At 69.9% G+C, this 54886-nt stretch carries 64 protein-coding genes (1 of these 64 cut by a window edge); 22 read left to right on the top strand and 42 right to left on the bottom strand.

What is annotated here, in order from left to right:
• A protein-coding gene (locus ACXJJV_RS05505) for a methyltransferase (RefSeq protein ID WP_456467172.1) crosses the window boundary here: on the top strand, nt 1-290 show its final stretch. The gene continues 427 nt to the left of window position 1, outside the view; 290 of the gene's 717 nt are visible here — the last part of the coding sequence; its start codon lies off the left edge, out of view; the stop codon is at nt 288-290.
• Here the strand turns inward: ACXJJV_RS05505 and ACXJJV_RS05500 are convergent.
• The 4 genes from ACXJJV_RS05500 to ACXJJV_RS05485 are packed head-to-tail and all read right to left on the bottom strand — an operon-like array spanning nt 287 to nt 2042.
• A complete protein-coding gene (locus tag ACXJJV_RS05500; protein WP_456467171.1) occupies nt 287-607 on the bottom strand; it encodes a translation initiation factor in 321 nt (106 codons plus the stop codon). The genes ACXJJV_RS05505 and ACXJJV_RS05500 overlap by 4 nt on opposite strands.
• Nucleotides 608-625: 18 nt before the next feature.
• The gene (rpmC, locus tag ACXJJV_RS05495; RefSeq protein WP_456467170.1) at nt 626-859 is read right to left on the bottom strand and encodes a 50S ribosomal protein L29; all 234 of its coding nucleotides are present in this window, start codon (nt 857-859) and stop codon (nt 626-628) included.
• Between the two features lie 3 nt (nt 860-862).
• The gene (locus ACXJJV_RS05490) at nt 863-1543 is read right to left on the bottom strand and encodes a 30S ribosomal protein S3 (protein ID WP_456467233.1); all 681 of its coding nucleotides are present in this window, start codon (nt 1541-1543) and stop codon (nt 863-865) included.
• Nucleotides 1544-1562: 19 nt separating this feature from the next.
• Nucleotides 1563-2042: a 50S ribosomal protein L22 gene (locus ACXJJV_RS05485; protein WP_456467169.1), complete on the bottom strand. Its 480-nt coding sequence runs from the start codon at nt 2040-2042 to the stop codon at nt 1563-1565.
• A gap of 88 nt (nt 2043-2130) precedes the next feature.
• Here ACXJJV_RS05485 and ACXJJV_RS05480 point away from each other — a divergent pair, with 88 nt between their 5' ends.
• Together ACXJJV_RS05480 and ACXJJV_RS05475 are read left to right on the top strand one after the other, a co-directional pair.
• Nucleotides 2131-3093, top strand: coding sequence for an anhydro-N-acetylmuramic acid kinase (locus tag ACXJJV_RS05480; protein WP_456467232.1), 963 nt, complete (start codon nt 2131-2133; stop codon nt 3091-3093).
• Nucleotides 3071-3676, top strand: a complete 606-nt coding sequence (locus ACXJJV_RS05475; protein WP_456467168.1) for a TATA-box-binding protein — start codon at nt 3071-3073, stop codon at nt 3674-3676. The genes ACXJJV_RS05480 and ACXJJV_RS05475 overlap by 23 nt, the downstream gene beginning before the upstream one ends.
• Here ACXJJV_RS05475 and ACXJJV_RS05470 read toward each other — a convergent pair.
• On the bottom strand, nt 3659-4534 hold the full coding sequence (locus ACXJJV_RS05470; protein WP_456467167.1) for a coenzyme F420-0:L-glutamate ligase: 876 nt from the start codon (nt 4532-4534) through the stop codon (nt 3659-3661). The genes ACXJJV_RS05475 and ACXJJV_RS05470 overlap by 18 nt on opposite strands.
• A gap of 30 nt (nt 4535-4564) precedes the next feature.
• Here ACXJJV_RS05470 and ACXJJV_RS05465 point away from each other — a divergent pair, with 30 nt between their 5' ends.
• Nucleotides 4565-4897: a hypothetical protein gene (locus ACXJJV_RS05465; protein ID WP_456467166.1), complete on the top strand. Its 333-nt coding sequence runs from the start codon at nt 4565-4567 to the stop codon at nt 4895-4897.
• Here the strand turns inward: ACXJJV_RS05465 and ACXJJV_RS05460 are convergent.
• Both ACXJJV_RS05460 and ACXJJV_RS05455 read right to left on the bottom strand, forming a co-directional pair.
• Nucleotides 4884-7343 carry a DEAD/DEAH box helicase gene (locus tag ACXJJV_RS05460; protein ID WP_456467165.1) on the bottom strand — a complete coding sequence of 820 codons (2460 nt, stop codon included), beginning with the start codon at nt 7341-7343 and terminating at the stop codon, nt 4884-4886. The two genes, ACXJJV_RS05465 and ACXJJV_RS05460, sit on opposite strands and share 14 nt — an antisense overlap.
• Nucleotides 7315-8805, bottom strand: a complete 1491-nt coding sequence (locus ACXJJV_RS05455; RefSeq protein WP_456467164.1) for a hypothetical protein — start codon at nt 8803-8805, stop codon at nt 7315-7317. The genes ACXJJV_RS05460 and ACXJJV_RS05455 overlap by 29 nt, the downstream gene beginning before the upstream one ends.
• Nucleotides 8806-8830: 25 nt before the next feature.
• Between ACXJJV_RS05455 and ACXJJV_RS05450 the strand changes: the two genes are divergently transcribed.
• The 4 genes from ACXJJV_RS05450 to ACXJJV_RS05435 all read left to right on the top strand — a co-directional run bounded on the left by ACXJJV_RS05450 (nt 8831) and on the right by ACXJJV_RS05435 (nt 12445).
• The gene (locus ACXJJV_RS05450; protein ID WP_456467163.1) at nt 8831-9115 is read left to right on the top strand and encodes a 50S ribosomal protein L14e; all 285 of its coding nucleotides are present in this window, start codon (nt 8831-8833) and stop codon (nt 9113-9115) included.
• An 18-nt stretch (nt 9116-9133) separates the two neighbouring features.
• The gene (gene ilvC, locus ACXJJV_RS05445; RefSeq protein WP_456467162.1) at nt 9134-10114 is read left to right on the top strand and encodes a ketol-acid reductoisomerase; all 981 of its coding nucleotides are present in this window, start codon (nt 9134-9136) and stop codon (nt 10112-10114) included.
• A 71-nt stretch (nt 10115-10185) separates the two neighbouring features.
• A complete protein-coding gene (locus ACXJJV_RS05440; RefSeq protein ID WP_456467161.1) occupies nt 10186-11226 on the top strand; it encodes a hypothetical protein in 1041 nt (346 codons plus the stop codon).
• 154 nt (nt 11227-11380) lie between these two features.
• Nucleotides 11381-12445, top strand: coding sequence for a hypothetical protein (locus tag ACXJJV_RS05435; RefSeq protein ID WP_456467160.1), 1065 nt, complete (start codon nt 11381-11383; stop codon nt 12443-12445).
• Nucleotides 12446-12611: 166 nt separating this feature from the next.
• Here the strand turns inward: ACXJJV_RS05435 and tfrA are convergent, their stop codons facing one another.
• Genes tfrA through pheT form a run of 9 tightly spaced genes read right to left on the bottom strand, consistent with a single transcriptional unit; the run spans nt 12612 to nt 20851 of the window.
• Nucleotides 12612-14288, bottom strand: coding sequence for a fumarate reductase (CoM/CoB) subunit TfrA (gene tfrA / locus ACXJJV_RS05430; protein WP_456467159.1), 1677 nt, complete (start codon nt 14286-14288; stop codon nt 12612-12614).
• An 18-nt stretch (nt 14289-14306) separates the two neighbouring features.
• On the bottom strand, nt 14307-14843 hold the full coding sequence (locus ACXJJV_RS05425) for an NTPase (protein WP_456467231.1): 537 nt from the start codon (nt 14841-14843) through the stop codon (nt 14307-14309).
• A gap of 16 nt (nt 14844-14859) precedes the next feature.
• Nucleotides 14860-15939 (bottom strand): 50S ribosomal protein L10, encoded by a 1080-nt coding sequence (locus ACXJJV_RS05420; RefSeq protein ID WP_456467158.1) that lies wholly within the window; start codon nt 15937-15939, stop codon nt 14860-14862.
• Nucleotides 15940-15952: 13 nt separating this feature from the next.
• Entirely contained in the window at nt 15953-16597 is a 645-nt protein-coding gene (locus ACXJJV_RS05415) for a 50S ribosomal protein L1 (protein ID WP_456467157.1), read from the bottom strand.
• A gap of 15 nt (nt 16598-16612) precedes the next feature.
• A complete protein-coding gene (locus ACXJJV_RS05410; protein WP_456467156.1) occupies nt 16613-17119 on the bottom strand; it encodes a 50S ribosomal protein L11 in 507 nt (168 codons plus the stop codon).
• Between the two features lie 27 nt (nt 17120-17146).
• Complete coding sequence (locus ACXJJV_RS05405; RefSeq protein WP_456467155.1) at nt 17147-17653, bottom strand: transcription elongation factor Spt5; 507 nt, start codon at nt 17651-17653, stop codon at nt 17147-17149.
• 19 nt (nt 17654-17672) lie between these two features.
• Nucleotides 17673-17858, bottom strand: coding sequence for a protein translocase SEC61 complex subunit gamma (locus ACXJJV_RS05400; RefSeq protein WP_456467154.1), 186 nt, complete (start codon nt 17856-17858; stop codon nt 17673-17675).
• A gap of 16 nt (nt 17859-17874) precedes the next feature.
• On the bottom strand, nt 17875-19041 hold the full coding sequence (ftsZ, locus tag ACXJJV_RS05395) for a cell division protein FtsZ (protein ID WP_456467230.1): 1167 nt from the start codon (nt 19039-19041) through the stop codon (nt 17875-17877).
• 40 nt (nt 19042-19081) lie between these two features.
• A complete protein-coding gene (gene pheT, locus ACXJJV_RS05390; protein ID WP_456467153.1) occupies nt 19082-20851 on the bottom strand; it encodes a phenylalanine--tRNA ligase subunit beta in 1770 nt (589 codons plus the stop codon).
• 161 nt (nt 20852-21012) lie between these two features.
• Between pheT and ACXJJV_RS05385 the strand changes: the two genes are divergently transcribed.
• Together ACXJJV_RS05385 and ACXJJV_RS05380 are read left to right on the top strand one after the other, a co-directional pair.
• Entirely contained in the window at nt 21013-21489 is a 477-nt protein-coding gene (locus tag ACXJJV_RS05385; protein ID WP_456467229.1) for a 6-pyruvoyl trahydropterin synthase family protein, read from the top strand.
• A 2-nt stretch (nt 21490-21491) separates the two neighbouring features.
• The gene (locus ACXJJV_RS05380) at nt 21492-22217 is read left to right on the top strand and encodes a 7-carboxy-7-deazaguanine synthase QueE (RefSeq protein ID WP_456467152.1); all 726 of its coding nucleotides are present in this window, start codon (nt 21492-21494) and stop codon (nt 22215-22217) included.
• Here ACXJJV_RS05380 and ACXJJV_RS05375 read toward each other — a convergent pair.
• From ACXJJV_RS05375 to ACXJJV_RS05355, 5 genes are all read right to left on the bottom strand, one after another.
• Nucleotides 22204-22449, bottom strand: coding sequence for a hypothetical protein (locus ACXJJV_RS05375; RefSeq protein ID WP_456467151.1), 246 nt, complete (start codon nt 22447-22449; stop codon nt 22204-22206). The two genes, ACXJJV_RS05380 and ACXJJV_RS05375, sit on opposite strands and share 14 nt — an antisense overlap.
• 14 nt (nt 22450-22463) lie before the next feature.
• Entirely contained in the window at nt 22464-22637 is a 174-nt protein-coding gene (locus ACXJJV_RS05370; RefSeq protein ID WP_456467150.1) for a hypothetical protein, read from the bottom strand.
• 18 nt (nt 22638-22655) lie between these two features.
• On the bottom strand, nt 22656-23546 hold the full coding sequence (locus ACXJJV_RS05365) for a carbohydrate kinase family protein (RefSeq protein ID WP_456467149.1): 891 nt from the start codon (nt 23544-23546) through the stop codon (nt 22656-22658).
• Nucleotides 23543-24451 (bottom strand): formylmethanofuran--tetrahydromethanopterin N-formyltransferase, encoded by a 909-nt coding sequence (locus ACXJJV_RS05360; protein ID WP_456467148.1) that lies wholly within the window; start codon nt 24449-24451, stop codon nt 23543-23545. Before ACXJJV_RS05360 ends, ACXJJV_RS05365 begins: the two co-directional genes overlap by 4 nt.
• A gap of 68 nt (nt 24452-24519) precedes the next feature.
• On the bottom strand, nt 24520-25242 hold the full coding sequence (locus ACXJJV_RS05355; protein WP_456467147.1) for a mechanosensitive ion channel domain-containing protein: 723 nt from the start codon (nt 25240-25242) through the stop codon (nt 24520-24522).
• A 26-nt stretch (nt 25243-25268) separates the two neighbouring features.
• On the opposite strand from ACXJJV_RS05355, the gene ACXJJV_RS05350 reads away from it, so the two are divergent.
• The 3 genes from ACXJJV_RS05350 to ACXJJV_RS05340 are packed head-to-tail and all read left to right on the top strand — an operon-like array spanning nt 25269 to nt 27868.
• Nucleotides 25269-25682 (top strand): secondary thiamine-phosphate synthase enzyme YjbQ, encoded by a 414-nt coding sequence (locus tag ACXJJV_RS05350; RefSeq protein WP_456467146.1) that lies wholly within the window; start codon nt 25269-25271, stop codon nt 25680-25682.
• A 2-nt stretch (nt 25683-25684) separates the two neighbouring features.
• Nucleotides 25685-26935 carry a zinc metalloprotease gene (locus ACXJJV_RS05345; protein WP_456467145.1) on the top strand — a complete coding sequence of 417 codons (1251 nt, stop codon included), beginning with the start codon at nt 25685-25687 and terminating at the stop codon, nt 26933-26935.
• Between the two features lie 15 nt (nt 26936-26950).
• A complete protein-coding gene (locus ACXJJV_RS05340) occupies nt 26951-27868 on the top strand; it encodes a damage-control phosphatase ARMT1 family protein (RefSeq protein WP_456467228.1) in 918 nt (305 codons plus the stop codon).
• A 77-nt stretch (nt 27869-27945) separates the two neighbouring features.
• Here the strand turns inward: ACXJJV_RS05340 and ACXJJV_RS05335 are convergent, their stop codons facing one another.
• Genes ACXJJV_RS05335 through ACXJJV_RS05325 form a run of 3 tightly spaced genes read right to left on the bottom strand, consistent with a single transcriptional unit; the run spans nt 27946 to nt 30113 of the window.
• Nucleotides 27946-28623 carry a (Fe-S)-binding protein gene (locus ACXJJV_RS05335; RefSeq protein ID WP_456467144.1) on the bottom strand — a complete coding sequence of 226 codons (678 nt, stop codon included), beginning with the start codon at nt 28621-28623 and terminating at the stop codon, nt 27946-27948.
• A 3-nt stretch (nt 28624-28626) separates the two neighbouring features.
• The gene (locus ACXJJV_RS05330) at nt 28627-29337 is read right to left on the bottom strand and encodes a GTP-binding protein (protein WP_456467143.1); all 711 of its coding nucleotides are present in this window, start codon (nt 29335-29337) and stop codon (nt 28627-28629) included.
• Nucleotides 29334-30113, bottom strand: coding sequence for an ATP-binding cassette domain-containing protein (locus tag ACXJJV_RS05325; RefSeq protein ID WP_456467142.1), 780 nt, complete (start codon nt 30111-30113; stop codon nt 29334-29336). The genes ACXJJV_RS05330 and ACXJJV_RS05325 overlap by 4 nt, the downstream gene beginning before the upstream one ends.
• Nucleotides 30114-30296: 183 nt before the next feature.
• Between ACXJJV_RS05325 and ACXJJV_RS05320 the strand changes: the two genes are divergently transcribed.
• Entirely contained in the window at nt 30297-31784 is a 1488-nt protein-coding gene (locus ACXJJV_RS05320) for an NAD(P)H-hydrate dehydratase (protein WP_456467227.1), read from the top strand.
• Here ACXJJV_RS05320 and ACXJJV_RS05315 read toward each other — a convergent pair.
• On the bottom strand, nt 31770-32567 hold the full coding sequence (locus ACXJJV_RS05315; RefSeq protein WP_456467141.1) for an SAM hydrolase/SAM-dependent halogenase family protein: 798 nt from the start codon (nt 32565-32567) through the stop codon (nt 31770-31772). The two genes, ACXJJV_RS05320 and ACXJJV_RS05315, sit on opposite strands and share 15 nt — an antisense overlap.
• Before the next feature lie 14 nt (nt 32568-32581).
• On the opposite strand from ACXJJV_RS05315, the gene ACXJJV_RS05310 reads away from it, so the two are divergent.
• Both ACXJJV_RS05310 and ACXJJV_RS05305 read left to right on the top strand, forming a co-directional pair.
• Nucleotides 32582-33625, top strand: a complete 1044-nt coding sequence (locus ACXJJV_RS05310) for a hypothetical protein (protein WP_456467140.1) — start codon at nt 32582-32584, stop codon at nt 33623-33625.
• Between the two features lie 228 nt (nt 33626-33853).
• Nucleotides 33854-34645 carry a hypothetical protein gene (locus tag ACXJJV_RS05305; RefSeq protein WP_456467139.1) on the top strand — a complete coding sequence of 264 codons (792 nt, stop codon included), beginning with the start codon at nt 33854-33856 and terminating at the stop codon, nt 34643-34645.
• On the opposite strand, the gene ACXJJV_RS05300 is transcribed toward ACXJJV_RS05305, so the two are convergent.
• Genes ACXJJV_RS05300 through ACXJJV_RS05285 form a run of 4 tightly spaced genes read right to left on the bottom strand, consistent with a single transcriptional unit; the run spans nt 34642 to nt 36867 of the window.
• Nucleotides 34642-35340 (bottom strand): metallophosphoesterase family protein, encoded by a 699-nt coding sequence (locus tag ACXJJV_RS05300; RefSeq protein WP_456467138.1) that lies wholly within the window; start codon nt 35338-35340, stop codon nt 34642-34644. The two genes, ACXJJV_RS05305 and ACXJJV_RS05300, sit on opposite strands and share 4 nt — an antisense overlap.
• Nucleotides 35337-35873, bottom strand: a complete 537-nt coding sequence (locus tag ACXJJV_RS05295; protein ID WP_456467137.1) for a tRNA (cytidine(56)-2'-O)-methyltransferase — start codon at nt 35871-35873, stop codon at nt 35337-35339. The genes ACXJJV_RS05300 and ACXJJV_RS05295 overlap by 4 nt, the downstream gene beginning before the upstream one ends.
• Nucleotides 35870-36487: a ferredoxin-like domain-containing protein gene (locus tag ACXJJV_RS05290; protein ID WP_456467136.1), complete on the bottom strand. Its 618-nt coding sequence runs from the start codon at nt 36485-36487 to the stop codon at nt 35870-35872. The genes ACXJJV_RS05295 and ACXJJV_RS05290 overlap by 4 nt, the downstream gene beginning before the upstream one ends.
• Nucleotides 36487-36867, bottom strand: coding sequence for a helix-turn-helix domain-containing protein (locus tag ACXJJV_RS05285; RefSeq protein ID WP_456467135.1), 381 nt, complete (start codon nt 36865-36867; stop codon nt 36487-36489). The genes ACXJJV_RS05290 and ACXJJV_RS05285 overlap by 1 nt, the downstream gene beginning before the upstream one ends.
• Before the next feature lie 105 nt (nt 36868-36972).
• Here ACXJJV_RS05285 and ACXJJV_RS05280 point away from each other — a divergent pair, with 105 nt between their 5' ends.
• Nucleotides 36973-38940 carry a Coenzyme F420 hydrogenase/dehydrogenase, beta subunit C-terminal domain gene (locus tag ACXJJV_RS05280; RefSeq protein ID WP_456467134.1) on the top strand — a complete coding sequence of 656 codons (1968 nt, stop codon included), beginning with the start codon at nt 36973-36975 and terminating at the stop codon, nt 38938-38940.
• On the opposite strand, the gene ACXJJV_RS05275 is transcribed toward ACXJJV_RS05280, so the two are convergent.
• From ACXJJV_RS05275 to ACXJJV_RS05250, 6 genes are read right to left on the bottom strand one after another with little or no spacing between them, the layout of a single operon-like run.
• The gene (locus ACXJJV_RS05275) at nt 38931-40184 is read right to left on the bottom strand and encodes a prephenate dehydrogenase (protein WP_456467226.1); all 1254 of its coding nucleotides are present in this window, start codon (nt 40182-40184) and stop codon (nt 38931-38933) included. The two genes, ACXJJV_RS05280 and ACXJJV_RS05275, sit on opposite strands and share 10 nt — an antisense overlap.
• 2 nt (nt 40185-40186) lie before the next feature.
• A complete protein-coding gene (locus ACXJJV_RS05270; RefSeq protein ID WP_456467133.1) occupies nt 40187-41512 on the bottom strand; it encodes a methyl-coenzyme M reductase glutamine C-methyltransferase in 1326 nt (441 codons plus the stop codon).
• Complete coding sequence (mmp3, locus tag ACXJJV_RS05265) at nt 41509-43029, bottom strand: methyl-coenzyme M reductase-associated protein Mmp3 (protein ID WP_456467225.1); 1521 nt, start codon at nt 43027-43029, stop codon at nt 41509-41511. The genes ACXJJV_RS05270 and mmp3 overlap by 4 nt, the downstream gene beginning before the upstream one ends.
• Nucleotides 43030-43036: 7 nt before the next feature.
• Nucleotides 43037-44014: a methanogenesis marker 2 protein gene (locus tag ACXJJV_RS05260; RefSeq protein ID WP_456467132.1), complete on the bottom strand. Its 978-nt coding sequence runs from the start codon at nt 44012-44014 to the stop codon at nt 43037-43039.
• 38 nt (nt 44015-44052) lie between these two features.
• A complete protein-coding gene (locus ACXJJV_RS05255) occupies nt 44053-45192 on the bottom strand; it encodes a DUF2117 domain-containing protein (protein ID WP_456467224.1) in 1140 nt (379 codons plus the stop codon).
• 59 nt (nt 45193-45251) lie between these two features.
• Nucleotides 45252-46502, bottom strand: a complete 1251-nt coding sequence (locus ACXJJV_RS05250) for an FIST signal transduction protein (RefSeq protein ID WP_456467131.1) — start codon at nt 46500-46502, stop codon at nt 45252-45254.
• A gap of 105 nt (nt 46503-46607) precedes the next feature.
• Between ACXJJV_RS05250 and purC the strand changes: the two genes are divergently transcribed.
• The 3 genes from purC to purQ all read left to right on the top strand — a co-directional run bounded on the left by purC (nt 46608) and on the right by purQ (nt 48344).
• Nucleotides 46608-47345, top strand: coding sequence for a phosphoribosylaminoimidazolesuccinocarboxamide synthase (gene purC, locus ACXJJV_RS05245; RefSeq protein ID WP_456467223.1), 738 nt, complete (start codon nt 46608-46610; stop codon nt 47343-47345).
• The gene (gene purS, locus ACXJJV_RS05240; protein ID WP_456467130.1) at nt 47342-47596 is read left to right on the top strand and encodes a phosphoribosylformylglycinamidine synthase subunit PurS; all 255 of its coding nucleotides are present in this window, start codon (nt 47342-47344) and stop codon (nt 47594-47596) included. The genes purC and purS overlap by 4 nt, the downstream gene beginning before the upstream one ends.
• Before the next feature lie 67 nt (nt 47597-47663).
• Complete coding sequence (purQ, locus tag ACXJJV_RS05235) at nt 47664-48344, top strand: phosphoribosylformylglycinamidine synthase I (protein WP_456467129.1); 681 nt, start codon at nt 47664-47666, stop codon at nt 48342-48344.
• Here purQ and ACXJJV_RS05230 read toward each other — a convergent pair.
• From ACXJJV_RS05230 to ACXJJV_RS05215, 4 genes are read right to left on the bottom strand one after another with little or no spacing between them, the layout of a single operon-like run.
• The gene (locus ACXJJV_RS05230) at nt 48314-49096 is read right to left on the bottom strand and encodes a hypothetical protein (protein ID WP_456467128.1); all 783 of its coding nucleotides are present in this window, start codon (nt 49094-49096) and stop codon (nt 48314-48316) included. The genes purQ and ACXJJV_RS05230 overlap by 31 nt on opposite strands.
• Nucleotides 49093-50292: a TIGR04013 family B12-binding domain/radical SAM domain-containing protein gene (locus ACXJJV_RS05225; protein ID WP_456467222.1), complete on the bottom strand. Its 1200-nt coding sequence runs from the start codon at nt 50290-50292 to the stop codon at nt 49093-49095. Before ACXJJV_RS05225 ends, ACXJJV_RS05230 begins: the two co-directional genes overlap by 4 nt.
• Nucleotides 50293-50297: 5 nt before the next feature.
• A complete protein-coding gene (locus ACXJJV_RS05220) occupies nt 50298-51590 on the bottom strand; it encodes an adenylyltransferase/cytidyltransferase family protein (protein ID WP_456467127.1) in 1293 nt (430 codons plus the stop codon).
• Nucleotides 51587-51952 (bottom strand): dihydroneopterin aldolase family protein, encoded by a 366-nt coding sequence (locus ACXJJV_RS05215; protein ID WP_456467126.1) that lies wholly within the window; start codon nt 51950-51952, stop codon nt 51587-51589. The genes ACXJJV_RS05220 and ACXJJV_RS05215 overlap by 4 nt, the downstream gene beginning before the upstream one ends.
• Nucleotides 51953-51967: 15 nt before the next feature.
• Here ACXJJV_RS05215 and ACXJJV_RS05210 point away from each other — a divergent pair, with 15 nt between their 5' ends.
• Complete coding sequence (locus ACXJJV_RS05210) at nt 51968-52354, top strand: V4R domain-containing protein (RefSeq protein ID WP_456467125.1); 387 nt, start codon at nt 51968-51970, stop codon at nt 52352-52354.
• Here the strand turns inward: ACXJJV_RS05210 and trpB are convergent.
• Nucleotides 52351-53556, bottom strand: coding sequence for a tryptophan synthase subunit beta (gene trpB, locus ACXJJV_RS05205; protein WP_456467124.1), 1206 nt, complete (start codon nt 53554-53556; stop codon nt 52351-52353). The two genes, ACXJJV_RS05210 and trpB, sit on opposite strands and share 4 nt — an antisense overlap.
• 13 nt (nt 53557-53569) lie before the next feature.
• The gene (locus ACXJJV_RS05200) at nt 53570-54280 is read right to left on the bottom strand and encodes a hypothetical protein (RefSeq protein ID WP_456467123.1); all 711 of its coding nucleotides are present in this window, start codon (nt 54278-54280) and stop codon (nt 53570-53572) included.
• A gap of 24 nt (nt 54281-54304) precedes the next feature.
• Here ACXJJV_RS05200 and ACXJJV_RS05195 point away from each other — a divergent pair, with 24 nt between their 5' ends.
• On the top strand, nt 54305-54622 hold the full coding sequence (locus tag ACXJJV_RS05195; protein ID WP_456467122.1) for a hypothetical protein: 318 nt from the start codon (nt 54305-54307) through the stop codon (nt 54620-54622).
• On the opposite strand, the gene ACXJJV_RS05190 is transcribed toward ACXJJV_RS05195, so the two are convergent.
• Nucleotides 54603-54886 (bottom strand): isocitrate/isopropylmalate family dehydrogenase (locus tag ACXJJV_RS05190; protein ID WP_456467121.1); only part of this gene is annotated, 284 nt, incomplete at its 5' end. The genes ACXJJV_RS05195 and ACXJJV_RS05190 overlap by 20 nt on opposite strands.

Genomic DNA, 54886 nt, shown 5'->3' with positions numbered 1-54886 from the left:
CCCGGGAGCTCGGGGCGCGCGTCGTGTTGGTCGTGCCGTGCTGTTACGGTCGGGCCAGCCCGCGGGTCATCGAGGACGAATTGGGCGTGCGGCTCGAGCGGGGTAAGGGTTGGCTGAAGAGGGAGCTGAAGCGCGCCGAGGGCTCGGTGCGTCATCAGCTGGTCGTGTGCAGAATTAGGGGTAGGTTCCTGGAGAAGGAGGGGTTCAGGGTGAGGGTGGGGGTGGCCTTTCCCAAGAAGGTCTCGGGGAGGAGGGCGTTCTTGGCCGGGCTCAGGTTGGACTCGGGTTAGGAGACTTCGATGGTGTCCTCGGGGAACCCTTCCTTCTTGATCAGGTACTCCCTGACCTTGTTTCGGTGGTCGCCCTGGAGGATGATCTTGCCTTCCTTCGCCGTGCCGCCGCAGGCGCACTCCTTCTTCAGCTTGCTCGCCAGCTCCTGGAGGTCAACGTCGGTGTCGTCGAGGCCTTCGATGATGGTGACGATCTTGCCGGGGCGAACCTGCTCGGTGTAGATTTTGATCTTCTCGACGGTCTCCTTGGAGACCTCTTCACAAACGCAAAGTTCCTTTGGGAGGCCGCAAACGGGGCAGATGTCTTCATCCTGCATCTTTACGGGGCCTGCCCCTCAGCGTTTTTCGGCCTCTCGGATCTTCTTGAGTTCCTCCTCGCGCTCTATCGTCAGTATCCTGGCGATGTTCCTCTTTATTTCTCTTACCCTTCCGGGATTCTCCGGGACGCCGGCGACGGACTTGGACGTCATCTCGCGGAGGAGTTCGGCCTTGAGCTCCTGGAGCTTCTCGCGGCGCTCCTCGGGGGACATTTCGCGGATGTCGTCCGGGTGCAGCTTGTACTTGCCCACGGTTTACCCCTCCCCCTCCTCGGGCTCCTCCGACTCGCCGACGAGCTCCTTCAGCTGGTCCTCCACCTCCTCCGGCGGCTTGACCTCGATCTCGTCCGGTAGCTCCACGTCGGGTGGCATGATCTTCACGGTGACGCCGATGGCGCCCGGCTTGGTGATGGCCTGGACGTAGCCCTCGATCATGTACTCATCGCCGGGCTCGCCGCAGTACTTGACCACCCCGTCCATGAACTTCTCCGTTCGGGCCCGGGCGCCGATCAGCTTGCCGGAGAGCTTGATGAGCGCGCCCTTGGCGCCGGCGTTCATGATTCTCCTCAGGGCCCCGTAGGCGGCGCGACGGAAGTGGATGCCGCGCTCGATCGCGGAGGCGAGTCGTCGGGCGACGACGCGGGGGTTGAGCTCGGGGGTCGGGATCTCCTTGACCTCGATCGTGACGCGGCCGAGGAGCGGGAACTCCTCCTGCACCTCCTCCTCGATGCGGCGGATGTTGCGGCCGCGGCGGCCGATGGCGATGGCGGGTCGCTCGACGTACACGATGATCTTGGTCGCGTTCGGTACGCGCTGGAGCCGCATGCCGCCGTAGCCGGCGCGGTCGAGCTCCTGCTCCAGGTACTCGTCCAGCTCGGTCTTAAGCAGGCCGTACTGCACGAATTTCTTGTGCACGGGGACGTTCTCTCCGTACATGACCACGGTGGGCGGCCCCCTAGCGCTCCTCCAGGATGACCTCGATGTGCGTGGTCGGCGTGTTGAACGGGGTCGCGCGCCCGAAGGCCCGCGGGATCCAGCCGCGGATCACGCGGCCCTTGTGCGCCGCTATGTGCTTTATGTAGAGGCGGTCCGTGTCCAGCCCCTTCTGCTCGGCGTTGGCCTCGGCGTGCTCCAGCACGCGCAGGATCTCCCGGGCGGCCTTCTGGGGGAACCTACCGGCGTCCCATCCGGGCCGGATCTGGCGCCGGTGGGGGACCTTCTTCTTGTGCTTGCGGAAGGGCACCGCCTCCTCCTTCCGGATCACGCGCTTCAGGAACTCCTTGGCCTCGTCGAGGGACTTGCCCCGGAGGGCCCGGCAGATCTCGCGGGCGTGCTTGGGGGAGATCCTTAGTTCGCGGATGAACGCCTTGGCGGTGCGGTCCTCGTCCAGTTCCTCCGGTGGAATCGAGTAATGCCACTTCTTCGTGCGCACCAACGCGATCCCGCCCCCGTTTCCGAACCCCGGCCCGGGCCTCGCTGCTCTTAAATCGTCATCGGGAAGGGGGCCGGCGCGCTTGGTCCGGGTGCTGGGCGTGCAGCTGGGGAACACGGGCACGGACTACTGCCTGATGAACGAGCGGGGCGAGTGGCGGATCGTGGCCCGGGAAGAGGGGGTCTTCGGGCGGATCTCGTGCGTGTTCCCGCTGGAGAGGAGTCGGCGCGCGCTGCGGCGGGAGATCGCGCCTCGGGTGGTTCGGAGGGTGAGGGAGGTGGGGCCCGACCTGGTCGTCCTGGGCACGATCGTGGACGAGCTGGGGCTGATCCTGGGCCCGATGGTTCACGAGCGGACGGGCGTGCCGACGCTGGCGGTGTACGGGGACCCGTGGGGGGCCCCGGACGGGGACGCCGTGGGCGCGCCGTACTGCGTGGCGGAGGAGTACCCGGACTGCGTGCACGTGGACGTGGGTGCGATGGCGGTCGTGACGCCGATCCGGGGCGGCGAGCCGGACTTCGGGGACGCGGTCGTGTGCCCGGGGACCTTTCCGATCGATCTGGCGGCGCGGGAGCTGCTCGGAAGGGAGTACGACAAGGGAGGCCGGATCGCGGCCCAGGGCCGGGTGGACGAGGGGCTGCGGCGGGAGCTGGAGGGGTTGGAGTCGGACGGTCAGCCGGTGTTCGGTCCAGTCAAGGGCAGCCTCGGGGTCGTCCCGCCGGAGCAGGAGCGGCTGCTGAGGCCCGTGCTCTCGGGGTTCGAGGGGCGGCCGGAGGATGCGCTGCGGACGGTGACCGAGCTGGTGGCGGAGACGATCGTGGAGAACGCGGGGCGGTGCGGGGAGGGGACGCTGGTGCTCTCGGGCGGTGGTGTTAAAAATGAACTTTTAAGACGGAGGGTGTCGGAGCTGTGGGAAGGCGAGGTGGCCGTCTTCGCGGGCGAGGAGTTGGAGGCGCGGGGGCTGTGCCTGCTGGGGTTGAGGTTCCTGGAGGGTGAGTCCGTTCCCGCGCTACCCTGTGGGGGGAGCCGGGATGGCGGAATTGGAGAAGGTTGAGGAGTCGGAGAAGGTCGAGCCGGAGGTGGAGATTCAGAACATCGTGGCCTCGGTGGATCTGAAGGGCGAGGTGAACCTGGACGAGTGCTCCGTGATCCTGCAGGGCGAGTACGAGCCGGAGCAGTTCCCGGGGCTGGTGTACCGGCTGGAGGACATCGGGACGGTGGTGCTCATCTTCCGGTCGGGCAAGATGGTGTGCACGGGGGCGAAGACCCGGGAGCAGATCTACGAGAGCGTGGAGCGGGTTCGGGAGGATCTGAGCAAGAAGTGCGGGGTGGAGTTCGAGGGCGAGCCGGAGGTGGAGGTCCAGAACATCGTGGCCTCCATCGACTTCAACGTCCCGCTGGACCTGGACATGATCGCGGAGGTGCTCACGGAGGATGAGGATGTGGTGGGGATCGAGTACGAGCCGGAGCAGTTCCCGGGGCTGGTGCTGCGGCTGAAGGAGCCCAAGGTGGCGATGCTCCTGTTTTACTCGGGCAAGGCGGTGTGCACGGGGGCGAAGACCGAGGACGAGCCGGAGAGGGCCGCCCGAAAGGTCGCGGAGAAGATTGAGAAGTACGGGCTAAGGCTCACGGGGTAGTGGCCGGGCCACGACGATCGGCACGTGCTCGAACCGGTCCAGGAAATCCTCGTCCAGGCGCCCCGGGTCCCCTACCTTCTCCAGCGCGTCGTAGACCGTGCGGCCGGCGCCCTTCGTGCGCACGCGCTCGGCCGCGTCCAGGAGCCGGATGGCCTCTCGGACGCTCACGTCCCCCGCGATGGCCACGGGCGTGGGACCCAGGGTTCGGGCCAGCAGCCGACCGATCAGGAACCCCAGGATGCCCGTCCCGGAGACTATCTCCGGGTGCGCCCGGGCGATCGTGGTGAAGAGCACGCCGAAGAGCTCGTACGTCTTGTCCGTGTCGCCCACGACGACGGACACGTTCACCCCGCGCTCCCGCCGCAGCCGCTCCCGCAGCCGCCGGGCGAACCGCTCGGCCGAGGCCGGGACGGGGGCGGCGTAGTACCCCGGCACGTTCCCCACGTCGCACCCGGCCTCCGACACGGGCTCCAGCGCGTGAATCAGCCCGAACTCCTCCAGGATCATCTGCTTGTGCCTCGCGCCCTCACGCTTGGGGTACCGGCGGAGGTTCCTCACGGTCTCCCGACGCAGCGGCGGGTCCATCAGCGGGCCCAGTAGCGGACCCAGCACCCACCCCCACGCGATCCGCATCCACAGGAGCACCAGCAGCCTCGCGAGCAGCCCGGGCTCGTACTCACGCTCGTCGATCAGCTCCCCCTCGGCCACGGCGACCGCCTTCTCCGAGACGAGCAGAACGTCCCCGTCCCGCAGCTCGACCCCCTCCAGGGCCGTCAACGCGTTCCTCAACGCGCCGGAGCCCACTCTCCAGTACTTATCCCTGACCGGGATCAGCCTGTAGTCGGTCACCCTCGCCACGGGTCACCACCGCCCGGGGGAGGCGCACCCGTGCTGGACCGGCTGGCGAAACGGTACCTAACCCCGGAGAACCTCCTCCGACTCGCCCTGCAGGCGCTAGAGCAGGCCGTGTTGATTCTCATCGACCTCGCCAGGAACGCGGAGGTTCAAGTCGGACTGGAGGGAGACTCGTACCGGGTGACGGTCGACGACGCGAAGGGTCGGTACTCCGTGAGCGTGGAGGGTGAGGTGAAGGAGAAGGCCGTGGAGGCACGGGTTGAGGTCGAGGCGGCCGGCGTGGGGGCGGAGGGGGAGTTCACCGTCCGCGGGCGCCGGGTGGCGGAGCTCGCGCGCCGCGCGCTCGATGAGCTCAGCGGTGGGTAGACCAGGGATCGGCCAGGGCCTCCGCCGCCGCCCTCATCCCCGGCTCCTCCGCGATCTCGGCCGCGCACTCCAGGAGCCTGATCACCTCCTCCAGCCACCCGGCGACGTCGGTCGGGTACGCCGTCAGCCCGTACCGCCGCTCCAGCTCCCTCGGTAGGGCGAAGACCGACCGACCCTCCAGCCGCTCCTTCAGCACCAGGTGCGACGCGCGGGCCGGCACGTGCTCGCAGTGCGGGAACGCGTCGCACCCGCAGTCCACCGCCCGGATGAGCCGCACCAGCCGGTCCCGCTCCTTCTTCGGCAGGTGCTCGAAGACCTCCCGACGCTCCGAGTGAATCACCTCCAGCGCGTCCTCGAACCGGGCGGGGACGGACATCCGGGTGACCCGCTCGACCGCGCGCCGGAGGGAAGGCGAGAGCTGCAACCGCTCGAACGGTCGCACCTCCGCCACGGCCCGCAGCGGATCCTCGGACTCCGACTCGACGAGCCGGTGCACCGTGCGCGGGCCGATGAAGTAGCGGACGGCCACCCAGCCCCGCCGCGTCGGTCGGAATCCCTTCACGAACCCGAGCTCCCGGAGCTCTCGGAGCCGACGCTCCGGATCCCCGGCGAATCCGAGGGACTCGGAGCACAGCCGGCGGAGCTCCTCGGGGGAGGAGGCGGCCCCGCTGGTCACGTGGGCCAGCACCTGCTCGCGCTCGTCCTCGTCGTCGTACTCGACCTCCACGGGCTCCGGCTCCGATTCGAGCAGTCGGAAGGCGACCTTGTCCTCCGTGTCCTCCTGACCCGCGTGGTACCGGCGCCCCGGTTCCACCATCAGGACGACCTTCCCGCGGTCGTGGTACCCGGGCCTCCCCGCCCGGCCGGCCATCTGCTGGAACTCCATCGGCGTGAGCCACTCGATCCCCATGGCCAGGCTCTCGAAGATCACCTGAGAGGCGGGGAAGTCGACGCCCGCACCGAGGGCCGCGGTCGTGACGACGGCCGCCAGCTCGCCCCGCTCGAAGGCCCGTTCGGTCGACTTACGCCGGTCGTAGGGCAGGCCCGCGTGGTAGGGGGCGACGTCCAGCCCCGTTCGCTCCCGGAGGAAGTCGGCCAGCCGGTGCGTGTTCCGGCGCGAGTGGGTGAACACGATCGTCTGACCCCGGTACCCGGTTGAGTACTCCGTCTCCCACTCCGCCTCCACGAGCCGGGCGATGCGGTCCCACTTCTGCCGTCGATCCTGGTTGATCACGAGGTGGTACTCCAGCGGCACGGGTCGCTTGTCGTGGATCACCGGGCGCGCGTCCAGGTACTCCGCCAGCTCCTCGGGGTTCCCCACCGTGGCCGACAGTCCCAGCAGCTGCGCGTCGGTCAGGGACTTCAGGCGGCAGATGAGTCCGTCCAACCGCGGGCCCCGGTCCTCGTCCCTCAGGGTGTGAACCTCGTCGATGACCACCACGCCGATCTCGTCGGGGTCGAGCGCCCGGGTGCGCAGGAGCAGGTCGAACCCCTCGTACGTGCCCACGATGATGTCCGCCTCGTCCGGGTCCGGACCCCGCTCCGGGCGCGAGAACTCCTTCAGCCGGGTCGCGCCCACCTGGAGCCTGACGCCGAGGTTCAGCCGCTCCCCGTACTTCCGGCGGAACTCTCGGAACTTCTGGTTGGCGAGCGCCACGAGCGGGACCAGGTAGACCATCTTCCTCCCTTCCTCCAGGACCCGGGTGAGGCCGGCCAGCTCGGCGACCAGGGTCTTGCCCGACCCGGTGGGCGACACGACCAGCAGGTTCTCCCCCTCCAGCAGCCCGGCGCGCACGCACTTGGTCTGGACCGGGGTCAGCTCCCGGTACCCCTGCTCCCTCAGCAGCCGGATCAGCCGGGGCGGGGCGTCCACCTTGGAGATGGGTAGCCGCTCCTCCCCCTCCTCCGCTTCCACCACGGACCATCGGGTCTTGTCCTCCTCCCGGGCGGGGTCGAAGGAGGGATCCACCATCTCGATCACGCGGTCCACGTCCCGAACCCGGTCCAGGAGCCTCTCCAGGCGCTCCAGCAGCGTCTGAGAGAACCCGGGGACCCGGAACCGCAGCTCCTCCTCCAGGATCTCCCGGGCGCACTCCCGGCAGACGCGCACGTCGCCGAATCGGTACCCGTCGTCGAGCACCGTGATCCGGTCCGAGGCCAGACAACGACGGCAGAGATTCACCCGGTCCACCCGGGCCCCCAGCAGGCGCTCGGCGAGCTCGTCCAGCCCCTCACGCGCCAGGACGGCGTCCGAGGACCGGATTAGCTCGAGGACGCGATCCGGCGGGGTAGGTTCCCCGTCGAGGATCCCCCGGACCGGGCGGCCGTCCGGGTCGAGCTCCAGCAGCGCCTCCCGTTCGATCTCCGCCCCGTCCCTGGGATCCCCGTCGACCAGCGCGATCCGCAGGCGGTCCCCCTTACGCTCGAGGAAGACGGCCGCGCTCACCGACGCTCCTCCCCTTCACCCTGACCGTGACCAGGCGCTCCACCGTGCCGTCGGGCCGGTATTTGGGCTTGATCAGGAGCACCGCTCCCCGGTCCACGCGGATGAGCCCGGGCGAGTGGAGCCACAGGCGCAGGGAGAGGGGCGGGGGCAGCTGGATCAGGGCCCGACCCGGGATCTCCAGGACGGGGATCACCAGGGTTTGGATCGGGACGTGGACGGGCACGACGCGCCCCCTCCAGCGGGCCGGGTACCAGGAGAGGTCCCACCCCTCGCCGGGGAGGGCGGGGTCCCCGGAGACGGGCCTCACCAGCCGAAACCCGAGGAAGGGAAGCCAGACGTCGGTCACGATCCACGCGCTGACCCGCACCCGGCCGTCCTTCAGCACCGGGGACCCCGGGCGCAGGTACGGGAAGGCGTACCGGAGCGCGCTCTCCCGACGCTCGATGGAGTGGGTGGGCACGCTGACGATCCCCTGCACCCGGCCGGACCTGGGGTCGATCAGCCGACCCCGGCCGTGCTCGTCGATCACGACCATCCACAGCCTGTCTCCCGACACGCTCCAGGCCAGGAGGTAGCGGGACGAGTTAAGGTGCAGGACCTCCGGGGTCACGTACGCGGCCGGCTCGAGCCGGACGGCGCTCGGGTGCAGGAGGCGCTCGCCGGTCAGCGTCGCCCAGGCGCGGACCGTGAGCTCGGTGGGGAGTCCGGTCGTCAGGTCCAGGGTCGGGATCAGGGGGAGCAGGGCCACGGCCACGAGCAGTCCCAGCTTCGCGCGGTCGATCAGCCCGCTCAGCTGCCGGTACTCGCGCCAGGGAAGCCGGGACTGTCGCCACAGGTAGAGTCCGAGGAGCAGGAGGTAGGCCAGGAGGGGGAGCATGTACAGGGAAAGGATCGGGTACGTGAGCAGGGTCAGCGAGGCGATGAGGAGGGTGATGGCCGCGAGGCGCAGGCCGTGCGAGATCGCCGCGGACTCCAGCAGCTCCCGGTCGGCCAGGTACTCCTGCACGTCCAGCGCGGCGCCGGCCAGGCGGGAGAGGAGGAGCATGGCGGCCCGCACCTTGAACACCGGGCCGATCAGGATCCCCAGGGCGAGGATCGCGCGGGCGGGGTGGCCCGAGGCGAGCCATTTCAGCGCGGGTACGGAGGGGAACCCCTGCAGCAGGGCGGTGAGCAGGGCCACCTTCGTCGCCTGCCAGGTCAGCCAGGGTCCGGCGGGTAGGGGGCGCGGTTTCCTTCTCCACGCGCAGCTGAGCAGGAGGTGCAGGGACGAGTAGCCTGGGGTGAGCCGGACCGCGCACGCGGCCAGGGCGGCGCAGATCAGGTAGTGCAGCTCGGCCTTTCGGGCCGCCTCCGGTCCCGGGGCGTGGACCGCGGACTCGTACCCGGCGTACGCGAGGTAGGCCAACAACGTTGTTAAACAGGCTACGAGGGCCAGCCACGGCGACCTGTCGACTCGAACCAACCGAGACCCCCGGGGGACGCTGAGGATGGCGGCGCCGATCGAGGTGGGACGCATCTGCGTGAAGACCGCCGGTCGGGAGGCGGGCAGGTACTGCGTCGTGGTGGACATCATAGATGAGAATTTCGTCATCGTAACCGGGCCGAAAGAGCTCACCGGCGTTCGGCGTCGGCGGTGCAACGTGAAGCACCTGGAGCCGACGCCGGAGAAGATCGACATCGAGCGGGGCGCGTCGGACGAGGAGGTGAAGGAGGCGCTGGAGGAGGCCGGGCTGGCGGAGCTGGTTCGGGAGGGCATCGTCAAGTCCGAGTAGGGGCGAGGGGCGGGCGCCTTGGCCAAGATCTACGGGGACGAGGACGCCTCGCTGGACGTGCTGGAGGGACGGACGGTCGCGGTGATCGGGTACGGGAACCAGGGCGAGGCGCAGGCCAAGAACCTGCGGGACTCGGGCGTGGACGTGATCATCGGGGTGCGCGAGGGCGGCCCGTCCTGGAAGCGGGCGCGGGAGGACGGGTTCGAGGTCCTGCCGATCCCGGAGGCGGCCGAGCAGGGCGACGTCGTGCACATCCTGATCCCCGACGAGGTCCAGCCCCGGGTGTACCGGGAGCAGATCCACGATCACCTGGACGAGGGGGACGCGCTGGGCTTCAGCCACGCGTTCAACGTGCACTACGGGCTCATCGAGCCGCCCGAGTACGTGGACGTGATCCTCGTGGCTCCCAAGGGCCCGGGTCACATGGTGCGCAAGCTGTACACGGAGGGGTTCGGAACCCCCGCGCTGATCGCGGTGCACCAGGACTACACGGGCAGGGCGAAGGACCTCGCCCTGGCCATGGCCAAGGCCATGGGGTTCACCCGCGCGGGCGTGATCGAGACCACGTTCCGGGAGGAGGTGGAGACGGACCTGTTCGGCGAGCAGGTCGACCTGGTGGGCGGGGTCCTGTACCTCATCCTGTACGCGTTCGAGACGCTCGTGGAGGCCGGGTACCAGCCGGAGGTGGCCTACTTTGAGACGCTGCACGAGCTGAAGCTCATCGTGGACCTGATCCACGAGCGAGGCCTCTCCGGGATGCTGGAGGCCGTCTCCAACACCGCGGAGTACGGGGGACTTACGAGAGGGAAGCGGATCATCAACAAGGAGGAAATGAAGAAGGTGCTGGAGGAGATCCAGACCGGCAAGTTCGCCCGGGAGTGGACCATGGAGAACGAGTCGGGGCGGATTGTACTACGGAGATTGAGAGAGGAGATCAAGGACCACGAAATCGAGCGGGTGGGACGGAGGCTAAGGAAGATGATGGGGTTCGAGGACTAGTCATCGGCCCACGCTTCCCAAAAAGGTAAAATAAGCCCAGCGGGCTCGCGGGGACCGGGGGGACGGCCCGAATGAGGCGCGTGCTCCTCGCCCTCATGGTGGCCCTGGCGGGCGCCCTGATGGGCGCCGGGGCCGCGGAGGCAAAGACGTACGGTGCCAAGTACACCATCAAGCCGGTGATCAAGTCGGTCCAGGCGCCCGCCAAGGTCCAGCTCAAGCAGGGTCAGAAGGCGGCTCCCGTTAACGTAACCGCGGTCATCTCGTGGACGGGTAACTACCCGTACACGATCAAGCGCACGAAAACCACGGTCACCTTCGCGGTGGACGGTCAGACGGCGTACACGACCAACATCAACCCACCGTACCGGATCGGTGACACGCGGACGGTGACTGCGACCCTGACCCTGGGCCCGGGCAAGCACACGGTCACGGTGACCGCGCGGTTCCCGGACCTGCCGCAGTACGGCATCCAGGGCGGCACCGCGACGAAGGAGGTGACCGTCGAGGTGGTGGCGCCGACCGCCGCGCCGACGGCCAAGCCGGTGCACCTGGCCGGCGCGGCGATCAAGGACCTGCTGCTGGCGCCGGTGGCGCTCGTGGCCCTGGACGCGCTGAGTGGGTACCAGATCAGCGGCACGATCGACAGCGTGGCGGGGCTGGGACTGAAGGACACGATCGTGAGCACGCTGGACAGCCTCGGCATTAGGGAGTACCTGGAGACGGACGTCGTCGCCGGTGCAATGCCGGCGGTGGCGCTGCTGACCGACCTACTGGCCGGCTGGGCGATGGACCACAAGCAGTACGTGAACACGCTGACCATGCTGGACGTGGGCACGATGCTGGCACCGATCGTCACGCTGGCGGCGTACATGGGCGGCGTGGCGACGACGAAGGACGTGATCGTGGACCTGGGTGAGCAGCTGAACCTGGGCGGCAGCGCGGTGATCACGACCGCGAGCGCCGCCGGTCTGGCGGTGCCGGCGGTCACGACGGTGGTGGGCTACCTGGCGGACAAGGGCGTGGCGCAGGCGGCGCAGATCACGGCGCCGATCGTCAGGGCGCTGGACCAGCTGCTGACGACGCTGGCCTCGCCGGTCGTGAAGTACCTGTAAGCCCCCTCACGCCCCTTCCCCACCCACTTTCGTTGGGCGAATCGTTAATCATTCCGTAACGATTGTGGCACCGAAACGGGGATGAAGAGTCTGGCCTTCTCCGAGCGGGTGGCCGATGAGGAGGGCACGAGCTGCGGACCCCGGAGGTGGAGGGATGCCGGGACTGCTGTGGTGGGTACTGACGGTCGTGTACGCCCCGGACTACGAGAAGTGGATGCGGTGGTGCCCGGTAATCGCGTCTCACCCGCTGACGTGCTACGCCAGGACGGACGTGCACTACCCGCCGCTCGGGTCCCTGCTTCCCACCCTCGTCTGGTACGTAGGGCACGTTCTGCTGGGGTTGGACCCGTGGGACTGGCGGTTCCGGGTTCTGTGGAAGCTGCCCGTGTGGGTCGGGGCGCTGGCCTGCCTCTACTGCGCGCGGCGGGTGGGGGTGGGTGAGTCGGGACTGCTCGTGATCGCGCTCTCCTCGGTTTACTCGTGCGCGTTCTGGCAGTTGGATCCGATCTCCGTCGCCCTGGCCCTGGCGGCGGTTCGTTGGAGTGGTCGGTGGGTGGGTGGCGCGTTGGCGGCGCTAGCGTTCTGCATGAAGCCCACGGCCGGGGTGGTGGCCCTTCCGTTCCTGCGCCGGTGGCGGTCGGTGGCGGTCTTCGGGTTCACGGCGTTGGTCATCCTGTCACCGTACCTGGTGGTCGACGGACGGTCGTTCCTGAGGAACGTGGTGCTGTTTCAGGTGGACAGGCCGCCTCAGAACTGCTCCATTTGGACGCTGCTTCCCCCGCCCGATGGGGTGCCGGTGGCGCTGTTGGTCGCGTCGGTGCTCGGGCCCCTGGTCCTTCCGGGGCGGCCCGAGCGTCGCGCGTGCGCGATCGGTGCGGCCCTGTTGGCGTTCTCCAAGGTGGTCAACCCGAATTACTGGTCGGTGAGCTGCGCGGCGGCCTGTCTAGAGTCCGATCGGTTGGGGGCGCTGCTGCTGTCCTCGGGCCTCCTGTTCCTAGTCGCCTCGGGCCTGTACGTTTACTCGGAGCGTGGATACTTCAACGCGGAGGATGGTCGGTTTTACCCGGTGCACGAGCTGTTCGTTCCGAGGCCGCCCGAGCCGCCCGTGCGCGTGCCGCTTTGGTTGGCGAAGGGGCTGTTGGACGGGGCGATCGTGTACAGTTTCCTGACGTCGTCGTGGGTGTACGCGCGGTGCGCGTTGGGGTCGGTCGGGCGGTGATTTCTTACGTTCGCGCGGTACGTGGGTGTCGGCCCGGTCCAACCGGCGCGGGTGACGCGGAGGCTCCGGGGATGAGCCCGCGTGGGCTCCGCCGGGCCACAACGCGCGGGGGAGTGGGCCGGCGGGCCGACCGATGACCCCGCGCGCCTACCTCCCCGCTGTACCCTTAGCCGGAGCGTGGGTCGAGCCGCCGGAGGTCGACCGGGCGGGTCTCCAGCCGTCCGTCCGGTCGGTACACCGTGTGTTTGAGCCAGTTCTCGTCGTCCCGGTTCGGGTAGTCCGTGCGGTAGTGGGCGCCCCGGCTCTCGCGACGGAAGAGGGCCGATCGGGCCACGGCCAGGCCGACCTGGATCATGTTCACCGTCTCCAGGGCGATCCTCAGGCCGGGTCCGTCGTCGACGCCGAGCTCGTTCACCCGGTCCTGGAGCTCGTTGAGGCGCTGGATGGCCCGCTTGAGTCCCCGCTCGGAGCGTTCCAGCCCCACGTGTCGCCACATGACTCGTCGGAGCTCGCGCCGGAGTTCCAGGGGATCCTCCTCGCCCACGTGCGTCCATGGGTCCAGCTCGGGGTCGGTTAGTCGGGATGCCGGGACGCGGGGGCGCTCGCCGCGTCGTCGGAGTTTGAGGGCGAGTTGGGCCGCGTGCAGGCCGGCGCGGCGGCCGAACACCTGGGTGTCGGCCAGGGCGTTGCCGCCCAGCCGGTTGGCCCCGTGGACGCCGCCGGTGACCTCGCCGCAGGCGAAGAGGCGGGGGAGCGGGGTCTCGGCGCGCTCGTTGATGGGGACGCCGCCCATGAAGTGGTGGGCGGTGGGGGCGACCTCCATCGGCTCCTTTCGGATGTCAACCCCGTAGCGGAGGAACTGGCGGAGGGTGGTCTCGAGCTTGGTTTCGATGACCTCGTCGGGGAGGTGGGTGACGTCCAGGTACACCCCACCGTGCTCGGTCCCGCGGCCCTCGCGGATCTCGCGGTAGATGGCCCGGGCCACGACGTCGCGGGTCGCGAGTTCCATGCGGTCGGGGTCGTACCGTTTCATGAAGCGCTCGCCGTCCGCGTTGTACAGGCGGCCGCCCTCGCCGCGGACGGCCTCGTTGACGAGGATGCCTCGGGCGCTCTCGGGGTGCACCATGCCGGTGGGGTGGAACTGGACCATCTCCATGTCGATGAGGGGGCAGCCCGCGTGCAGGGCCATGGCGTACCCGTCGCCGGTCTTGTACGCGGGATTGGTGGTGATCGGGTAGAGCTGTCCGGCGCCCCCGGTGGCGAGGATGGTGGCGTGGGCGAGGACGGTGAGCTCCTCCTCGCGGTCGAGGTCCACGCACAGGGCGCCGAGCACGCGTCCCTCGTCGTCCGTGATCAGCCGGTAGGCCATTACGTGCTCGAGCGTGCGCACGCGGTCCAGGCGGCGCAGCTCGTCGAGGAGGGCCATGGTGATCTCGTGGCCGGTGCGGTCGCCGGCGTAGCACGTGCGGGGTCGGGATTGGCCGCCGAAGGGGCGCTGGGCGAGGGTGCCGTCCTCGCGTCGGGTGAAGACGGCCCCGTACCGCTCCAGGTCGAGGAGTCGGTCGGGGGCCTCTCGGACGAGGATCTCGACGAGGCGTTGGTCGTTGAGGTAGGCGCCGCCCTCGACGGTGTCCCGGAAGTGCAGGTCGAGGGTGTCGTCGGGGGAGGCGGTGCGGAGGACGGCGTTGTACCCTCCTTCGGCCATGACGGTGCAGCCGCTGCGGCCCAGGGGGCCCTTGGAGACGAGGACGACGTTCAGGTCGTGATGGGCGGCCTCGATCGCGGCCCGGAGGGCGGCCCCGCCCCCGCCGAGCACCAGGACGTCGCACTCGATCCGTTCCACGGTATCACCCGCTTCGTCTCACTCGAGCCAGGATAGAATCAGCCTGGTGATCCGGTCCGGGAGTCGGTCCCGGTTCTCGGGGGTGACGCGGTAGCGTTTCACGTCGTCGCGGCGCTCGCGGAGGTCGACCACGAGGGGGTGTCGGGAGCGCTCGTGGACGACGAACAGGGCGGGCGTGTCGGCGTCGGCCGCGGTCTCGACGGCTTCGATGAAGCGGTCGGACTTGAGCTCCATGGGGCCGACTTCGTCCACGATGACGAGGTCCGCCTCCTCGACGGCGCGCTCGATGGAGTCGGCCGCGCGCTCGAGGTTTTCGACGTAGACGCCGTACCGGCCCACGCGTGGACCGGGCGCGCCCACCTCCGCGAGCGGGTACTCCTCGCCCTCGGTTAGGTCGACGATCTTGAAGCCGACGCGGCGGCCGCCGCGTCGGATCTCGGGACAGTAGACGCCGCCGACGGTGTGGCCGAGGTCCTCCAAATCGTTTCGAACCTTGAGACAAATGGTGGTTTTGCCGACGCCGGGGCGTCCGGTGAGGGCGACGTTGTGGGGCAGGGGGCGTGGCCCCCGGTTACCCGAACAGGGCTCCGAGGCCGGCCGCCGCCTCCTCTTCCTCCTCGCCTTCCTCTTCTTCCTCTTCCTCCTCTTCGGCCTCCTCCCCTTCCTCCTCTTCCTCGGTCTCCTCTTCCTCTTCCGCGGCGGCGGGGGCGGCCTTCAGCCGCTCGAGCAGCTCGTCGCTGAGCGCCTCCTCGTCCACCTCGGCGATGGCGCCGGCCAGGGCGAGCATCTCCCCGTGGGCGCGGGCCAGGATGGCGCTCATGACCTCCTCGTCGGGCACGGGCACGCCGGCGTTGATGGCCAGGTTCAGGGCCTCGGTGTGGGCCTTGGTGACGAGCAGGTCGGCCGTCTCGGCGGTCGGGATGGCCGCGTTGATCGAGAGGTTGAACGCGTGCTGGGCGGCCTCGCGGATTCGCTCCTCGTACTCCTCGATGTCGATGGCCAGGTCGTCCTTCTCGAAGAGGGTGCCCTCGGCGACGATGGCGACGAGGTCGACGCCGACCTCCATGGGCTCGATCTCCAGCTTCTTGAGGATCTCGGCGGTTTTCTCGTCGATCTCCTCGCCCTCCTCGACGATGACGGTCTCCTCGGTGATGACGACCTTACCGTCCTGGATCTGGGCGGGGAGCCCGACCTCCTGCAGCTCGCTGACGATGGGTCCGGGCTCGAAGGGGGTGGGCCCTTCGGGGACGACGATGTCCTTGGGCGCGATGTCGCCGGGCTTGGCGGGGGCGGAGGCCTTGCTCTCCTCCAGGATCCGGTAGAGGCGGAAGGGGTCCTGGTTCGTGAAGATGAACGCGACCGGGCCCTCGATGTAGTCCAGGAGCGGCTCGAGCTCCGGCCGCTCGTCGAGCTTCTCCTCGATGGCGATCCGCATCAGGGTGTTGCGGGACATGCGGATGATGGTGTCGTTCTCCCGGAGCTTGGCGCGGATCTCCTGGAGCTGGGGGGCCGGTAGGCCCTCGAGGTTGACGACGCCGACGTTCTCGTACTCGTCCATGAGCCGCTTGAGCTCCTTCACCTCCTCGCGCTTCCACTCCGCGACCTTGGGCTCGTACCCGGCGGGCGGCTCGCCCTTGGACTGCACGGCCATCGTCCTCACGCCCCTACGGGTACACGCGCTCGGACGGGCCCATGGTGGTCTTCACGAAGACTGAGTCGATCTGGGACCAGCCCTTATCGAGCTCGGAGACGACCTCGTTGAGGACCGTCATGGCGTTCTCGGCCAGCTGCTCGGGCTCCATGTTGCGGGCGCCGATGACGGTGTGGATGACGGGCTGGTCGCGCATCTTGACGCGGGCCGTGCGGTGGGCGCGCTCGATGATGGCCTTGACGTCGGCGTTGGGCGGGATCGGCTTGGCCATCTTGCCGCGCGGGCCCAGGACGGGTCCGAGCACGCGTCCGACCTCGGGCATGAGGTCGGCCTGGGCGTAGAAGAAGTCGTGCCGGCGGGCCAGCTTCTTGGCCTCGCGCTTGTTCTCGGCGAGCCGCTGCAGGTCCTCCCGCGTGACGACCGTGGCGCCGGCCTCCTCGGCCTGCCGGGCCATCTCGCCCTCGGCGATCACGCAGACCTTCACCGGCTTGCCGCGGCCGTGGGGCAGGACGACCTCCTTGTCGATGCGCTGGGAGGGGTCGGACAGGTCGACGCCGGTGACGTTGATGATCATGTCGACGGATTCCAGGAAGCGGCGCGGCGGGGAGTACTCCACGACCTTCTCCAGCGGCTCGATCAGGTCCTCCTTCCTCAGCAACCCGCACCACCCGGCCTACTCCTCCTTCAGCTCCCGCTCGTGCTTCTCGATCAGGTCGTCCCACTTACCCTCGTCGATCTCCTTTTGAACCTCCTTGGGGTCCTTACCTTCCACCGTCACGCCCATGCTGCCGCAGGTACCAAGGATCTCCTTGACCGCGGTCTTCAGGTCGTACGAGAGCAGATCATCGAACTTCATCTTGGCGATCTTGATCGCCTGCTCCATCGATAGGTCGCCCACGGTTTCGTGCCGTGGTTCGTGGGCTCCCTTGTCGATTCCAAGCTCCTTCTTGATGATTGCGGACGTCGGTGGTGATCCTACCTTAACCTCGAACTCCTTCGTTTCCGTGTCTACGATGATCTTAACCGGTACCTCCATCCCCTCGAAGTCCTTGGTCTTTCTGTTGATCTCCTCCACCACCTCCTGGATGTTGACTCCCAGCGGTCCTAGCGCGGGGCCGAGGGGTGGTCCGGGGTCCGCTTTGCCGCCCTCGATCAGCACCTCAACCTCTTCCTTGGCCATTAGGTTGGTTCCCCCAAGCCGGTGTGATTACTCCTCGTACTCCTCCTCTTCCCGCAGGAGCCGGAGGGAGTCGACTTTTACCGTTACGGGGATGGGCACGGGGGCCTCGAGGAGCTCGACGGTGATCTCCCCCCGGGACTCGTCGACGCTCACAACGCGGGCCTTCTCGCCCTTGAAGGGTCCGGAGAGGATCTCGACGACGTCGCCCTCGCTGATCTCCACGGCCTCGGGCTTCGGCGCGAAGTAGTGGTCGAGTTCCTCGAAGTCGATCGGCTTCTCCACGATCCCGCGCGCGTCGGGCAGGTCGTACACGAGGTCTCGGAGCTCGTCGGTGAGGTCCTCCACCTCGATGATGAAGTACCCGCGGAGGTCGTCCGGGGCGATGATGGCCTTGAGCCCGAGGTCCGCGTTATCCTCCCTGATGCGCTTTCGGGCGCGCATCGCGAGCATCTCGGCGGCGTTCTTCTCTCGACCGGCCTGCACGCGGACGGCGTAGAACTTCGACTCGGTCTCTTCTTCCCGCTCCTCGGACAACGCCCCGTCCCCTCCGGGTCTAGTAGTACAGCTGCAGCAGCTGGACGATGACGCGGATCGTGAAGCCGATTCCCCCGACGATGAGGATGCCCGCGCCCGCGATCTTGGCGGACTCCAGGTACTCGTCGCGGTCGGGCTTGCGGGCGGCCTTCAGGACCATCCGGCACTCGCGGAGGAACTCGAGGAGGTCGCGTAGGGCGCTCACGGGGCGCCACCCCCCGTTACAGGATCTTCTCCAGGTCGTCGATCGTGGTGCCCTCCTCCTCTTCCTCCCGATCGCCCTCCTCCGTCACGCTCGGTGAGGGCTCGCTCTCCCGCTCCTCGCGGCGCTTGGTGGCGGGGACCCGGAGCATGTCCTGGAAGTCCACGTCCTCGATCCCGGTCACGATGATCGTCACGCGGAGGACGTCGTTCAGGTCCTCGTCGATCTGCGCGCCCCAGATGATGGTCGCGTCCTCCGCGAGCTCGGAGGCGACGAGCTCCACCACCTCCTCGGCCTCCTTGAGGGTGAGGTCCTTCCCGCCCACGATGTTGACGAGGGCGCCCGTCGCCCCGCTCACGTCGACTTCGATGAGCGGGTTGTTCAGGGCGTTCTCGACGGCCCTGACCGAGCGGTTGGACTCGGAGTCGTTCTCCGCCTCCCCGATGCCGATGAGCGCGAGCCCGCCGTCCTCCATCACGGCCTTCACGTCCGCGAAGTCCAGGTTCATGAGGCCGGGCTTGGTGATGAGCTCGGTGATGCCCTTGACCGCGTTGATCAGGACCTCGTCCGCGACCTTGAACGCGGCGGCGATGGGGAGGTCGGGCACGATCTCCAGCAGGCGGTCGTTCGGGATCACGATGCACGTATCCACGACCTGCTTGAGTTTTTCCAGCCCTTCGAGCGCGTTCTCGATGCGCTTGCGGCCCTCGACGGAGAAGGGGAGGGTGACGACGCCGATGGTGAGGGCGCCGCTCTTGCGGGCGGTCTCGGCGATGACGGGGGCGGCCCCGGTCCCGGTCCCGCCCCCGAGGCCGCAGGTCACGAAGACCATGTCCGCGCCCTCGACCACCTCCTTGATCTTGTCGATGTCCTCCTTGGCGGCCTCCTCACCGATGCGTGGATCCCCGCCCGCGCCGAGCCCGCGGGTGAGCTCGTACCCGATCAGCACCTTCCTGTCCGCCTTGCAGGCGACGAGGTCCTGCGCGTCCGTGTTCACGGCGACGACCTCCGCTCCCTCGATCCCCTCCTCCTTGAGCCGGGTGGCCGTGTTGTTCCCGGCGCCCCCCACCCCGATCACCAGGATCCGGGCGCGGGCCTCCTCCAGCACCTCGATCAGCTCTTGATCCTCCTCGGGTTGATCGCGGGCGGTGGAGGGGTGAGCGTCTCCCCCCTTGGACTCCTCCATGCGCTCCAGCGCCGAGCGGACGATCTGTTCCAAGGAGGGGTCACCACCCGGCCGCCCTTCTGAGGGCGGGGATCTCGAACTCCCCAGCGGCGACCGGCACCTCCAGCTCGAACGCCTCCAGCACCTCAGGGTGGATCTCGCCGAAGAAGCCCAGCTTCAGTCCGCTCGCGAGAACCTCGGCGCATCTCCCATTAATAAATGATGGGTGATCGGTCTCCCGCACCTCCCACCCATCTATGTCGAGTTCGCGCAGCAGGGCTTCGACCACCGACTTGACCTCGGAGAAGCCCGCTCCCGGGCCGGCCAGCGCCAGGCCCAGGTGCCAGCGATCGCGCGCCCCGGTCTCCGCCTCCTCGTCCCGCTCGGCCACCTCGCCCACCTCGAACACGCGCTGCGGGTAGGGGCGGTGCCGGTTATCCGAGAGGAAACGCAACAGCGAGGGCAGGATCCAGGTGCGTACGATCGTGTACTCCTTCTGAATCGGGTTGGCGATCCGCACCGCCCGCCCGTCGGGTTCGAGCCGCATCCTGCGATAGTTCACCTCCGGGCTGGTCAGGGTCAGCGAGTTGACCTCCACGAACTTGAGCCGGGCGAGCGCGTCCCGGACCACGTTGATGAACTCGCGCTCCCGGTCGGGTTGGGACTCGGTGTACACCCGCGGAGGCCGGGGCTCGAACCGCGCGTAGTTGTACATGATGCCCGCGTCCTCGATCAGGTCCCACTCGTGCAGGATGTTGGTCCTCCAGGGCCCCACGAAGGCGCGGACCACGTCCTCGTCGTACAGGACCGGGGGCAGCTCTCGCCAGTCGGACTCCACGTGGAGGTGGTCCGGCAGCGGGAACTCCCGCAGCTCCCGCTCCCCCTCGGGGACGAACACCGCCTCGTGGCGGGCGCGGGCGAGGAGCTCCTCCAGCTCGCGGCCAGAGAGGTCGATTCCCAGCAGCCTCCGCGCCTCCCGCACCGGCACGTCCCACACGTCAAGTTTCATCGTCGGGGTGACGCGCTCGTACGCGCCGACGATCTCCACCCGCTCGATCCGGGCGCCGCGCTCGGCCAGGTTGCACACGATCACGTGGAGGGCGTCCAGGACGGGGCGCCATCCGGTGCCGGTCACGTCGATCAGCAGGTCGGTCGTGTCCTCCGTAACTCGGGTGCGCTCGGAGTTGATGATCGGGGGCATGGAGATCGGTCCCTCCTCGTCCGCCAGGATCGGGGCCCGCTCGCCCACGAGGTGCCCGTACTCCCGGCCTTTCTCGTGCCGCTTGAGCACCTCGCGCGGGGTCATCTCCTCGCCCGGGTGGTCCAGCGGTTCGAAGGCCCAGCCCTCGTCGTCCGGGTCCACCGCCAGGTACCGGAGGGGCGGCTCGACGGCGTCCAGGTCGTGGATGCCGATCGCCGCCTTGCGCCGGTCCCGACCGATGACCCAGTGCAGGTGCTCCTGGAACTCCATCAGGTGCTCCAGGTCCCACTCGTCCAGCTCGACCCCGCGGACGACGGCGAGGGCGAGGCAGGGTCGCTCGTCCAGCACGCTCTCCTCCACGCGGGCGCGGATCCCGGCGTCGCCGACGGGGTAGTCCGGGAGGCCCGTCTCCAGCCCCATAAACCCTTTGAGCGCCCGGGCGACGCCCTCGACGCTGTACAGGTCCGGGCGGTTCGGGAAGAACTCCGTCTCGATCACGCCCTCCCGCTCGTCGATGCGCTCCACGTCGCTGCCAAGCATCGGGATCAACTCGTGCGCTAGTTCGTCGAAGCTCACGTCCTCACCCAGCAGCTCGACGAGCTTGTCGTGACGGATCGTGACCACCGGCACGGTGTCCACCCCCGCGGGGGATGAGGACCTACGGCGGTGGCCGACGGGTGAGGAGGGCCTTAACCGCCGACCCCGTGGTAGCGCACCTCAGTAAAGCCAGGGCTCCCCATCCGCGTCGGAGTTCCGGCTGATCATCATCGGCGGGGGAGCCGAGGTTGCGCGTGTACCTGGACGGTCGGGAGCTGGGGCTGAGGTTCTCGGCCTGTCACGTGATCCCCGGGCACGGCAAGTGCGGACGGCTGCACGGGCACACGTACCACGTGTCCGTCGAGCTCCGAGGGAGCCGGACGAAGCCCCACGGCTTCGTTTACGACTTCGACAGGTTGAAGGGCCTCGTCAGGGAGCTGATAAAGCCATTGGATCACCGGGTGCTGGTACCCACGGAGTCGGAGCGGTTCCGGGTCCGACGGGAGGGCGACGAGGTGGAGGTGAGGCTGCCGGACGGCAAGCGGTACGTGTTCCCCCGGGAGGACGTCGCGTTCGTCCCCGCGGAGTCCCTCTCGGCCGAGGATCTGGCCCGGTACCTCGCACGGGAGCTGCGGAAGCGGTTGAAGGGTGAGGAGAACCTCCGGGAGCTGCGGGTGAGGGTGGACGAGGGATGGGGGCAGGGGGCCGAGGCCCGGGTCCGCCTCGACTGAACGTGTACGAGGTCTTCGCCTCGGTCCAGGGCGAGGGGCCGCTGGTCGGGGAGCCGCAGGCCTTCATCCGGTTCTCCGGGTGCAACCTGCGCTGCCGCTACTGCGACGAGCCGGCCGCGAGGAGCGCGCGCACCGAGGCCCCGGTCCTCGGACCGGACGGTGAGCGGTTGGACTCGATAACCAGCCCGGCTCGGCCCGAGCGGCTCGTCGAGAGCGTGGTCAGCCTGGAGGAGAGCGTGGGCGCGTTCCGCACCGTGTCGCTCACGGGCGGCGAGCCCCTGGTGCAGCCGCTGCGCGGTTTGAGGCGGCTGGCGTCGGGGCTGCGCGAGCGAGGGTTCCGGGTGCTCCTGGAGACGAACGCGTCCCTGCCGGACCGCGCCGGGGAGCTGCCGGTTGACGTCGTCTCGGCGGACGTGAAACTCCCCTCCCACGGTCCCCGGATGGAGGGATTTCCGGATCGATGCCTGGAGTTCCTGGGGCGCGTCAAGGAGCGCTGCGAGCTGGTCTACGCCAAGCTGGTGCTGTACTCCGAGGAGTGCTACGAGCGGGCCCCGGAGGTCCTCCGGAGGCTGAACGAGGTGGAGCCGGACACCGTCGTCCTGCAGCCGGCCACGGACGGCGAGAAGGAGCCCAGGCTGGTGGAGCTGTGGAGGCTGGCGAGGAGGGTGAGGTCGGAGGTCCGGATACTCCCGCAGGTGCACAAGCTGGCGGGGTTTATTCGGAAGTAGGGCGGGCCGAGGCGAGCAGCAGGGCGAGCAGTAGTCCTAGCAGGACCATCGGAAGGATCACCGGAACTCCGTGGCCGTGGTGCACGATCACCACCGGGTGGGAGGAGTGCGTCCAGTGGTGGCCCCATGAGAGCAGCGGATGGTGGTAATAGTGGTGCACGACGACCTTCTTGTGGTAACCCGGGTAGTGACGATGGTACACGACCACTTTCTTGCGGTAAACCCAGCCCATGAGCTCGGCCCTCCTTACCGTTCGGTTCTGCTCAGGTCGCGTCTAAGCTTGAACGTGCCCTTAAGTAGCCTGTAGGTGATGACCGCCAACGGGACGCTCAGGATGGTGAGGGATGAGTCCACTGGGGTTACCACTAGGTAAACGTGGCCCGGGATTATCGGGATGTCAAACCCCCAGAAGAGGCCCACCGGCCCCGCCCCCCGCGCTCACCGGTTGTTGGGGCTTGGTCGACAGCCCATCACTTTAAGGCATTTTTGGGCCACTTCATGCCCGCGCTCGCAGCACTTGTCGGGCGGGTCGCCGCGGAGCAGCCCGTCGATGAAGCCGGCGGCGAAGGCGTCGCCGGCCCCGGTTGGGTCGGTGATCTCCTCCTCGGGGACGCGCTCGGGCGGTACCTCGAGGGTCTCGGTTCCGTACCGTACGAGGGTGGGATTGGGGCCCCGGGTTACGACCACGGTGTCGGTGAGCCGGGAGAGCCGGTTGAGGGTGTCCCGGACGCTGCCGGTGAGCTGCTTGGCCTCGGTCTCGTTCAGGAACACGACGTCGGCGGCGCGGAGGTAGGGCTCTAGGTAGCTGTAGCCGCGGAGGACCATGGTGGCGGGGGTGAAGGTGACGGTGAGCTCGCGGCTGGCGCGGCGCATGACGGTCTTCAGGGTTTTTAGGGAGGTCTCGGTGCGGAGGCCGATGAAGGAGCCGGCGTGGAGGAGCTCGGCCTCGAGGATGTAGTCCAGGTCCACGTCCTCGGGTCGTAGCTCGTCGTTGACGCCGGGGTCCACGAGGATGCGTCGGTCGTTTCCGGCGATGAGGCAGTAGGCGACGCCGGTGCGGCCCTCGTCTCGGACGATGCGAGAGGTGTCGACGCCGTACCGCTCGAGCTCTTTGAGGGCGAGGTCGGCGAGTTCGTCGGTGCCGACCTTGCCGACGAAGCCGGTGCGGTGGCCGAGGTGGGCGAGCCAGCAGATGGTGTTGGCGGCGGAGCCGCCGCCGCGGCGCTCGCGGCGCTCGACGGGGACGGAGTCGTCCTCGCCGGGCATGCGGGGGAGGTGGAGGAGCTCGTCCACGTTGAGGGCGCCGATCCCGACGATTTCGACGCTCATTCGTGCAGGCACTCCCGCAGCGGGATCCGGTAGTCGCCGAGTTTGCCCCCGAAGTTCCCGGCGGTGATCTTGACGACCCCGTCGACCTCGGTCGCCGCCTCGATGGCGGTGCGGATGGCTCGTTTGACCGCGTCGAGGGAGACGCCGTTGATCACGATCTCGGGGATGGCCTCCACGCCCTCGGGGACCTTGGAGTCCAGGATCCGGTCGCGGAGGGTGGGGCAGTAGGGGTGGTTGGTGGTGGGTCCGATGTCGGGGTAGAGGGTCTCGGGCTTGGAGCCGGCGGCGCAGACGTTGAAGGGGGTGATGACGCCCTCTACGTCCCGGAGCGCGTCGACCGCGCGGTACCCGGCCTCGAGGGCGGCCTCGGTGTCCTCGCAGAGGAGCCAGACGAGGCCGCCGGCGACCCCCTCGCCGTAGCCCAGGCGCCGTTCGATCTGGAACTCTCCCATCATGATGGGAATGTTGACGACCTCGCGGCCGAACCGGACGTCGGTGTACTCGTACCCGTCGCCGCAGCGGCCGATGGGTCGCTCGGTGTCGATGTGTCCCCGTGGGTTCTCGCAGGCGTCGAAGACACGGGTGGTGGGGCGGACGAGGACGCCCTGTCGGATCCGCTTGCCCAGCTCCCGCTCGAGCCGTTCGACGGCCTTTTTCCCGTGCTCAACCCACACCTGGGCGATGAATCCGGGCCGCCCGTCCGGGGTCTCGTCCGGGTCGAGCCAGCGCTCGATGCCGGCCTCGGACTCGCCGAACACGGTGGCGGGGAGGGCGGCGACGTTCTCGGCGGCCTCCCGCAGCGGGCGCTCGTCGGCGGCGGTCACGATGAACCGGGCGTAGAGGCCCTTGAACGCCTCGCAGTACGTGTCCTCGACCGGCACGCCGTTCACCTCGAGCCCGGCCACGCTCTCCCTCCCCCGGTTTCGGGAGGGTGGGGGCGGGGTCCGCTCCCGGCTCCCGTGGTCGTCATCCCTCAGCGGTCCGTCCCGCCAGGCCTCTTCACGAGCAGCACGCGGTCCACGATCTCCTGGACCCGGTCCCGGGGGAGTCCGAGGGAGCGGATCCGCAGCCGGGCCTCCCCGGGCTCCAGGTGCTCGAGGGTCAGGCTCAGGTGCCTCGCGCCGGCCTTTTTTAATTCCCGCTCCAGCCGGTCGATCCGGCGCCGGATCTCGGTCGCGGGGCCCGGGACGCGGACGCGCAGGTCCACCTCATGCTCACCCTTCAGGAGCTCGACCGTCTTCTGGATGAGGAGGGCGTTGGGGACGAGGTACTCGCGGCCCCGGTGGCGGAGCACGGTGCAGCGGATGCGGATGTCCACGACCTCTCCCTGGTACTCGCCCACCCGGATGCGGTCGCCCACCTCGAAGGGGCGCTCCACGGCCAGGTAGAGGCCGGCGAGGAGGTTGGCGATCAGGGTCCGTGCGGCGAGGGCGGCGCCGGCCCCGGCCAGCCCGAGGCCGGTGAGGAGGCCCAGGAGGCTGACCCCGAGGGCGCCCAGCACGATCGTCAGCGCGAGCGCGTAGGTGCCGTACAGGATCGTCTTCTCGGCCCACCAGGCTATGTCGGGGAGCCCCTCCCGCTCCAGCCGGTCTCGGGCGGCGCGGGCGACGCGGGAGGCGATCTTGATCAGGATCAACGCTATAACGACGGAGGCGGCGAGCCTCAGGGGTTCCACGTGCAGGTGCGGGATCTTCACGTCCCCGCGCCCCCGGGGTGTGGGCGTTGACGGTGTACCGGACGGAGCTGACGGTAAGGACGGAGCGGCGCGTGCAGCTCGTGGACATCACGGACGACGTGCGGGAGGCGGTGTCGAAGAGCGGGGTGGAGGAGGGAATCGTGCACGTGTTCTCCCGGCACACGACGGCGGCGGTGATCGTGAACGAGCCGGAGTCCGGGCTGCTGCGGGACGTGGTTAACAAGCTTGAGGAGCTGGTGCCGGAGGGGGCGGGGTACGAGCACGATAAGGTGGACAACAACGCGGACTCGCACCTGCGGGCCATCCTGCTGGGTCCCTCCGTCACCCTGCCCGTCGCGGGCGGGGAGCCCGTGCTGGGCACCTGGCAGTCGATCCTGTTCGTGGAGCTGGACGGGCCCAGGACGAGGCGGGTGCTGGTCACGGTCGTAGGGGACGGTTGACGTTGCGGCGGCAGCTCCCGATCGAGCCGGTGTCCACCGAGGAGGTGGAGGAGGAGTACAACCTCGTCACGCTGCTGGCGTGCTCGGAGTGCGACTACTTCCGGTTCAAGGAGCACGAGGGTGAGGTAGTGTACGAGCGTCGGGGCAGGTGCCCGGAGTGCGGGTCCGATCTGATCGTGGAAGGGGTGTTCCGGACCGAGGCGGACCCGGGGGCGTTCCCCGACTACGAGGAGGTTAAGCGGGTGCTGAGGGCGCTGGAGGAGGCCGGGTACGAGGTGGAGGATCACCGCGTGCTCGAGGACGGGTCGATCGAGCTCCGGTACGAGCGGCGTGGGGATCCGCGGGAGCTGGCCCGGAGGCTGGGAGAGCTGGGGTTCGCGGCGGAGCCGGGCGAGGAGGCGGGATCGCTGCGGGTCTCCAAGCACGTCGTGCCGGAGGAGGAGCCCGGATACCTGATCCCGCTCCTATTGTCGGTCCCGATCTTCGCCTGGGCGGGCGGCTGGTACGCGTTCCGCAGCGCCTGGTACGGGCTCGAGTTCGCGGTCGCGTTCTCCGCGATCTTCTTCGCGAAGGAGCTCGCGAAGTTCTGGGCGGCGGGCCGGGAGGGGCTCGACCCGCGCCTGCCGCTGGCGCTGCCGGTCCCGCACTTCCCGGGCGGGTACTCCGGCGTCGTGCGGTCGAACGTGCGGCCGATGCTGGCGGGATCCCTGTGTCGGGTCGGCGCCGCCGGGCTCTCGGTGGGGTTCCTGGTGTCCAGCGCGGTCTTCGCGCTCGGGGCCCTGCACCGGCACGTGCCGGTGAAGTTCAAGGTGCTGCACAGCACGTGGTCGCTCCTGCTGGCCTCGGGGCTGGGGCTGAAGGCGAACCCGCTCACGCTGGCCGGGTGGGCGGGGCTGGCCGTCACCTGGCTGTCCGCACTCCCCGTGTACCCGCTGGAGGGCGGGTACATCATGCGGTACTACCTGGGTAACACGGGCGCGGTTCGGTGGCTCTCGGCGCTCTCGCTCCTGGTCCAGGCGTTCCTCCGGTGGTACCACGTCGCGATCGTCGCCCTGCTGGTGCTCCTCAAGATCACCTCCCGGATCCCCAAGGATCGCTCGTTCCTGGACGACGACGAGCGCAAGGACTGGGGTCCGATGCTGCTGCTGACGTTCATCCTGGCGTGCCTGGCCGCCCCGGCCCCGCTGGGCCTGTGGCCCTGGGACCGGATCGTCAGCCTGCCGAAGGAGTACGCGTGGTTGTTCCTGCGGTGACGGGGGGAGTCGGGGCTGAGGGCCGTTCCGGAGTGCGTTCCCTGCGTGCTGGAGATCGCGGTGAACACGATCAACCGGGCGGTGCCCCGGGAGGATCGGAAACGGGCGATCGCGACGGCCGCCAGGCGGGTGCTGGAGCTCTACGAGCGCGAGCCCACCCCGCAGCCGCCCCGGCTGGGCACGGAGGCGCAGCGCGCCGTGATGAGGTACGCCGAGGAGGAGGATCCGTACCGGGAGGAGAAGGAGCGGGCCAACCGGGTGGCCCTGGGGCTAGCGCGGGAGCTGAGGGGAGAGCTGGAGGGACTGAGCGTCGAGGAGCGGTTGCGGAGGGCGGCCGCGGCGGCGATCGTGGGCAACGTGATCGACTTCGCGGTGGCGGGACACGAGTTCGACGTGGAGGAGCTGCGGGAGGAGGTGAGGCGGGTCAGGTTCGCCGTGTACGACCTGGACCCGGACGAGCTGCGCGGGAAGAGGATCGTGTACCTGTGCGACAACGCCGGCGAGATCGCGCTCGACCGACTCCTGATCGAGGTGCTCACGGGAGACCTGGACGCGGAGGTCGTGGCGGTGGTGCGGGGCGCGCCGATCGTGAACGACGCGACCCGGGAGGACGCGCGGGCGGTCGGCCTCACGGACGTGTGCCGGGTGATCGACACCGGGTCCGAGATGCTGGGGCTGCTGGTGACGGAGGCGAGCGGGGAGCTGCTCGAGGCGCTGGAGTGGGCGGACGTGGTCGTCTCCAAGGGGCAGGGGAACTTTGAGTCGATCCCGGAGGAGCCCTTCCCCGACGTCCCGGTCTACTTCCTGCTCCGGGCGAAGTGCCGGGCGGTGGCGCGGGAGCTGGGCGTGAGCGTGGGGGATAACGTCGCCCTCGAGTGGCGGCCGGGCGAGGAGAACGTGAGGAGGTGGAGGAGGATGCGCGAGGGTCGGTAAGTCGACCCCTCCTCACCGCCGGCGGCTCGGCAGGGTTCCTCGCTCCCCATCACCCCGGGGTTCCGGTCGGCCCGGGCTCAACTCGGTTGCGGGCGTTCGGGCGGGGTCCACACCTTCAGGTCGATGCACTCGATGACGACCCGGTCGCCGACCGCCTCCACCACCACACCGGAGTGCACCTTCTGCATCATGCAGTGCTCTGGGAGGAAGCGGACGGTTTCCCCAACGTCCGGCACCCGACCCTCCTTGACCACGCCCTCGAACCCGACCACCAGGCACAGTCCGACGTCCCGGAACTCGAAGTCCTCCTCACCGAGCCGGTGCCGGGGCCCCACCACGTGCACCGTGACGAGCCCCTTCTCCGCGCGCAGCACCCGGGCGAAGTGGGTGATCGGGCACCCCCAGGGCCGGTAGCGGATCACCTCGCCCTTCCTCACGTCCGCGTTCGGGTCGAACGGGTGGAGGGTCTCCCGACAGGCCGGCTCATCGGGAAGTGGGCCCAGGATCAGGTCGGCCTCGTAGCCGTCGATGACGCCTCGAATACCCTCCTTTTCCTCCTCTTCCTTGAGCTCACCGAGCAGCTCCAGGATCCGGCGACGCTGTCCCGCGAACCGCTCGGTCCGTAGGTAAGGGCAGTCGTTGACGTCAGCCTCGCCGCGGACCAGTGCGCGGGCGAAGTCGTCGCAGCGGTCGTACCCGCAGGCGCCACAGTGGAAGCCGGGTAGAAGGTCGGCGATGCGCTTCACCGCGGTCAACGGTCACTCGCCCCGGTACTCCGTGAACCCGTCGATTCGCCGGAGGACGCCCCGGTGTCGCTCGGCCGCCACGCGCGTCTCGCCCGCGCACAGGGTGCAGACGGCGAGCGGGGCCTTCTCGCGCAGCCGGACCTCGTTGAGGTCGTCCGGGACCTCGGGAGCCTCCTCCTGGATGAGCCGGGCCAGCAGCTCGCAGCCCGCGCCGGTGAGCCCGTTCGTCTCGATCACGCGCGCGTCCGGGTTGACCTCGGCCACCCGGCGCATGAACACCTCCCGCTCAGCCTGTGAGACGAGGTCGCCCTTGTTCACGCACACGACGTCCGCGGTCTGGAGGAACGGTCCCACCTTCGCGGGCGAGTTGGGGCCCAGCGTCACGTCCGCCACGCAGACGCCCAGGCACGCGTCCACGTACGGGGCGCACCGCAGGCACAGGCCGGCCGTCTCCACGAGGAGCAGGTCCGCCCCCTCGTCCTCCGCCCACCGCAGCATGTGCTCGAGGTTGTAGGCCGCGAAGTGGTCGGGGCACATGTCCCGGGCCAGCGCCCGGATCGCCGGTATGCCGAGCCGCTCCCGATACACGCGGTGGTCGTCCGTGTCCAGGCAGTCCACCTTGACGACCGCCGGCCGGTGCTCCCCCTCCAGGTACCTCAGCGCGTGCAGGATGACCGCGGTCTTGCCGGCGCCCGGCGTGCCGGACACGATCACGAGCTTCATGCTCGAACCCCCGAGGGCGGTTTCACGTCGTCCAGCCGCTCGCCGCGGCGGACCCGGTCCCGCAGCTCTAGCCACCACTCGTCCACGAGGTCCAGCACGTCCGCCACCTCGCGCTCCCGCTCCGACGTCTCCACCAGCTCCGTCATGGCGCCGTTCCTCATGACGACTCGGAGGCGCGAGCGGAGCGCCACGGCCGGGTCGTGCGTGACCAGGAGCACGATGCGGTCGTGCCGAGTCAGCTCCTCCAGCGCCTCCCGCTTCCTGATCCCGGCGTTCTCGATCTCGTCGATCAGCACCACCGGCGAGTCGCTGATCAGGAGCACGTCGGCGATCATCAGGGAGCGGGACTGGCCGCCGCTCAGCTCCGTCATGTGCATGTCCGGGTGGATGGGCTCGCCCGTGAACCGGTTGGCCAGCTCGATCACCTCCTCCGGATCCACGTCCGCGCCCCGGCTCTCCGCGTGCAGCTCGACGAACTCGCGGACCGAGCAGTCCGCCAGGAAGCCCATCGTCTGCGTCACGTGGGCTACCAGTCGGCGCTCCGGGTCGAACCGGAGGGACTCCGGGGGACGCTCGCCGTTGATCAGCACCCGGCGCCCCGTGACCGTGTCGCCCTGGGCCAGGAGCTCCACGTCCCGGAGCAGGGCCGACTTGCCCGAGCCCGTCGGCCCGACGATGGCGACAACGTCCCCCGGACGCAGCGTCAGCCGCCTCACGGGCTCGGGCCGCCCGTCCTTGTCCGTGCCGCCCAGGACCGTCAGCTCCCTCACCCGCACTCGGGTCGACCCCGGGAGGGGCGCGCCCCGGCCCCCTAACAAGCGTTTCCCGAAAGTTGACACGAGCGCCGGCACGGCCGCGCACGCCCGCCCGGATGGTTCACACCGGATCACACCCGGGCGGCGCGGGAAGGCTTATCGGGCGTTCGAGCCCCACCGGCCGCGGGGATCCCGTTGGGCTGGGTGACGTCGCGGGAGATGCGGAGGATCGAGCTGAACTCGCGCTGGCTGGGCTTCGAGGAGGAGTACATGATGGAGAACGCCGGCGCGGGCGTGGCCCGGGTTATCCTCGAGGAGTACTCGCCGGACGAGGCCCTCGTGGTCTGCGGCACGGGTGGGAACGGCGGCGACGGGTTCGTGGCCGCGCGGCACCTGGACGCGGAGGGCGTTGAGGTGGACGTCCTGCTGGTGGGCCGCCGGGAGGCGATCCGGAACCCGGCGGCGCGGCGGAACCTGGAGCGGCTGGAGTCGGCCGGGCTCGCGGTGAGGGAGGTGCGGGACTCAGGGGAGCTGGAGGGGGTGGATTTCGAGCGGGAGGTGATCGTGGACGCGATCCTGGGGTTCGGGATCCGGGGTCGGCTTCGGGAGCCCGTGAGGACGGCGGTCCTGCGGATCAACGAGGCCTCCCGGGCGGGGAGTCGCGTCGTCGCGGTGGACGTGCCCACCGGGATGGACCCGGACACGGGCAAGGTCCCGGACGTGGCGGTGGAGGCCGACGTGATCGTGTCGATCCATCGGCACAAGCGCGGGGTCAAGGAGGCTCGGGACGCGTTCCTCCGTCGGGTGAGCGCCGGGATCCCGGGGCTGGCGGAGCGGATCTGCGGGCCCGGGGACCTGATCGTCTCCGGCGTTCGGGAGCGGGATCCTTGGGCGCACAAGGGTAGGCACGGTAGGATCCTGATCGTCGCGGGATCGGATCGGTACGTGGGGGCGCCGAGGCTGGCGGCCCGGGGGGCGTTGAGGGCCGGGGCCGATCTGGTTTTCCTCCTCACGTCGGGCGGGGTGCCCCGGGACGATCCCAACCTCATCTACCTGGACGCCGGTCGCGTGCCGGGTCCGGAGGACTTGGAGGGGGCGCCGTTGGGGGACGTCGACGCGGTGGTGGTGGGCCCGGGCTTGGGCCCGGAGGCGGACGCGAGGGGGCTGCTGGAGCGGCTGTCCGAGGAGGTGGATGGGACGATCGTGGTCGACGCGGACGGTCTGCGCGGTGTGGATGGGGAGGTCGTTGACGAGCGGTTCGTGCTGACGCCGCACGCGGGGGAGTTCCGCCGGGTGTTCGGAGAGGATCCGGGCGAGGGGGTCGAGGAGCGGGAGGACGTCGTCGGTCGGGTGGCGGAGGAGTGGGGGTGCACGGTGCTGCTGAAGGGGGCCGTGGACGTGATCGGGTCGCCGGAGGGGGAGGTGAGGATCAACGTGACGGGGGCGCCGGGGATGACGGTGGGAGGCACGGGGGACGTGCTGGCGGGCGTGATCGGGGCGCTGGCCGCGGTGTGCGAGGACGCGTTCGAGGCGGCCTGCGTCGGGGCCTTCGTGGTCGGCGCGGCCGGGCAGTTGGCGGAGGGGGAGCGGGCCCAGGGGTTAACGGCGACGGACGTGGCGGATCGGGTGCCCGAGGTGTTCCGGGACCCGTGGTCGGTGGAGCCGGAGGGGGTATCCCTACTCCGTGGGTAGCAGCTCGACGGGGTCGCCGGGGTTTAGGTCGAGCCTCTTGGCCGCGCTTCCCTCGACCACCGCGAGCTCCAGGTGACCGGAGGAGGATCTCAGCACGACGAGGTCGCCGGGCTCGGCCTCCCCGTAGGTCTTGACGCGTCGGGCCCGGTGCTCCCCGGTCTCGGTCCGGACGAGGAGCTCCTCGGGCGGGTCCGCGCGCTCCCACTCCAGGTTCGTGATCACGTTCCCGAAGTCGTCCACGTACCAGACGTGCGCCCTGATCGCGTCCTCCCGCACCTCGGGCTCCGGGATGGGGGGACCCTCCAGCTCCCCGGGGCTCAGGGGGTCGCAGAACTCCTCCGGGTCCTCGCCTACGGCCGCGCGGACGGCCGCGGGCGCGAACACGTCGCGCCCGTGGAAGGTGGCGGACACCTCCCAGTCGCTCACCTCGTCCTCCCGGATCCGGTAGGCCCGCTCGATCCCGCCCAGCTCCTCGGCCAGTGGTAGGAGCAGTCCGTTGTCGGGGCCGATGAGCACGTCCCCGCGGGCGGTCTCGAGCAGGAGGGCCCTTCGCTCGGTTCCCACGCCCGGGTCCACCACCCCGACGTGCACGGTCCCTTTGGGGAACCAGGGGCAGGCGACGGCCATCACGTAGGAGCCCGAGGTCACGTCCTGTGGTGGGACGCCGTGGGTGACGTCGACGACCTCGATCCCCGGCGGGGCGAGTCGCAGGATCACCGCCTTCATCTGCGCCGGGTAGGGTGAGGACCAGCCGAAGTCGGTCGTCAGGGTGATGATCCGCACGGGGGTGACCCCCCGTGAGCGCGGTCGGGGCGGTCGTGTTGGCCGCGCTGGCGGTCGGGGATCCGGGCGCCGGGTTGTTGGTGGATGCGGCCTCCACGATGGCGCACGAGTTGGGTCACGCGCTGGTGACCGCCGGGTACCATGGCGGCGTGCGCGCCTGGTGGGTTCAGCCGGGTCTGCCGCCCAGGCTGATGATGGAGACGGGGGACGGTCGGTGGATCGAGATCCGGTACGAGCCCCCGGACTCGTTCGTGACGGTGGGCCCGTATCCGGCGGGGACGCCGGAGGAGGTGCTGCGGGAGTGGATGGTGGAAGATGGCTGGAGGTACGCGCTGGACCCGTGGAGGGTGGCCTCGGAGGTAGGGTACCGGGACGCGGACGAGGCGCTGGCGGGTCCGGTGGTGGGGACGCTGGCGGCCGCCGCGTTGGCCCCGCTGGACCCGCACGCGGCCTTCGGTGCGGCCCTGTTGAACCTGGCGAACCTGCTGCCGGAGGAGGTGGCGGGGAGCCTGCTGGACGGGTGGTACGCGCTCTCCGCGGTGGTGAACGGTCGGTACCCGGTGGATCGGTACCTGTTGGAGGTGGGGCTGGCGCTGCTGGCGGCGTCGGTCACGGCGGTGGAGGATCCGGGGTCCGGGGAGCTGTTGAGCGAGGTGGTGGTGGACACGCTGGCGCTCGCGCCGGTCCGGCTGCTGTTGGACGTCTCGAAGCTGGCGCTCGCCGGGGCGCTCGGGTTGGAGGTGCGGTTGCGGGGTCCCTACGCGTTCCCCGGGGTGGGGGTGGGGTTGAACCTGTCCGTGGTGGGGCCGCCCGGGTTGAGGGAGGCGTTGGGGCCGGCCGCGGCGGCGCTGTGGTTGGCCGTGCTGCCGTTCGTGCCGCAGCCGTGGCGGGGGCTTTTGGGGCTGGAGCTCGCGATGGAGGCGGTCGAGGACGCGGACCCGGTCTACCCGTCCCTCGGGAGTTTCCTGGGGAGGGAGCTGGGTCCGGTGATGGCGGCGGCGTTTTTGGCGGTGGGCGGGCTCCCGTTATCCCTATTACTGGGGCTGGTGGGGCTGTGATGCGGGCTCGCGGTGGGCCCGCCTGAGTGCGATGAGGGCGGGTGCGCTGCGGCCCGGCACAGGGTCGCCCGGCGGTCGTGAACCGGCGGTTTCGCCGTGGATGTGCGGCCGTCCGACGGGCCGGGCACACCCGGCTCCTTTATTTCTCGGAAACCGTGCCGGGATGACGAGCTACCACGGCACCGAGCCCGGTGAGGAGAGGGCCACGGTCCGACCGGGGTTTCGGCCTTGAGTGGTCCGCACGAGGCGCTGAGGCGCGCGCTGCGTGAGGGCGGGGCCCACGGGGTGCGGGTGTCGGAGCCGGGTGAGCGGGTGGTGGTGGACTCCGTCGGCCCGTACCTGCGGTACCCGGTCGTGACGGCCTTCGCCGCCCGGTGTGAGGACGGGTCGATCGTGGAGCTGGTCGCGTTTCGGGACGAGAGCGTGGACGTGATCGAGGCGGCGCTGGCCGTGCGGTACGAGCGGGCCGGGTGCGACGTGCTGGCGGACGCGAACCTGAGGCCGCTGGAGGACCTGTACGGGATCCGGGTGGACAAGCCGGCCGTGGACGACGTGGTGTACCGGAAGGTGCACCCGGAGCTGCACCGGTTGCTCGGGTCGGAGTGGTTGAGCGTCCGGTTCTTCGGTCCGGTGATGGGGCTGGGTAGGGGCGAGGTGCCCACCCTGGTCACCCGGGGCCTGGGCTCGCACATCGTGGGGGAGCTGATCGGGCGGGAGCCGGAGTACCTGAACGATGGGGAGAAGACGTGCCGTCCGTACCTGGAGGTCCCGCCGGAGCGGGTGGAGCGCGTGCTGGTGGAGCTCACGTCGCGCGGGTACGGGGTCGTGTTCACGGAGTCGGCCGTGGAGGTCGTGTACACGCTGTGCCGGCGGGGGTTGGCGTCCCCGGACGCCGTGGAGTGGGTGTACAGGACGCAGCGCTCGTGGTGCGAGCGGCCGGAGAGCTGGCCGCGGCGGTCCGTGGCGGAGGAGAACCTGAGGTCCATCGAGTACGGGCTGAGGCTGCTGGAGGACGTTTAGATCCCGCGGTAGAGTCGCGCTCCCAGCTCCTCGGGCAGCCCCTTGTCGACGATCTCCTTCGCGGTCCTGTCGACGTTGTAGGCGACCCGGTTCACCTCCCAGGACACCACGCGCCCGTCGGAGACCTCCAGGACGCCGTAGGCCGCTCGGGGGTCGCCGTCGCGGGGCTGGCCCACGCTGCCCGGGTTGGCCACGTGGACGCCGTCCACCTCCTCGTGCATGGGCACGTGGGTGTGTCCCATCAGGAGCACGTCCGCGTCCGCGAGCCGGACCAGCTCCCGCAGGACCTCCCGCGGGGCGTCGGGGAACACGTACTCCCAGATGGGGTCCCGGGGGCTCCCGTGCACGAGGCAGATGCGCACGTCCTCCACCTCAAACCGGTCGATCTTGGGCAGGCCGCGGAGGTACTCCTTGTCCTCATCGCTCAGCCGGCGGCGCGTCCACTCCACCGCGATCCGGGCGGCGATGTTGAAGCGGTCGACGTCGCCCGTCACCACCCCGTAGTCGTGGTTCCCCATCACGCACCGGTCGCACCGCTCGCGGACCCGCTCGAGGCACTCCCGGGGCCGGGGCCCGTACCCCACGACGTCCCCGCAGCACAGGATCAGGTCCGCGGACTTGATCTCCCGGAGGACGCGCTCCAGCGCCTCCAGGTTCGAGTGCACGTCGGAGATCACCGCGATCTCCACCGTCATAGGCGCTCCACCTTCTTCCCCTTTTCCCGCGGGATCACCCGGAGCCTCGCGTTCTTAAACTCGCGGTGCAGCTCCCGGCCCTCGTACAGACGATCCAGGAACACGGCCAGGGCCGCGACCTCGGAGTGCGGCTGGTGGCCGATCGCCACGTTGTAGTCCGCGAGCTCGAACGCGTCGGCCGGCACCTTACCCGCCCCCACCACGACGAGGAGCTCCCGCTCCCCCCGGAGCTCGTCGATCACGTCGTCCACGTGCAGCCCGTACATGGTCAGGTGCACGACCTTGCCCCCGCCCTCCTTCCACTCCCGCACCACCTTCCGCCAGCTGTCCACCCACCGCGCCCAGAAGGGTCCGCCCCACCGGTCCACCACGTCCTCCACGGACTCCAGGATCGACTCCTCCCGCTCCCCGTGAAGGAGCACCCCCTCGGCCCCGAAGGCGCGCGCGGTCAGGCACACGTGGGTGGTGATCCGCAGGTCCCGGCCCCTGCGGTGCCCCAACCGGAGCACGACCGTGCGCGGCCGCAGCCTCACCCGTCGTCGACCCCGAGCTCCTCCTGCAGGCGCTCGGCCTCCCGGGCGGCGAGGTCCTTGAGCCGCTCGTCCATGGGAGCGGTCCGGGCGTACCAGAGCAACACCCTCTCGATCGTCTCCACGACCTCCTCCTCGCCCGAGCGGTCCCCGAGCGCCACCCCGCCCACCAGCACCCGCCAGCGGTCGTTCCCCAGTCCGAGCACGCCCACGTCGTTGTCCTCGGGTCGTGTGCAGCCCCGTGGGCACCCGGCGACCGCGATCTTGACCTTGGCGGGCACCCACACGTCCGCGAACTCCTCGTGCAGGCGGCGCGCCAGGGGGACCGTCCGATCGAGCGCGTTGGGGCACGCGTCGGCGCCCGGGCAGCAGGTGATCTGGCGCACCCGGGGCCCGGTGGAGCCCGGCTCCAGGCCGCGTTCCCGCAGCTCCCGCAGCAGATCCCGCAGCCGCTCCGGCCGGACCCCGTGGATCTCGATCGTCTGGCGCACGGTCAGGTGTACGCGCCCGCTCCCGTACCGCTCCGCCAGGTCAGCCACGGCCCGGAGCGCCTCGGCCGGGACGAAGCCCGGTGGTAGCAGGAGCCGGACGACGTAGGTGCCGTCCGGCGCGCGCATCACTCCCTTCCGATGCTCCCGGCATCCAGCTCCTCCAGGGCAGCCTTCACCGCCTCGTACCATTCGTCCAACGCCCTGAGGATTACCTTCTTCGTCTCCTCGGCCGGCAGGGGCTCGTACACGTAGACGTACCCTCCCCGGGGCCGGGTCTCCTTCCTCCGGTTCACCAGGCCCGCGTGTACGAGGCTCTTGAGCGCCTTCTGCACCGTGGTTCGGTCCCGGCCCAAGTCCTCGGCCAGGTCGTACACGGTGGCCTCGCCGCGCTCCAGCAGTCGGAAGTAGACGTCCACCTCCGCGTCTCGGAGGCCGAAGACGCACTTCAGCACGTCCCGCACGGTCACGTTGAACCGGCGGATGGTGACGAAGGGGGTGTCCAGCAACCCCAACCCCCGGCCCGAATCCGCAAGGACGTTATATTGGGTGTTTCCCCAGAGGTGTGCGGGTAATCGACACACGAGACCACGATCGCTCACGGGTGGTCCGGCTTGTCCGAGTACGAGTGGAGGCTCCGGGAGGAGGTCGTGGAGCCGGGCGCCTGCGCGCAGTGCGGCACGTGCGCCGCCGTGTGCCCGCAGGGCAAGATCGAGATGACGGAGGACGGGCCCGAGCTCCGGGAGGAGTGCGCCCGGAGGGGTGAGGGCAACTGTCGCGTCGTCTGCCCCCGGACGAGTACCGGGGCCTACCATCTGGGCCTGCGCACGGCGGGCTCCAGGTACGAGCCGCTGCTGGGCGGGTACCGGCGGGCCGTGGGCGCGGTGGCGGCCGACGAGGAGCTGCGCGGGCTGGGTCAGGACGGTGGAGCCGTGGTGGCGCTGGCCCGGTACGCGCTGGAGGAGGGCGTGGTCGACGCCGTGGTGGGGGTCACGGCGGGCTCGGCGTGGAAGCCCTCGGTGACGATCGTGGAGGAACCGGGGCGCGTCCGCGAGCTCGCCGGCTCCAAGTTCTCCCGGGTTAGCCTGGTGGAGGCGCTGGCGGAGGCGGCCGAGCGGGGTCTGGAGCGGGTGCTGGCCGTCGGGCTGCCGTGCCAGGTGAACGGGCTGGCCAAGCTGCGCCACTTCGAGGTCGTGAGCAAAGGGGCCCGGGCGCTGCGGGACGTGGAGGGGTCGCCGGCGGACGCGCTGCCGGAGATCGTGGCCGTGATCGGCCTGTTCTGCACGGAGAACTTCGAGTACGAGGGGCTGCGCTCGTTCCTGCGGGAGCGGGACGTCGACATCGGGGAGGTGGAGCGGTTCGACGTGGAGGCGGGCGAGCTGGTCGTCAGGCTGCCCGACGGGGAGCGACGGTTCGACGTGAAGGAGCTCCGGGATGCCGTGCCGGACGGGTGCCGGGTGTGTCACGACTTCGCGGCGCGGCTGGCGGACGTGTCGGCGGGTTCCGTCGGCACGCCGGACGGGGTCACGACGCTGTTGATTCGGAGTGAGAGGGGCGAGGAGCTGGTGGAGGGGGCTGTGGAGTCCGGGTACCTGCGGCTTCGGGGGTCCGTGGAGGAGGGCGAGGTGCGCCGGCTGGCGCGGTGGAAGCGGGATCGGGCGTTGCGGGAGGTTCGGAGGAGGCTGAAGGAGGGTAAGGAGGTCCCGGCCTTCTGGGTCGGTGATTACGGTGGGATCGTGGCCCGGGCGGACGGTACGTTCGCGCTGCGGGTGAAGGTGGGTCCGGGCGGCTGGGTGGACGACGCCGGGGTGTTCCGGACCATCGCCGGGCTGATCGAGGAGGGGTACCGGGTGAAGTTCACGGATCGGCAGCAGCTGGAGATCCACGGCGTTCCGGCGGTGGAGGTGCCGCGGGTGGTGGATCGGCTCCGGGAGGCGGGGCTCTCTACGGGTTCCGAGGGCCCGTTGGTGCGCACGATCCTGGCCTGTCCGGGCGAGGGGAACTGCGCGTCGGGGCGGCTGAACACGGAGGAGCTGGCGAGGAGGCTGGAGGAGGAGCTGGCGGAGGAGCCGACCCCGTACAAGTTCAAGATCGCGCTCTCGGGCTGCACCAACGGTTGCGTGCGGCCGCAGCACAACGACCTGGGCTTCGCGGGCGCGGCGAGGCCGGGGGTGGACCCGGAGAAGTGCACGGGCTGCGGGCAGTGCGCGGACGTGTGCAAGGTGGACGCGATCCGGATCGTGACGGTGGACGGCAGCGAGGTGGGGTGCTCGGAGACGGACTACAAGCGGTGCGTGTACTGCGGTAAGTGCATTGACGCGTGCCCGGAGGAGGCCCGGTACGCCGAGGAGGAGGGCGTGATCGTGTGGCTGGGAGGGAAGGGCGGCCGGGAGCCGGTGGAGGGCGTTCGCGTGGAGGCGTTTCTGGACCCGGAGGACGTGCCGCGGGTGGCGAGGGAGATCGTGCGCCGGTACCGGGAGCTCGCGGAGGAGCCGCAGAAGGAGCGGCTGGCGGACACGATCCGAAGGTGCGGGGTGGGGCCGTTCCTGGAGGTCATCGAGGGGGTTAAGGGTCAGCGGTAGAGCTCGGCGCGAACGCCCAGCTTCCTCAGCTTCTTGAGGAGGCGGCCCGCCTCGCTCTCGTCCCCCTCCAGCCGGAGCCGGGTCCCGCCGTCCCCGGCGTCCGCGCTCACGACGCGGAGGTTTCGACCCAGGGCTTCGACCACCCTCGCCACCTCCTCCGGGTTCAGGTCGGTCTTGACCCGGAGCTCCAGCTCGTTCCCCTCGAAGCGGGCCAGGAGCTTGGGCCGGTTCGGGAGGACCTTCACCCGGTCCCGGGGTACCTCCTCGCCGTCCACGCGCACCGTGGTGCGGGTGACCCGGACGCGCCCTTCCCGGGCCCGTCGGGAGCGGATGTCGATCACGAGGGCCTCTCCGCACCGTTCGGCGGTCTCGAGCTCGTCCACCAGGTAGGAGAGCAGCTTGTCGGTTCTCAGCTGGCAGCCCTCGAGGTCCTGGTGTCGGGCGAGGGCTCGCTGTCCCCGGCGCAGGAGGTCGGTCAGTCGGGCGTGGTCGTCGGCGAGTTCGTGGATCCGGTGGAGGGCGTGGAGGACCCGCTCGCGGGCCCACTCGGCGTACGGATTGAACGATTGGATCTCCGCGTACAGTCGCGGGTCCTGGCCCATCACGCGACCGATGACGTCGATGAACAGGCGGTACACGGGGCTGGCGAGCTCGTCGGGGTCCAGCTCCAGCTCGGGGAGTAGGTCGCCGATGGCGAGGCCGGCGCCCAGGAGGACGAAGTGTGTGAGGCACTGAACGAGGGCCATCGCCCGGTCGTGCTCCTCCGGGGTGCAGACGACCACGTTGGCCCCCTTGCGCTCGAGGTAGCGGCGCACGCGGCGCGTCCAGGGGCCGCTGCGCTCGGTGGGGGTGAGGATGACCGTCTGGCCGCGTAGGCTCGGGACGGTCGGTCCGAAGAGGGGGTGGGTGCCCAGGACGTGCGTCCCCTCGCGGGCGTGCTCCAGCATGGCGCGCACGGGCCGGACCTTGACGGAGGTCACGTCGGTGAGCAGGGCGCCCTCGGGGACGTGGGGCCCGACCTCCTCGATGACGCGCTCCGTCACGGAGATGGGAACGGAGACGATCACGACGTCCGCGTCGCGAACCGCGGTCACGTTGTCGGGCGCGGCCTCCACGCCCAGCTCGCGGGCGGCCCGTCGGGCTCGGTCCGGGGAGGAGCCGGTGATGACGATCTCGTGCCCGTCCCGGGCGAGTTCGCGGGCCAGGAAGCGTCCCATGGCGCCCGTGCCGCCGAGGATGGCCACCCTCAATGCGCGGTGCCCCGCAGTAGGTGCGCGTGCTCGCGGAGGAATCGGGTGATGCGGGCGACCTTGCGCTCCTCCTCCCGCACGCCCTTGACCGCCTCGCGGTACACGTCGTCGGTGAGTGGGACGGGGCGGCTGAGCGTCGTGAACGCCGTCAGCTGGAGCTGCAGGGCGCGGTCCCCGGCCAGGGTCTCCATCCGCTTTCCGGGTCGCAGGACGGGGATCTCTTCCTCCGGGAGCTCGGTGACGAGTCGGCCCAGCTCCGTGCCCGGGATGGGCTCGGCCACGTTGATGAACGCGTCGTCGAACGCGAGCTCGGCGAGCAGTTCCTCCGTCGCCTCCACGTCCTCCTCCCGCTCGCCCGGGTACCCGACGATGAGGGAGGCGGCGACGCGGACGCCCACCCGGCGGGCGAGCCACACGGCCTCTCGGACGTCGTCGGTCGTGATCCCCTTCTTCATGCGTCGGAGCATCCGGTCGCTGCCGCTCTCCACGCCCAGGAAGATCCACCCGATCGTGTGGTCCCGGATGGCCTCGAGCACGCGCTCGTTCAGGAGGTCGGCCCGGACGTCGGGGGCGGAGAGGTTCTGGCGGCCCACGAGGTCGCTCAGCGCGGCGAGCAGGCGGGCGAAGTCCTCCTCGTCGTCCCCGTACATGTTGACCGTGCCGCCGGAGATCGCGAACCGGCGGGCGCCCGCCCGCATCAGCGCGCGGACCTCCTCCAGGATCGCGTCAAGGGGCTTCCAGCGCACCTCCCGGCCGAAGAAGCGCGGCACCTGGCAGAACGTGCAGGCGCCGGCGCACCCGCGGTGCGTCTCGATGTACACGTTCGCCCCACGGATGTCCTGTCGGTCCAGTCCCCGGGGGACCTTGAGGGGCCTCGGCTCCTCGAGGTCGGCGGGGGGCGGCCACCCCGTGTCCACCAGGTCCCCATCGTGCTTCAGCGCGATCCCCTCCACCTCCTCGGGGTCCCCTCCCTCCCGGAGCGCGTCCAGCAGGGGCGGAAGGACGGTCTCCGCCTCCCCTTTGGCCACGATCACGCCTGAGAGGCGCTCCAGCACGAGCTCGGGGACCTGGCTGACGGGGCCGCCGACGATCACCCTGCGACCCGCGTCGATGGCCTTGCGCACCGCCTCGATCACGTCCTTTCGGAGAAGGTGGTGGGTGGAGTGGAGGGAGAAGATGACGAGGTCCGAGGTTCGGAGCGCCTTGGGGTCCGGGGTGCGGCGGAGCCGGACGCGGGCCCCCCACCGCTCGCAGACGCCGCCGACCACCATGGCCCCGTACGTGTAGTAGTCCGGGGAGACGACCAGGATCCGGAGGGTCATCGGCGGTCGGTCACCTCCCGCACGTACACGGTCTTGCCCATGTCGGACTGGTCGAGCTCCGCCAGCCGCTCCAGTCCCCGGACGACCCGACCGATGAGGTTGGTCCCCTCGAAGGTCTCCCCGGTGGGTCCGTACTCGCGGCTCTCCTCCAGTCGGACCCCGATCAGCCCCGCGTGGGGCTTCACCTGGTTGGTCACGCCCAGGTCGCCGGGCTTGACCACCTCCTCTGGGGTGTTCTCCGGGGGCAGTCCCTTGCCCTCCTTCTCGTCCCCCTCGAAGACCACCATGCCGAGGTCGGCGTAGGCGAAGTGGACCTTGAGCTTGCCGACCGGTCGGTCCAGCATGCCGGCCACGCGCCGGAAGTACTCGACGGACTTCGGCGCCCGGTCCTCGTAGAGCTCGACGTCGATGACCTCCTCGCTCGGGACGACCCTGACCTTGGCCCGGCCCTCCTCGAGGACGCGCAGGGTTTCGCGGGGCTCCTGCTCGACCACCACGTCCCCCTCGCCCTCGATCTCGAGCTCGAACCCGTGCTCTTCCGCCAGCTCCCGTGCCTCCTCGAGGGTCAGCCCGACCAAGTTCACGCGCTCCGGGATCGTCTCCACGAGGATTCGATCGCCCTCCGTGGCGACGTCGATCAGCTCGAGGCCGCGCTTAACGCGCCCCACGACGTTGTGGCTCTCCACGGGCACCCGGTCGCGGCGGTAGAAGTAGACGGTGCCCTCGTTCCTCCCCTCGTGGCGGACGGTGACCACGCCGCGGTCTCGGGGCCCGATCTCCTCGCGCGAGAGCTCGTAGAACGGTCGGGTTTTGACGGCCGTGAAGGTGTCCGTCTTCATCTTGACCTCGAGCCGGCCGTCGTTGGCGTCGAGCGTGGCCAGGAGCAGCTCGGCGCTGTCGGGGGAGCGCTCGGAGAGCTCTACGACGACGCGGGTGAACAGGTGGTCGTCCTCCTCCAGGCGCGTGTTCGGGGTGGCCTTGGAGAGGACCTGCCGGGTCACGCGCTCCACGACCGGCTCGAGGTCCTCAACCTCCTCGCCACCCTGGAGGCGGTCGAGGAGCTCCCGGCCCGCGGTCACGCGGCCGCGTAGGTCGGTGCAAACGTACTCGACCGCCATCCGGCGCCGGGTGAGGAGCAGGTACGCCTCGGTGGGATCGTTCGTGGGCAGCACGACGATGGCCGTGTAGGGGGGTAGCTCGAGCCCGCGGCGGGTTCGGTAGTCAATGTCGGACACGTCGATGGGGCCGAGGGCGACCTCGTCCCGAGTGGTCCACGTCACCCGGGTCCCGGGGAGCTGCTCGCACGCGGTTCGGAACCGGTCGTCCTCGACGGCGAGCGTGATGGTGCCGATCTCCCGGATCGTGACCCGGATTCGGTCCGTCTCGCGCTCCGTCTCCTCCTCGCCCTTGAACAGGGCGATGACGACGTCGTCGGGCACCTCCACCCCGGCCTCCTCGAGCGCGTCCCGGACGGTGGCCCCCTCCGGGACCTCGACCGGTTCCCCGTCCACGAACACGCGCAAGCTACCGCACCCCGATGATCTCCTCGCTCCTCAGGTCGAACACGCGCGCCTCTCGCTCGCCGTCCGTGATGCGGACGATCCCGTCGTCCGTGATCTCGCCGATCACGCGGGCGGTCAGCCCGGAGCCCGAGAGTTCTCGCCCGATCCTTCGGGCCTCCCGTTCCCCATCCACCGCGTACACGAACCCCATCCCCGGGTACATTTTCAGCCAGGTGGGGAGGTCCACTCCCTCGGGCCGGGGAACGTCCGGCAGGTGGACCTCGGCCCCCAGGCCCCCGCTCGCCTCCAGCATCATCGCGAGCGTACCCACGAGGCCGGGGTTGCTCACGTCCTTCCCGGCTTTAACGTGCCTGGAGGCCCGATGGACGGCCCTCATTTGGCGGCGGAGCTCCTCCTCGTCCTTGCCCGTCGTAGTGTCCCAGTTGAGGGGGAACTCCGGGTACGGGCGGCCGTCGAGGTCGATCGCGAAGACGATCAGGTCCCCGGGCTCCGCGGTGGAGCTCAGAACGAGGTGGTCCTCGTCCGTGAACCCCAGGATGGCCGCGTCGACCGCGGTGTAGGGGGTGTCCGGGTGCGTGTGACCGCCCAGCACCGGGGTGGAGAACTTCCGGGCGGCCTCGCGCATCCCGCGCAGGATCTCCCGGCACTCGTCCGGGTCGGAGGTGGAGAGGACGTTCACGACACCCACCGGGAGCCCTCCCATGGCCAGCACGTCGTTCACGTTGACCAGGACCGAGCAGTACCCGGCCCACCACGGATCCCGCTCAATCAGCCGGCCCCAGATCCCGTCGGCGGCCAGGAGCGCGATCCGGTCACCGACGTCCACGGCGGCCGCGTCCTCCCCCGCGTCGGCGATCACCTCCCCCTCCAGGGGACCCACGGCCTCCGAGAGCAAACCCCTTAGCACGGTTCGGATGGGGCGCTTCCGCGTTACCCCCTCGAAGGACCGTAGCTCTCGGGCCAACCGCTCCAGGTCCACGTTATCACCCGCCGATGAGGAGAAGTCGCGGGTCGGACTCAGCGTGAAGAGCCCAGCTCACGCCGAGGCGACCACACGACCCGCCTCAGCTCCCCGGCTCCCCGAAGGAGGCTAATTAGGTCCTCGACCCAGGCCTCCGGCCGCCTCGGCCCGTCCAGGCTCAGTCGGGGCCCGTCGCGGAACACCCGCTCCCTTAGCAGCTCACCGGCGCGATCGTCGCGACGGCACACGAGCAGGCACAGCAGGTTCTCGGCCCGATTCAGGGCCTCGAGGGTGTCATCCACCACCCACCCGTCCGGGTCCAAGTCCACGACCCCCACCACCCAGCTGCCCAGGCGATCCCCCAGCTCGGCGCACACCGCCGTCGTGTCGTCCCCGATCGACACCACCGCGTCGGCCCGACGGATCTCCCCCACCCGGCGCTCCGCGTCGTGATCCACCAGCACCACCCGGGCGATCCGATCCGGGGGAGGGACCACCCGACGCCGATCCGACTCCAGCCGGCGGAGGCGACGGTCCGTTTTCACGATCGCGCGGGCGGGGTCCACCCGGCCCAGGCGCCTCACCCCCTCGGGCTTCAGCCGACCGCCCTCGATGTCCACCAGCCGCCCGCGGTCGTCGAAGACCAGGACCACCTCGCTCGACTCGGACACCCCGACCGTGACCCCGTTGACGAGGATTCGGTCCCCGGGCTCCACGCACGAGATCCGGCGACGGTGGGAGGACCCGGAGTGCTCGGGAGTCTCGCGGGTCCCGACGACCGGCAGGTCCAGCTCGTCGCGCAGGTGGCGGGCGACCCGGCGTTCCGGCTCGCCGGGGCTCCACAGGACGAGGCCGCCGTCCGGCTCCCCGGGCCGCTCCACCTGGACCAGCGAGTTCACCCTCTTGGCGCGGGCCAGCACCCCCTCGGCGAACGCCAGCCCGCTCTCCCGGCTCTTCCCGTGGTTGGCCAGGATGAGGGCGTCCGCCCATTCGTGAAGCTCGTCCAGGCACTCGCTGGGCAGCTTGCGGTCGAACTCGACTCGGTCCTGGAGGCCGGCGTCCAGCAGGGCCACGTACCCGGTGGTGCCGCCGAGCTTGGCCCGGACCTCACCCAGTCGTTCGAGGGCGTCCAGGAGGCGCTCGGCCCACCCGGTGTCGATGATGGTGGGCCCGTGGAGGACGAGCCCGACCCGGATCCGGGGTCGCCCCCTTCGTTACGTGTTTCGAAACGATAGGCGGTTGGGGGAGGGAGGGGCTACCGGGTCACGAGCTCGCGCCCGATGACGACCACCTCGATGGTCTGGTTGAAGTGTCCAACGGGCCCCGTCTCCAGATGGCCGTGCTCGCCGTACGTCTTGAACCCCACGATCGGGACCTCGTCCCCCACGACCTCGCGGATCGCGTCGTACTGCTCCTCGCAGTCGCGGTGCGCGCAGTCGAAGACGAGGACCAGGGCCACCTCCTCGGGGTCGTCGATGCCGGCCCGGTACATCGCGCGCTCGGTGACCTCCCGCGCCGTCTCCGCCATCCCCTCGCGGGTGGGCTTGAGCCGGATGAGCGCGCCCGAGGCGGGCGGTCGCGAGTGGAACCTCATGGAGCCGTCCTCCTCGGCCATGGCGGGCTCCCGGACGATGATCTGGCCGCCGAAGATCTCCCAGCCGAGCGGGTTCCACATGAATACCTCATCGTCCAGCCGCTCGACCGGGACGCCCACCGCGTCGGCGTAGTACTCGGCGGCGGGCTCCCCGTTGAACTCGAAGATGCGGCGCTCCTCCGGCCTCGCGTCCGTGATCGGGAACCGGTCCTCCCGCACGGGCTCGAACCCGCAGTCAAGGCAGCCCCCGAACTTGAGCGACGTGACCCCGAACGCCACCACGGCCGAGTTCTCCGGGCACAGCCTCCCGTCCTCGAGCGTGTAGGTGCGCTCGAGCCGCAGGTCGTCGCCCGCGGCCCCGCCATACACCTCGAGCAGGTGGAGCCGGTGGACGACCTCACCGATCCCGTCCATGTAGTAATCGATCGAGGGGAAGAGCCCGTCGACGAGCTCGATCATGAAGTAGGGAAGCGCGCGGGCGGGTCGGCCCGCCATCAGGCTGCGGAGCAGCGCGTTGAAGGTGATGTCCAGGCACGGGCCCGGGTTGCGCAGCTTCTCGATCGCCTCCATGACGAAGCGGCGGCCCACCTCGCGGGCGCGCTTCGGGTCCTCGCTGTCGAAGGTGATCCGGTGCGTCTCGAGGACCATGTAGGGGCTCCGGATGAGCGCGACCACCACCTCACCCTGCGTGTAGCCGTCCGGGGTGAGCTCGCCCGCGGTGGAACAGCCCAGGCTGCGGCACCCGTCGGGGAGCTGCTCGAGCGCCGCCTCGATCTCGTCCGCGTGTCGGGGGGAGAAGAAGACCAGGGCCAGGTTCGGGTCCTCGGAGAGCTGGTCCAGCGCGTCCTCGATCGCGGCGTGCGGGTCCTTCCCGTGGCTGACGCCGACTTCGATCGTCGTTCCCCCGAGCACGGAGGTTCCCCATGATAAACCGGTAAGTTACGTGGGAGGGTTAATAACGGCGTCACCGGGTGTCCGCGTTTAGCGTTCGTGGATTCGGGGTGGTGGGACTTGGAGATGGGGCGCCTGGTGTACGAGGGGAAGGCGAAGAGTCTCTACGAGCACCCGGAGGAGGACGACCTGCTGGTGATGGAGTTCCGAGACGACATCACGGCCTTTGACATGGAGAAGGTGGATCGGGTGGAGGGGAAGGGCGTCTGCAACTGCCTGATCTCGGCCCGGCTGTTCGAGGTGTTGGAGGATGAGGGGGTGCCGACGCACTACGTGGAGCTGGTGGATGAGCGGCGGATGGTCGTGGAGCGGTTGGACATGTTCAAGCTGGAGGTAATCTGCCGGAACATCGCGACGGGGAGTCTCGTGAAGCGCCTGCCGTTCGAGGAGGGGGAGGAGCTGGACCCGCCGATCGTGGAGTTCGACTACAAGAGCGACGAGTACGGTGATCCGATGGTGAACATGGATCATATCCGAGCGCTGGGGCTGGCGTCCGAAGATGAGGTCGAGCGGATGCGGGAGCTGACGTTGAGGGTAAACGAGGTGCTGTCGGAGTTCCTGGAGGATAGGGGGATCATTCTGGTCGATTTCAAGCTGGAGTTCGGGGTGAACCCGGACGGGGAGATCGTCGTGGGGGATGAGATCAGCCCGGACACGTGCCGGTTCTGGGACGCGGAGACGCGGGAGAGCCTGGACAAGGACATCTTCCGGGAGGATAAGGGGGACGTCCTGGCGGGGTACCTGGAGGCGGCGAGGCGCATCCTGGAGGGGGACGAGGAGAAGCTCGCGATGCTGCCGGGGTGAGGGGATTGGTCACGGTCGAGGTGCGGGTGAGTCTGAAGCCGAAGGCGCTGGATCCGGAGGGGGAGACGGTGAAGCGGGCGTTGCGCCGGTTGGGGTACGAGGAGGTCAGCGACGTGCGGACGGCGAAGGTCTACCGGATCGAGCTGGACGTGGACGACGAGGACGAGGCCGTGGAGCTGGTGGACGAGATGTGCCGGAGGCTGCTGGCGAACCCGGTGGTGGAGGACTACGAGATCGAGGTGGTGGAGTGACCCCTCGGCGTACTTGGGACTCGTCACCCGCTCGGCCCCGTGGGTCGTCGTCATCGGGGGTCTTCGGTTGGTCCGCGTTGCGGTCCTTCGGTTCCCGGGTACCAACTGCGACCTCGAGATGGCCTGGGCCGTGGAGCGGGCGGGCGCGGAGGCGGAGTTCGTGTGGCACGAGGACGGGGGGCTGGCCGAGTACGACGCGGTCATCATCCCGGGCGGGTTCACCTACGGGGACTACGTGCGGGCCGGGGCCATCGCCGCCCGGTCCCCGATCATGGAGGAGGTGCGGGAGTTCGCGGAGGAGGGGCGCCCGGTGCTGGGCGTGTGCAACGGGATGCAGATCCTGGCGGAGGCGGGGTTGATCCCCGGCACGCTGACGGTCAACCGTGGTAACCGGTTCATCTGCGACTGGGTGCACCTCCGGGTGGAGCGCGCGGACACGCCGTTCACGGGTAGGTACCGGGAGGGTGAGGTGCTTCGGATCCCGATCGCGCACGCGGAGGGGCGGTACTACGTGGAGGATCCGGACCAGGTGGAGGACCGGGTCGTGTTCCGGTTCTGCGGGCCGGACGGCGAGGTTGACGACCGGTACAATCCGAACGGCTCGGTTCGGGGCATCACCGGGGTGGTCAACCGTGAGGGCAACGTCCTGGGGATGATGCCGCACCCGGAGCGGGCCGCGCACCGGTTGCAGGGGTCCGAGGACGGGCTTCGCCTGTTTCAGTCGTTGGTGGAGTGGTGCCGCGGGTAGTCGAGGTCGGCGAGCCAGCGGAGGAGCCACCCGGACGCCCACTCCACGTACTCGCGCACCTGCTCCCGGTCCCACGGGTCGACTCGGGCGGCCGAGCGCACGAGCCGGCGCCGCGCGGCGGAGACCTCCTCGTCGTCCACCCGGGGTTCCGGAACCCGGGTCTCCCGTCCCAGCCTCCTTAGCGCCAGGTTCACCGGGGCGGCGATGAGCGCGTTCTCCAGGTCCAGGAGCGGGTCCCCCGTTCGCCGCCACTCGGACCCCTCTCGGCAGGCCAGCTCGATTCTGTCCTCACCCACCTCCGGGAGCCGGCGCAGGACCAGCTCCTCCGCCCCCACCTCCAGGGGCAGAAGGATCGAGCGCGCGGCGCCGGCCGGGGCCCGGAGCCCGCTCGGGAACAGGCCCATTCGGTGCTGGAGGATGTGGGCGAACTCGTGCGCCAGGCCGGCCCGCAGGAACCGTCGAGAATCGTAGGCGGGGCCCACGATCACGTGGTACTCCAGCTCGTCAACGCGGACGGCCAGGGCGCCCGCGTTGCCGAGGAGCGAGTGGAGCACCTCCTCCGCCACGTGATCGCTGACCCGGCGCGCCAGCCACCGGGCGTACTCCTCCGGCTCCTCTACCGTGCCCAGGCCCAGCTCCTCGACGCCGACGGTCTCTCGGAGGAAGGGCGTCAGGTCCCTCAGGGCGGAGAGCACCCGACGCTCCATCGACCTTGGAAACAGGACCGTCACGCGCACCTCTTCCTCCGTCAAGGCTCCGCCAGCACCTTGCGGGCCATTTTGGACAGCCTCATCTGGTGGCCCCAGGCTCCCTCCGCCTTCCCCTCCCGCGTCCACCGGCCCAGCACCCGCCGGATCTCCGGGTCCAGCGGGGCGGGTTCCGCGTCCTCCAGGGGCGTTCCCGGCAGCGGCATGAAGTAGTGCAGGCGCACCTCGCCGCCCCGTCGGATGATCCACTCCGCCAGCCGCACGGACTTCCACTGGTCCTCCCTCGTCTCCCCCGGTAGGCCGAAGATGAAGTCGACGACCGGCGTGAGGCCCTGCTCCAGGCACGCGTCCACGGCCCGCCGCACGTCCTCCACCGTGTGTCCTCGGGCGATCCGGCGGAGCACGCGCTCGCTGCCGGACTGCGCCCCCATGTTCACCCGCTCGTTGTCCGCGTAGTGGGCGATGAGCTCGGCCCCGTCGGCGCGGACCAGCGAGTCCGGCCGCACCTCGGCCGGGAAGCTGCCGAAGTAAACCCGCTCGAGCCCGTCCACGGACCGGAGCTCGCGGAGCAGCCGCTCCACCTTCTCCGGCCGCAGCCGGCGGCCGTCGGGCGAGCCGTAGGCCAGGGCGTCCGGGGCGACGAAGCGGGCGAACGCGTGCCCGCGCTCGACCCCCCGGCGGACCCACCGGACGACGTCCTCCACGGGTCGGTGCCGCGGTCGTCGGCCGAAGAGCCGGCTGACCTGGCAGAACGCGCAGCCCCAGGGGCATCCTCGGGTGATCTCGATGGGGCAGAAGAGGCGGAACTCCTCGGAGTACGGCGGGTACCGCTCCAGCCGCTCGACGCGGGGCGCGGGCTCGGGCCTCCCCTCCCCACGGTACACGCCCGGGTGCTCCTCCGGCATTCGGCCCCGGGCGAGCTCCCGCAGGACCTCCGGGACCACCCGCTCCCCCTCGCCGATCAGGACGAGGTCGAACCCGCGCTCCAGGCACTGGTCGGGGCGCGCCGAGGGGTGGGGGCCGCCGGCGACCGTGATCACGTCCTCCGGGAGCCGCTCCACCAGCTCGAACACCTCGGCGGCCATGAAGGTGTTGAACGAGCAGACGAGCACGTCGCCTTCGCGCGGCCTCGGGCGCCTGGAGACCCGGACGTGGGGGAGCAGTTCCGGTGCCTCCACCTCGATCGCGCCGAGCACGTGGGCGAGGCTGTACCGGTTCTTGGAGTGCAGGAGGAACCACACGGTCCTCAAGGCCAGTCGGGACCCCCGGGAAAGGCCTCGAGCCAGGCCTCCCCGTCCTCCACGCGGACCCGGGCGTCGACGAACGGGTCGTCGATGACGTAGCGCAGCAGGGTGGCCCCGAAGGCGGTGAGCTCCAGCCGGAGGAACTCACCGTCCGCGAGCACGCCGAAGATCCCTCGGGCGTTCACGGCCGGTCGGTACGCGCCGTCCGGGGCGCCCGCCGAGCCGATGCGGACGCTGCGTCGCGGTCTCCCGGGGTCGAGTCGGTAGCGCTCGCGGGCCCGGTCGGCGGCCTCCCGGTAGGAGTCCGCGCGGCGGAAGAGGCGGTCGGCGGTCCTGGCGGGCACGCCGGCGGCGGAGAGTCGGGCGACGAACCAGTCGCGCTCGTACATGCGGTGGGGGCTCTGACCTGGGGGTACGAGACCCTGGGTGACCCACTCCAGGGCGGTTCGGGCGAGTTCCTCGGAGGTGACGCGGCACTCCAGGTTGGCGAGGGCGAGTCGGGTGAGCACGGAGCCGTACCCGGCGCGCCTGAGGGCGCCCCAGAGCTGCCGCTCGTCGCGGAAGGGGCGGCCGCGGAGGAGCTCCCGGGCGGCCAGGGTGTTCACGTGCGCGACGCTACAAATGCGATCCGGGCCCGCCGCGTTGGCGGTGCGGACGAGTCGCTCCCTCCGGGCGATGGGGGGACGCTCCCGGGACAGGTAACGTTTCAGCCTTCTGAACGTTTCGTCCGGGAGGTGACGGCGGAGCCCGTTCAGGGCGTCGGGCGAGTAGTCGGCGCGGCGGAGGGCGGCCCGGATCCGGCGGCCCGAGTGCCCGGGCAGCTCCGGCACGATCCTGAGCTCCACGTCCGTGCCCAGTCGCCGGTTGACCAGCTCCACGGCGGCCAGCCACCGGACGAGGTTCCTCGCGGGCACGGTCTTGGGGATGGAGAAGAGGTCGCCCCGCTTGAGGACCCGCTCGGCGTGGCGTCGGACCTCCTCCAGGTCCCGTCGGGGACCGGCGTCCAGGATGACGTCCACGCCGGCCTCGGCCATGGTGGCGACGCGTACGGGGACCGTGTAGGCCAGGGGGAAGCGCTGGTGGTACCCGCGCACCGGTCGCACGTCGTCGGCGCCGAGCTCGAGGACGATCTCGGCGCGGAGCTCGTATGGTAGGAGGGGTGGGGTGTGGTGGGCGGTGTAGTCCGCGTTGAGGAAGACGATAACTTCCTCCCCGAGCTCGGCGGCGCGTTCGAGGAGGTACGCGTGTCCGCGGTGGGGAGGGTCGAAGTCCGCGGCGATGCCTACGACGGTCAATCGCGCACCCTCCGGACCTCCTCGATCCACATGAGGGGGTACTCCAGCTCCTCCACGTACTCCAGGCGGGCCACGGCCTCCCAGTCCCCGCATCGGGTGACGAGCCGGACGCGGAGGTTGCGCCCGGAGACCTCGGTGTATCCGCCGTAGTTCTCGGTGTCCCGCTCGCTCACGTCGATGTCGACGCTGACCCGCTCGACGCAGGGTTGCAGCTCGGCGGCGCGCTCGATGCAGCGGGCCACGTCCCTCGCGGTCTCGGGGGAGACGGGCGTACCGGAGAATTGATGATAAATGGCGCCCAGGGTAATTCCGGCCTCAAAGATGGCCCGCTCCCGGTCGGTGAGGGTCTTAAAGTGCCTCAAGCGGGGGTCCCCCGGTTGAAGCTGTCGTTTGAGGAGCTGGAGGAGGAGTCGGAGGAGAAGGGGGAGGAGTTCGCCGAGATCATCTACCGGAAGGGTTGGGACTCGCTGGAGGAGCTGATTGAAACGCTGGAGAGCCTGGGGATGGAGGGCGTGGACATCGAGGTGGAGAAGGAGGGGGACGAGGTGCGGGAGATCGTGGTGAGGGTGGACGAGACGGTGACCTCGGACTTTTACGAGGAGAACCCGGACGTGGAGGTGGAGGATCCGGCGTGCCGGTTCGAGGCGGCGCTCTTCCGGAAGCTGGCGGAGCTGTACTACGACGTGGAGATGGAGGTGGAGGAGGAGCGGTGCCGGTTGTCCGGGGATGACCACTGCGAGTTCCGGATCCGGCCTAGGTCCTAGATGGACACGCCCAGCTCCCGGGCCGCGATCCTCACGTCCTTGTCCCCGCGGCCGGAGAGGTTGACGACCACGACGTCACCCCGGTCCAGCTCGCCCCGGTCCACCAGCTTCTTCACGTAGTACACCGCGTGCGCGGACTCGAGCGCGGGTAGGATACCCTCCGTCTCGTTGAGCATTACGAAGCCTTTGAGCGCCTCCTCGTCCGTGACCGCGTCCGCAACGACGCGACCTTCGTCGACTAGGAACGCCAGCTCGGGGCCGACGCCCGGGTAGTCGAGCCCCGGGGCGATGCTGTGGGTGGTTCGGATCTGGCCGTGCTCGTCCTGCAGGACCTTGGTGCGGCACCCGTGGAGGACCCCGGTCTCGCCCGCGCACAGGGAGGCCGCGTGCTCGCCCGTGTCCAGTCCCTTGCCCGCGGCCTCGACCGCGTACAGGGCGACCTCCTCGTCGTCCAGGAACTCGTAGAAGATCCCGATCGAGTTGCTGCCCCCGCCCGTACAGGCCACGATCGCGTCGGGGAGTCCTCCCTCGGCGCGCTGGATTTGCTCCTTGGTCTCCCGGCCGATCACGCGCTGGAACTCGCGGACCATCCAGGGGTACGGGTGCGGTCCCACGACGGAGCCGAGGAGGTAATGCGTGGTCTCCAGGTTCGTGATCCAGTCGCGGAGCGCCTCGTTGATCGCGTCCTTGAGCGTCTGAGTCCCGGCCTTGACCGGGTGGACCTTGGCCCCCATGAGCTCCATCCGGAACACGTTGTGCTTCTGGCGCTCCACGTCCACCGCGCCCATGTAGATCTCGACCTTCTTGCCCAGGGCCGCGCCCGCCATGGCCGTGGCGAGCCCGTGCTGGCCCGCGCCCGTCTCGGCGATGAGCCGGTCCTTACCCATCCGGTCGGCCAGGAGGGCCTGGCCCAGCGTGTTGTTGAGCTTGTGCGCGCCCCCGTGCACGAGGTCCTCCCGCTTGAGGTACACCTTCACGCCGAGCCGCCGAGAGAGGTTCCGGGCGTGGTACAGCGGGGTGGGGCGGCCCGCGTACTTGCGCCACAGCTCCTCGAGCTCCTCCCAGAAGCCGGGGTCCTCGCGCGCTTCCTTGAACGCGTCCTCCAGCTCCTCGAGCGCGGGCATCAGGGTCTCCGGCACGAAGCGGCCGCCGTACTCGCCGAAGTAGCCGTCCTCGTCCGGGTACCGGTCGACGTAGCCCAACCGGGGAGCCCCCTCACAGGGAGCTGACGATCTCCTCGAACCGCTCCTCGCAGACGTTTTCGGTGATGACCTTGCAGACCTCCTCGAAGATGCGGGCGCCCGCGTCGAGGTCCTCGGGGGCGAAGATGGAGGAGGCGACGATGGTGATCCCGGATCCGTAGCGCTCGGACAGCCGGACGGCCCGCTCCGCGCACGCGCGGATCAGGGAGCGTCGCACGACCGTGCCGAAGGTGACTGCGGGCGCCCCGTGCGTGCGGGCCACGTCGTACAGGGTGCCCCCCGTGGCGGTGACGAAGAGGAAGACCCGGTCGGAGAGGTCGACCACGTCCTTGATTCGAGGGCCCGCGTTGGGCACGATCTCGGCGATCTCGGCCCCCTCTTCCTCCACGCCCTGCCGGGCCATCCGAGCGTTCTCCTCGCCGCCGTCCACCACCAGCACCACCTCCGCGTCGTGCTCCACGGCGAGGCGGCCCGCCTCCCGACCCCGCTCCACCGGGTCCACGCCCTTCGGCGCGTCCGCGAACGGGTACTTGGAGGCCCGCTTCCTCACCAGGACCTCGTAGGCGCGGTCGGGGGCGGCCCCGAGCACCTCGATGGCGCCGCCCCGAAGGGCGACCTCCGCGGCGGAGGAGGTGTTGACCACGTCCACCACGACCACCACGTCGCCGTTGAGCGCGGCCTCCGCGGCCCCGCTCGCCCCAATGGTCATTTTGACCGAGGGCATGGACGAACCCCGGGGTGGTCGGGAGTGCGGGCCCCCACCCTGCTGAAGGTGACCGCCGTCCTCGGGTTCCTGATCGGGGCGGCCGCCGGGTTCATCAGCGTTTCACCCGCGAAGGAGGAGGTACTGAAGGAGCGGGAGAAGAGCAAGGTGACCCTGCCCCCGGAGCTGAAGCACCGGAAGCCCCACCCGGTCTCGCCCTCGCACATCGCGGAGCGGGTGAAGGTGAAGGACGTGGGCGTGTCCGGGAGCGAGTCCGGGGGCGGGGGATCGCAGTCGGGCGGCCCGGGCCCGTCGTCAGGTGGAGGAGGCCCCGGGTCCGGGGCTAGCTCCGGACCCGGCTGAGGGCCCGCTCCCGCACGAACTCGGCGACCTCCATCGTCCGCTTGTCCCCGCCCAGGTCCGGGGTCACGCACCGCTCCCGGATGGCATCACCGACGGCCTCCCAGACGGCCTCCGCCGCCTCCTTCTCCCCGAGCCACTCGAGCATCATGGCGGCGGAGAGGATGGCGGCGAGGGGGTTGGCGATGCCCTTGCCGGCGATGTCGGGGGCGGACCCGTGCACGGGCTCGAACAGCGCGTGCTCGTCCCCCACGTTCGCGCTCGGCG

This window comes from Methanopyrus sp. (genome assembly GCF_053997775.1).
The sequence above is the reverse complement of the archived record's forward strand: the minus strand, read 5'-3'. Positions and strand labels throughout refer to the sequence as shown.

Coding starts and splice junctions, on each gene's coding strand:
- ACXJJV_RS05270 (WP_456467133.1), bottom strand. CDS start 41,512: ATGACCCTCCGGATCCTGGTCGTCTCCCCGGACTACTACACGTACGGG.
- ACXJJV_RS05300 (WP_456467138.1), bottom strand. CDS start 35,340: ATGACGGTGGAGATCGCGGTGATCTCCGACGTGCACTCGAACCTGGAG.
- ACXJJV_RS05420 (WP_456467158.1), bottom strand. CDS start 15,939: ATGGCCGTGCAGTCCAAGGGCGAGCCGCCCGCCGGGTACGAGCCCAAG.
- ACXJJV_RS05290 (WP_456467136.1), bottom strand. CDS start 36,487: ATGCGCGCGCCGGACGGCACCTACGTCGTCCGGCTCCTGCTACCACCG.
- ACXJJV_RS05375 (WP_456467151.1), bottom strand. CDS start 22,449: ATGGGCTGGGTTTACCGCAAGAAAGTGGTCGTGTACCATCGTCACTAC.
- ACXJJV_RS05450 (WP_456467163.1), top strand. CDS start 8,831: ATGGCGGCGCCGATCGAGGTGGGACGCATCTGCGTGAAGACCGCCGGT.
- ACXJJV_RS05440 (WP_456467161.1), top strand. CDS start 10,186: ATGAGGCGCGTGCTCCTCGCCCTCATGGTGGCCCTGGCGGGCGCCCTG.
- ACXJJV_RS05365 (WP_456467149.1), bottom strand. CDS start 23,546: ATGAGCGTCGAAATCGTCGGGATCGGCGCCCTCAACGTGGACGAGCTC.
- ACXJJV_RS05475 (WP_456467168.1), top strand. CDS start 3,071: ATGGCGGAATTGGAGAAGGTTGAGGAGTCGGAGAAGGTCGAGCCGGAG.
- ftsZ (WP_456467230.1), bottom strand. CDS start 19,041: ATGGAGGAGTCCAAGGGGGGAGACGCTCACCCCTCCACCGCCCGCGAT.
- ACXJJV_RS05330 (WP_456467143.1), bottom strand. CDS start 29,337: ATGAAGCTCGTGATCGTGTCCGGCACGCCGGGCGCCGGCAAGACCGCG.
- purC (WP_456467223.1), top strand. CDS start 46,608: ATGGGGCGCCTGGTGTACGAGGGGAAGGCGAAGAGTCTCTACGAGCAC.
- ACXJJV_RS05410 (WP_456467156.1), bottom strand. CDS start 17,119: ATGGCCAAGGAAGAGGTTGAGGTGCTGATCGAGGGCGGCAAAGCGGAC.
- ACXJJV_RS05200 (WP_456467123.1), bottom strand. CDS start 54,280: ATGCCCTCGGTCAAAATGACCATTGGGGCGAGCGGGGCCGCGGAGGCC.
- ACXJJV_RS05435 (WP_456467160.1), top strand. CDS start 11,381: ATGCCGGGACTGCTGTGGTGGGTACTGACGGTCGTGTACGCCCCGGAC.
- ACXJJV_RS05500 (WP_456467171.1), bottom strand. CDS start 607: ATGCAGGATGAAGACATCTGCCCCGTTTGCGGCCTCCCAAAGGAACTT.
- ACXJJV_RS05490 (WP_456467233.1), bottom strand. CDS start 1,543: ATGTACGGAGAGAACGTCCCCGTGCACAAGAAATTCGTGCAGTACGGC.